This is a genomic window from Streptococcus merionis DSM 19192 (genome assembly GCF_000380085.1).
GTDB lineage: Bacteria > Bacillota > Bacilli > Lactobacillales > Streptococcaceae > Streptococcus > Streptococcus merionis.
This window is the reverse complement of the sequence record NZ_KB904558.1, coordinates 1-57,671: the sequence shown is the minus strand read 5'-3', so window position 1 is coordinate 57,671 and position 57,671 is coordinate 1. Positions and strand designations below refer to the sequence as shown.

General features: G+C 41.3%; 52 protein-coding genes (1 of these 52 running past the window's edge). 43 read left to right on the top strand and 9 right to left on the bottom strand.

Translation table 11 applies throughout. The features are described from left to right. Positions 1–1,381: the 5' portion of a glycosyl hydrolase family 28-related protein gene (locus tag A3I5_RS0109570; protein ID WP_018374385.1), read on the bottom strand. 761 nt of this gene lie to the left of the window's left edge; only the first 1,381 of its 2,142 coding nucleotides appear in the window; the start codon lies at positions 1,379–1,381; the stop codon falls past the left edge of the window. A 315-nt stretch (positions 1,382–1,696) separates the two neighbouring features. Between A3I5_RS0109570 and A3I5_RS0109565 the strand changes: the two genes are divergently transcribed. From A3I5_RS0109565 to citX, 24 genes are all read left to right on the top strand, one after another. Continuing rightward, positions 1,697–2,362, top strand: a complete 666-nt coding sequence (locus A3I5_RS0109565; protein WP_026217028.1) for a DUF1868 domain-containing protein — start codon at positions 1,697–1,699, stop codon at positions 2,360–2,362. A 12-nt stretch (positions 2,363–2,374) separates the two neighbouring features. After that, a complete protein-coding gene (locus A3I5_RS0109560; protein WP_018374383.1) occupies positions 2,375–3,445 on the top strand; it encodes an extracellular solute-binding protein in 1,071 nt (356 codons plus the stop codon). Positions 3,446–3,550: 105 nt separating this feature from the next. Beyond that, positions 3,551–4,561, top strand: a complete 1,011-nt coding sequence (locus A3I5_RS0109555) for an ABC transporter ATP-binding protein (protein ID WP_018374382.1) — start codon at positions 3,551–3,553, stop codon at positions 4,559–4,561. A gap of 11 nt (positions 4,562–4,572) precedes the next feature. Continuing rightward, complete coding sequence (locus A3I5_RS0109550) at positions 4,573–6,264, top strand: ABC transporter permease (RefSeq protein ID WP_018374381.1); 1,692 nt, start codon at positions 4,573–4,575, stop codon at positions 6,262–6,264. Continuing rightward, entirely contained in the window at positions 6,265–6,963 is a 699-nt protein-coding gene (locus A3I5_RS0109545; protein ID WP_018374380.1) for an MgtC/SapB family protein, read from the top strand. An 88-nt stretch (positions 6,964–7,051) separates the two neighbouring features. Then, positions 7,052–7,426, top strand: coding sequence for a hypothetical protein (locus tag A3I5_RS0109540; RefSeq protein WP_018374379.1), 375 nt, complete (start codon positions 7,052–7,054; stop codon positions 7,424–7,426). Then, a complete protein-coding gene (locus A3I5_RS0109535; protein ID WP_018374378.1) occupies positions 7,427–8,071 on the top strand; it encodes a PhoU domain-containing protein in 645 nt (214 codons plus the stop codon). 9 nt (positions 8,072–8,080) lie between these two features. Beyond that, entirely contained in the window at positions 8,081–9,556 is a 1,476-nt protein-coding gene (gene galT, locus A3I5_RS0109530; RefSeq protein WP_018374377.1) for a UDP-glucose--hexose-1-phosphate uridylyltransferase, read from the top strand. Between the two features lie 13 nt (positions 9,557–9,569). Further along, entirely contained in the window at positions 9,570–10,583 is a 1,014-nt protein-coding gene (galE, locus tag A3I5_RS0109525; RefSeq protein WP_018374376.1) for a UDP-glucose 4-epimerase GalE, read from the top strand. 167 nt (positions 10,584–10,750) lie between these two features. Beyond that, positions 10,751–11,755: a LacI family DNA-binding transcriptional regulator gene (locus A3I5_RS0109520; RefSeq protein WP_018374375.1), complete on the top strand. Its 1,005-nt coding sequence runs from the start codon at positions 10,751–10,753 to the stop codon at positions 11,753–11,755. Positions 11,756–11,762: 7 nt separating this feature from the next. Beyond that, entirely contained in the window at positions 11,763–13,211 is a 1,449-nt protein-coding gene (locus tag A3I5_RS0109515) for an amidase (protein WP_026217027.1), read from the top strand. Between the two features lie 228 nt (positions 13,212–13,439). After that, complete coding sequence (locus A3I5_RS0109510) at positions 13,440–14,324, top strand: transporter substrate-binding domain-containing protein (RefSeq protein WP_018374373.1); 885 nt, start codon at positions 13,440–13,442, stop codon at positions 14,322–14,324. A 961-nt stretch (positions 14,325–15,285) separates the two neighbouring features. Continuing rightward, positions 15,286–15,957 carry an amino acid ABC transporter permease gene (locus A3I5_RS0109505; RefSeq protein ID WP_018374372.1) on the top strand — a complete coding sequence of 224 codons (672 nt, stop codon included), beginning with the start codon at positions 15,286–15,288 and terminating at the stop codon, positions 15,955–15,957. Positions 15,958–16,184: 227 nt separating this feature from the next. After that, a complete protein-coding gene (locus A3I5_RS0109500; RefSeq protein WP_231869657.1) occupies positions 16,185–17,546 on the top strand; it encodes a DUF1576 domain-containing protein in 1,362 nt (453 codons plus the stop codon). Beyond that, positions 17,543–17,884, top strand: a complete 342-nt coding sequence (locus tag A3I5_RS0109495; RefSeq protein WP_018374370.1) for a hypothetical protein — start codon at positions 17,543–17,545, stop codon at positions 17,882–17,884. Before A3I5_RS0109500 ends, A3I5_RS0109495 begins: the two co-directional genes overlap by 4 nt. A 347-nt stretch (positions 17,885–18,231) precedes the next feature. Continuing rightward, complete coding sequence (locus tag A3I5_RS0109490) at positions 18,232–19,632, top strand: oxaloacetate decarboxylase subunit alpha (RefSeq protein ID WP_018374369.1); 1,401 nt, start codon at positions 18,232–18,234, stop codon at positions 19,630–19,632. 12 nt (positions 19,633–19,644) lie between these two features. After that, on the top strand, positions 19,645–19,938 hold the full coding sequence (locus A3I5_RS12135; protein ID WP_018374368.1) for an OadG family protein: 294 nt from the start codon (positions 19,645–19,647) through the stop codon (positions 19,936–19,938). 13 nt (positions 19,939–19,951) lie between these two features. Next, positions 19,952–20,296, top strand: coding sequence for a biotin/lipoyl-containing protein (locus A3I5_RS0109480; RefSeq protein ID WP_018374367.1), 345 nt, complete (start codon positions 19,952–19,954; stop codon positions 20,294–20,296). A gap of 18 nt (positions 20,297–20,314) precedes the next feature. Then, positions 20,315–21,445: a sodium ion-translocating decarboxylase subunit beta gene (locus A3I5_RS0109475; protein WP_018374366.1), complete on the top strand. Its 1,131-nt coding sequence runs from the start codon at positions 20,315–20,317 to the stop codon at positions 21,443–21,445. A gap of 44 nt (positions 21,446–21,489) precedes the next feature. Further along, the gene (citD, locus tag A3I5_RS0109470; protein WP_018374365.1) at positions 21,490–21,807 is read left to right on the top strand and encodes a citrate lyase acyl carrier protein; all 318 of its coding nucleotides are present in this window, start codon (positions 21,490–21,492) and stop codon (positions 21,805–21,807) included. Continuing rightward, positions 21,795–22,688, top strand: coding sequence for a citrate (pro-3S)-lyase subunit beta (gene citE, locus A3I5_RS0109465; RefSeq protein WP_018374364.1), 894 nt, complete (start codon positions 21,795–21,797; stop codon positions 22,686–22,688). Before citD ends, citE begins: the two co-directional genes overlap by 13 nt. Before the next feature lies 1 nt (position 22,689). Further along, the gene (gene citF / locus A3I5_RS0109460; protein ID WP_018374363.1) at positions 22,690–24,228 is read left to right on the top strand and encodes a citrate lyase subunit alpha; all 1,539 of its coding nucleotides are present in this window, start codon (positions 22,690–22,692) and stop codon (positions 24,226–24,228) included. Between the two features lie 27 nt (positions 24,229–24,255). Then, positions 24,256–25,542, top strand: coding sequence for a 2-hydroxycarboxylate transporter family protein (locus A3I5_RS0109455; protein WP_018374362.1), 1,287 nt, complete (start codon positions 24,256–24,258; stop codon positions 25,540–25,542). 83 nt (positions 25,543–25,625) lie between these two features. Further along, positions 25,626–26,189, top strand: a complete 564-nt coding sequence (gene citX, locus A3I5_RS0109450) for a citrate lyase holo-[acyl-carrier protein] synthase (RefSeq protein WP_018374361.1) — start codon at positions 25,626–25,628, stop codon at positions 26,187–26,189. 85 nt (positions 26,190–26,274) lie between these two features. Here the strand turns inward: citX and citC are convergent, their stop codons facing one another. The 3 genes from citC to A3I5_RS0109435 are packed head-to-tail and all read right to left on the bottom strand — an operon-like array spanning position 26,275 to position 28,904. Beyond that, entirely contained in the window at positions 26,275–27,321 is a 1,047-nt protein-coding gene (gene citC / locus A3I5_RS0109445) for a [citrate (pro-3S)-lyase] ligase (RefSeq protein ID WP_408640778.1), read from the bottom strand. 25 nt (positions 27,322–27,346) lie between these two features. Further along, the gene (gene citG / locus A3I5_RS0109440) at positions 27,347–28,216 is read right to left on the bottom strand and encodes a triphosphoribosyl-dephospho-CoA synthase CitG (RefSeq protein WP_018374359.1); all 870 of its coding nucleotides are present in this window, start codon (positions 28,214–28,216) and stop codon (positions 27,347–27,349) included. Then, positions 28,209–28,904 carry a GntR family transcriptional regulator gene (locus A3I5_RS0109435; protein WP_018374358.1) on the bottom strand — a complete coding sequence of 232 codons (696 nt, stop codon included), beginning with the start codon at positions 28,902–28,904 and terminating at the stop codon, positions 28,209–28,211. Before A3I5_RS0109435 ends, citG begins: the two co-directional genes overlap by 8 nt. Positions 28,905–29,168: 264 nt before the next feature. Here A3I5_RS0109435 and A3I5_RS0109430 point away from each other — a divergent pair, with 264 nt between their 5' ends. From A3I5_RS0109430 to A3I5_RS0109385, 10 genes are all read left to right on the top strand, one after another. Continuing rightward, positions 29,169–29,432, top strand: coding sequence for a phosphocarrier protein HPr (locus A3I5_RS0109430; protein ID WP_018374357.1), 264 nt, complete (start codon positions 29,169–29,171; stop codon positions 29,430–29,432). Between the two features lie 3 nt (positions 29,433–29,435). Beyond that, on the top strand, positions 29,436–31,169 hold the full coding sequence (ptsP, locus tag A3I5_RS0109425; protein ID WP_018374356.1) for a phosphoenolpyruvate--protein phosphotransferase: 1,734 nt from the start codon (positions 29,436–29,438) through the stop codon (positions 31,167–31,169). A 290-nt stretch (positions 31,170–31,459) separates the two neighbouring features. Then, positions 31,460–32,608, top strand: coding sequence for a beta 1-4 rhamnosyltransferase Cps2T (cps2T, locus tag A3I5_RS0109420; RefSeq protein WP_018374355.1), 1,149 nt, complete (start codon positions 31,460–31,462; stop codon positions 32,606–32,608). Continuing rightward, on the top strand, positions 32,605–33,546 hold the full coding sequence (locus A3I5_RS0109415) for a glycosyltransferase family 2 protein (protein WP_018374354.1): 942 nt from the start codon (positions 32,605–32,607) through the stop codon (positions 33,544–33,546). Before cps2T ends, A3I5_RS0109415 begins: the two co-directional genes overlap by 4 nt. After that, entirely contained in the window at positions 33,543–34,346 is an 804-nt protein-coding gene (locus A3I5_RS0109410) for an ABC transporter permease (protein ID WP_018374353.1), read from the top strand. Before A3I5_RS0109415 ends, A3I5_RS0109410 begins: the two co-directional genes overlap by 4 nt. Positions 34,347–34,348: 2 nt before the next feature. After that, the gene (locus A3I5_RS0109405; RefSeq protein WP_018374352.1) at positions 34,349–35,560 is read left to right on the top strand and encodes an ABC transporter ATP-binding protein; all 1,212 of its coding nucleotides are present in this window, start codon (positions 34,349–34,351) and stop codon (positions 35,558–35,560) included. A gap of 39 nt (positions 35,561–35,599) precedes the next feature. Beyond that, complete coding sequence (locus A3I5_RS0109400; RefSeq protein ID WP_018374351.1) at positions 35,600–36,613, top strand: glycosyltransferase; 1,014 nt, start codon at positions 35,600–35,602, stop codon at positions 36,611–36,613. Further along, positions 36,610–38,361 carry a rhamnan synthesis F family protein gene (locus A3I5_RS0109395; RefSeq protein ID WP_018374350.1) on the top strand — a complete coding sequence of 584 codons (1,752 nt, stop codon included), beginning with the start codon at positions 36,610–36,612 and terminating at the stop codon, positions 38,359–38,361. The genes A3I5_RS0109400 and A3I5_RS0109395 overlap by 4 nt, the downstream gene beginning before the upstream one ends. Continuing rightward, on the top strand, positions 38,358–40,832 hold the full coding sequence (locus A3I5_RS0109390) for an LTA synthase family protein (protein WP_018374349.1): 2,475 nt from the start codon (positions 38,358–38,360) through the stop codon (positions 40,830–40,832). The genes A3I5_RS0109395 and A3I5_RS0109390 overlap by 4 nt, the downstream gene beginning before the upstream one ends. 16 nt (positions 40,833–40,848) lie before the next feature. Further along, positions 40,849–42,084, top strand: a complete 1,236-nt coding sequence (locus A3I5_RS0109385) for a hypothetical protein (RefSeq protein ID WP_018374348.1) — start codon at positions 40,849–40,851, stop codon at positions 42,082–42,084. 645 nt (positions 42,085–42,729) lie between these two features. On the opposite strand, the gene A3I5_RS0109380 is transcribed toward A3I5_RS0109385, so the two are convergent. The 4 genes from A3I5_RS0109380 to A3I5_RS12685 all read right to left on the bottom strand — a co-directional run bounded on the left by A3I5_RS0109380 (position 42,730) and on the right by A3I5_RS12685 (position 45,100). Beyond that, positions 42,730–43,245 (bottom strand): DNA topology modulation protein, encoded by a 516-nt coding sequence (locus A3I5_RS0109380; protein WP_018374347.1) that lies wholly within the window; start codon positions 43,243–43,245, stop codon positions 42,730–42,732. 65 nt (positions 43,246–43,310) lie between these two features. Continuing rightward, complete coding sequence (gene rpsT / locus A3I5_RS0109375) at positions 43,311–43,559, bottom strand: 30S ribosomal protein S20 (RefSeq protein ID WP_083903330.1); 249 nt, start codon at positions 43,557–43,559, stop codon at positions 43,311–43,313. Between the two features lie 53 nt (positions 43,560–43,612). Beyond that, on the bottom strand, positions 43,613–44,533 hold the full coding sequence (gene coaA / locus A3I5_RS0109370; protein ID WP_018374345.1) for a type I pantothenate kinase: 921 nt from the start codon (positions 44,531–44,533) through the stop codon (positions 43,613–43,615). A 393-nt stretch (positions 44,534–44,926) separates the two neighbouring features. Next, positions 44,927–45,100 carry a hypothetical protein gene (locus A3I5_RS12685; protein WP_018374344.1) on the bottom strand — a complete coding sequence of 58 codons (174 nt, stop codon included), beginning with the start codon at positions 45,098–45,100 and terminating at the stop codon, positions 44,927–44,929. A gap of 155 nt (positions 45,101–45,255) precedes the next feature. Between A3I5_RS12685 and A3I5_RS0109360 the strand changes: the two genes are divergently transcribed. The 8 genes from A3I5_RS0109360 (at position 45,256) to A3I5_RS0109320 (ending at position 53,007) form a co-directional block, all read left to right on the top strand. Beyond that, positions 45,256–45,858, top strand: a complete 603-nt coding sequence (locus A3I5_RS0109360; protein WP_026217022.1) for a class I SAM-dependent methyltransferase — start codon at positions 45,256–45,258, stop codon at positions 45,856–45,858. Beyond that, positions 45,845–47,122, top strand: a complete 1,278-nt coding sequence (locus A3I5_RS0109355; RefSeq protein WP_018374342.1) for a pyrimidine-nucleoside phosphorylase — start codon at positions 45,845–45,847, stop codon at positions 47,120–47,122. Before A3I5_RS0109360 ends, A3I5_RS0109355 begins: the two co-directional genes overlap by 14 nt. A gap of 14 nt (positions 47,123–47,136) precedes the next feature. After that, positions 47,137–47,799 carry a deoxyribose-phosphate aldolase gene (gene deoC, locus A3I5_RS0109350; RefSeq protein WP_018374341.1) on the top strand — a complete coding sequence of 221 codons (663 nt, stop codon included), beginning with the start codon at positions 47,137–47,139 and terminating at the stop codon, positions 47,797–47,799. Next, complete coding sequence (locus A3I5_RS0109345; protein ID WP_018374340.1) at positions 47,786–48,175, top strand: cytidine deaminase; 390 nt, start codon at positions 47,786–47,788, stop codon at positions 48,173–48,175. Before deoC ends, A3I5_RS0109345 begins: the two co-directional genes overlap by 14 nt. 73 nt (positions 48,176–48,248) lie before the next feature. Then, positions 48,249–49,325: a BMP family lipoprotein gene (locus A3I5_RS0109340; RefSeq protein WP_018374339.1), complete on the top strand. Its 1,077-nt coding sequence runs from the start codon at positions 48,249–48,251 to the stop codon at positions 49,323–49,325. 125 nt (positions 49,326–49,450) lie between these two features. Continuing rightward, positions 49,451–50,986 carry an ABC transporter ATP-binding protein gene (locus A3I5_RS0109330; protein ID WP_018374337.1) on the top strand — a complete coding sequence of 512 codons (1,536 nt, stop codon included), beginning with the start codon at positions 49,451–49,453 and terminating at the stop codon, positions 50,984–50,986. Beyond that, complete coding sequence (locus tag A3I5_RS0109325) at positions 50,979–52,049, top strand: ABC transporter permease (protein WP_018374336.1); 1,071 nt, start codon at positions 50,979–50,981, stop codon at positions 52,047–52,049. Before A3I5_RS0109330 ends, A3I5_RS0109325 begins: the two co-directional genes overlap by 8 nt. Before the next feature lies 1 nt (position 52,050). Next, positions 52,051–53,007: an ABC transporter permease gene (locus A3I5_RS0109320; protein ID WP_018374335.1), complete on the top strand. Its 957-nt coding sequence runs from the start codon at positions 52,051–52,053 to the stop codon at positions 53,005–53,007. 258 nt (positions 53,008–53,265) lie between these two features. Here A3I5_RS0109320 and A3I5_RS0109315 read toward each other — a convergent pair whose 3' ends face one another. Further along, complete coding sequence (locus tag A3I5_RS0109315) at positions 53,266–54,465, bottom strand: cation diffusion facilitator family transporter (protein ID WP_018374334.1); 1,200 nt, start codon at positions 54,463–54,465, stop codon at positions 53,266–53,268. Positions 54,466–55,064: 599 nt separating this feature from the next. On the opposite strand from A3I5_RS0109315, the gene pcrA reads away from it, so the two are divergent. Next, positions 55,065–57,338, top strand: a complete 2,274-nt coding sequence (gene pcrA / locus A3I5_RS0109310) for a DNA helicase PcrA (protein WP_095114567.1) — start codon at positions 55,065–55,067, stop codon at positions 57,336–57,338. Positions 57,339–57,671 lie beyond the last annotated feature (333 nt).

Below are 57,671 nucleotides of genomic sequence, written 5' to 3'. Positions count from 1 at the left end.
AACGAATGGATTTGGTATTGGAATCAGCAATATCAAAGGTATTTTCCGTGACAGTGATATGCTTGTTCAAATCCAGAACATGTGATTTATCTTTGTTATTATAAGAATAACCGTTCACTAATGTAGCACCTTTTTCGCGATAGTGGATACTATCTTCCTTCGCTTTTTTGGTGAAGTGATTTCCTTGAATGAGGACATTTGTAAATCCTGTAAAACGTATACCGGCATAGACCATATTATCAAAGTGGTTATTCAGGATTTTAATGTTTTCTGGATTTTCGGTTGTCATATCTTGGTAATGAGTACCGATAGCGGTCACTAATTCACCAGCAGTATTACTTTTTCCAAAGTAGGAATTTTGGATGGTGATATTTTCTGATTTTGCTCCAGTATTATTAAGAGCATAAGGAAAACCTTTCCTTGTGAGGGGTTCGATTTGAATGCTCTCATAATTGATAAGTTGGCTATCTTTAAGGGTATTTGGAAGGGCTTGGCCGATAAAACGGGAATTATCAATAAGGACGTTTTTGCTCCCTGCAATTTGGATAGCATGCCCCTTATAACTATCTTTGAAGGTTACATCACGGATTGTAACATTAGTTGAATTTCCGATAGCAAAAGCACCAGAAGAGTTGATAAGTGGGAGATTTTTAGCCTTTGTTCCCTCAGCATTTAGCTGGCCATTCATATCAATAGTTCCACCAGTAAAAGTGATATTTTCGGTTGGAGCCCATTCCACCTGCTTTCCATCATCGGTAAATTCACCGGTCATAAAAACAATAGAAGGATGATCTTTCTGATTGATGTAGTTTAGGATGGTTGCTTTTTCGTGAAGTTGGACATGAATATTACTCTTGAGGAAGATAATTTCCTCCATGCGGTAAGTACCCTCTGGGAGATAAACGATACCACCCCCAAGTCCTGTGCTTGCTGCATCAATAGCATCTTGCAAAGCTTTGCGATCATCTGCAATACCATCGCCAATTGCACCGTATTGTGTTTTTATATTTAGAGGTTCATTTGAAAATGTTTGCTCAGTATTTCCCTCATTGCCAGCTTGTCTTATTTCAGCAGTGAGGGATTCTTCTTGTGTTAGAGCCTCATCTGAAAGTATTAACTCTGTATTGCCGCTTTCTTTCGGGATAATCTCGTCACTTGTCCTTGCCGATTTCATTTCAGCACCGAGAGTTCCTTCTGAATTGTTCTGCGTGTTTTCTATTTCTGTTAGCTGTGATGTGCTTAGTGAGGGATCTTGTTCTATTGAAGAAGCTTCATTGGCAAAGACAGGAGTAGTAGAAAATAGGGCAAGCCCAATAAATGCTGAACAACCTCCAACCGATAACTTACGAATGGAAAAGTTTTGTTTATTGAATTGTGTCATTTATAGATTCTCCTTTGAATGATATATTCGATTGAAACGAGAGAGAAAGACCATCGGTTTAGAAATACAGGTTTGATGATCTCCTAATCTTATTTCAATCTACCATAAAAGACACCGATGTCATATAAACGCTTGCCCTCACTATATCTTAATTGATATAAATAGTCAAGAAAAAATGCAATACGGGTTTTTTTATAAAATTTTTATCAAAATGGTTGACAAGAAAACGTTAACAGTTTATAATACGAATGTAAACGCTTAATGACACCGGTGTCAAAAAATAAAAAAGACATCAAAATTGAAATTGGAGGTTACATGGTCAATCTAACAAAAGTTAAATTTAAGGAGAATGGTGATTTTAATCATTTTCCTGGAAACACAATCGTTGCCAATCTTTATGGTAATGAAGAGGTCATGAAATTGGTTGAGATTATCCAGACGGAATATCGGAAGCTACCTTTTATTGACAAGTTTACATTAACGCCACAAGGATCTATTCATATGACCGTTATCGAATTGCTCTGTGATAGGAATCGTCTTTCAGAATATTGGAGTAAAGATTTATCTTTGGAGCTACCGATTGATGAGGTTTCGGATTATTTTGCAGAGAAGTTGCCAATCTTTCCCTTGACAGATGAGAAGCTTGTGATGAGAACAACAGCAATGGGCTCTCAAAATATTTTGGTAGAGCCTGCTGATACCAAAACAGCGGACCGTTTAGCTGAAATTCGTGAGTATGTATCTGAGCATGCAGGTGTCCGTTTCCCGAATCATGACAACTATCAATTCCATATTTCGGTAGGTTATCTGAGAGAAAACCTGACCGAGGAAGAAGAAGCACTCTTTTCAGAAGTGAAAGAGAAGTTAAGTCGAATTTTGTTGGAGAAATTACCGACAATCAGTATTAATCGAGTAGACTATACTGTTTTTGATGATATGACTCGATTCACACCATATGTAGAAAAAATAAATAAAATTTAAAGGAGAAAACCCATGAAACTTAAAAAGTTTGTCTCATTATTTACAACCTCAATCGTAGCACTTAGTTTAGTAGCCTGTGCAGATGGTGGAAGTAAAACAGAAGAAACAGCTGTCTCATCTGAAGGACCAGCTGATCGTAGCGAAACACTTGTTATTTATTCAAATTCTGTATCAAATGGCCGTGGTGAATGGTTAACAGCTAAGGCTAAAGAAGAAGGATTTAATATCGAAATGGTCGATATTGCAGGTGCGGAACTTGCAGATCGTGTTATCGCAGAGAAGAATAATGGCATTGCTGATATGGTATTTGGTATCGGTGCTGTAGACTCAAATAAACTTCGTGATGAAGAATTACTGATCAAATTTGAACCTGAATGGAAGGATAAGATTGAGGCTTCTCTTGCTGATAAGGATGGTTACTATAACCCAGTGATTGTTCAACCGCTTGTCTTGATTGGTCGCAAGGATGTAACGGAAATGCCGAAAGATTGGACAGAGTTGGGTGCTAAATACGCAGGGAAATACTCGATTAATGGCTTACAAGGTGGAACACCTCGTGCGATTTTAGCAAGTATTTTGGTACGTTATCTGGATGAAAAAGGTGAACTCGGAGTATCTGAGGAAGGCTGGAAAGTTGCAAAAGAGTATATCCAAAATGCTTACGTTCTGCAGAAAGGTGAATCATCGGTCGTTAAAATGCTTGATGATAACGATCCAGTGGTCTATGGCATGATGTGGGGTTCAGGTGTTTTAGTAAACCAAAAAGAATTTAACACTGAATTTCAAGTAATGAGTCCTAAAGTTGGTGTACCGTTTGTAACGGAGCAAACAGCTATTCTTGCTTCAAGTAAACGTAAAGCATTGGCTAAAGAGTTTATCAACTGGTTTGGTTCCTCAGAGATTCAAGTAGCTTATGCCAAAGAATTTGGTTCGATTCCAGCCAACAGCGACGCTGTTAAAGAGCTTCCTGAAGATACTCAAAAACTCTTAGATTCAGTGCACCAGCAAGACATTGACTGGGAAGTAGTTGGCCAATACCTTGATCAATGGGTTGAAAAAACAGAACTTGAGTTTGTAAAATAATTAAAGTTCCCTCCTAAATACAGGGAGCCAGGATTTTTTGACACAATAAATGGTTGGAGAATCTTGGCTCTTAGTATTTATAAGGGGAAAAGATTGGAGAATAGAATGATTAAATTTGATGCCATTCAGATTAAGTATGGAGACTTTGTAGCGATTGATAATCTCAACCTCGAAATTAAGGAGGGAGAATTCTTTACATTTTTAGGGCCCTCTGGATGCGGAAAGTCAACGACACTGCGTTGCTTAGTAGGATTCTTAGAGGCTGCAGCTGGGGATATTACAATCAACGATAAGGCAATTACTCACCTAGAGCCAGAAGATCGTGGCATTGGTATTGTCTTTCAAAGCTATGCTCTTTTCCCAACGATGACGGTATATGATAATATCGCTTTTGGGTTGAAAGTAAAAAAAGTTTCACCAGATCTTATTAAAGCTAAGGTACTAGAAGCAGCAGCTAAAATTAAAATCTCAGAAGAGCAATTACAACGAAATGTATCTGAGCTATCAGGTGGTCAACAGCAGCGTGTGGCCTTAGCTCGTGCCTTGGTCTTAGAACCAAAAATTCTTTGCTTAGATGAGCCGCTTTCAAACTTGGATGCTAAATTACGTGTTGATATGCGTAAGGAATTAAAACGTCTCCAAAAAGAACTTGGGATTACAACTTTGTATGTCACTCATGACCAAGAAGAAGCCTTGACATTGTCTGATCGGATTGCTGTGTTTAACAATGGTTATATTGAGCAAGTAGGTACGCCGGTTGAAATATACCACGAATCTAAGACAGAATTTGTATGTGACTTCATCGGTGATATTAACGTTCTAAATGAGGAAACTATTCAGCATATCCGTTATGCAAATCCAGAGGTTTCTCTTGAGGGAACAAAAGGATATGTTCGTTTGGAAAAGGTTCGTTTTACTTCTGTAACAGACAATGACATTGTGTTGAAAGGTCAGATTGTTGACACTGAGTTTTCAGGAGTGACTACTCGATATGCTGTTAAGGTTTCAGAAAATCAAATGATTAATGTGACCACGATTGATCAACAATCAGCAATCAAGGAAATCGGTACAGAAGTAGAACTATTTATCAATCCAACTGAAGTATTACAATTCTAAGGGAGGGCCTTATGGGGAAAAAATTAAACTGGAAAGATATTGCGATAAGGCTAGGACTAATCTGGTTTGTCTTTACTTTTATCGTTTATCCAAACCTTGGTGTTATTTCGAGTGTCTTTTTCAAAGATGGGGTATTCTCGCTTAGCGCTTTTGATCGTATCATGAAATCAGAACGTGCTATTTCGAGTATTATGAATAGTTTCAAGTTAGCCTTTTCCTTGATATTTACAGTTAATATTGTCGGTGTCTTGATTACTTTGTTCACTGAATATTTTGATATTAAAGGAGCAAGAATACTGAAATTAGGTTACATGACGTCACTCATTTACGGTGGTGTTGTACTGGCAACAGGGTACAAATTTGTATATGGACCGTATGGTTTAGTCACAAGATTTTTGAAGAATCTCGTTCCTAGCCTAGATCCAAACTGGTTTATTGGTTATGGAGCAGTGTTATTTATCATGACTTTTGCTGGTACAGCAAACCATACCCTATTTTTAACAAATGCTATTCGTAGTGTAGACTATCATACGATTGAAGCAGCAAGAAATATGGGAGCAAAGCCATTTGAAGTTTTTAGAAAAATTGTTTTACCAACCTTGAAACCAACTTTGTTTGCCTTAACAATCATGGTATTTTTGAGTGGTTTGTCAGCTGTTGCAGCGCCAATGATTGTAGGTGGAGAGAACTTCCAAACTATTAACCCAATGGTTATTACATTTGCAAAGATGGCTACCTCGCGTGATTTGGCTGCTTTGCTAGCCATGATGTTGGGTGTTGCGACTACAATTTTGCTGACAGTGATGAACAGGATCGAAAAGGGTGGTAATTATATTTCAGTGTCAAAAACAAAGGCACCATTGAAAAAACAAAAAATTCAATCTCCAGTCTGGAATGGGATTGCACATATTGTAGCCTATGCCTTATTTATAGTTTTTATGCTACCAATCATGTTGATCGTGCTTTACTCATTTACTGATCCAGTAGCTATTCAGACAGGAGACTTGTCACTCGCTAATTTGACGCTTGCTAATTACCAGCTTTTCTTTAGCAGCTCAGAGGCATTCTCGCCATTCTTAGTTAGTTTCGGCTATGCCTTGATCGCATCTGTGACAGTTACTATTTTGGCAGTCGTCTTTGCTCGTGTCGTGCGAAAGAACAAGACAAAGTTTGATTTTATGTTTGAGTACGGTGCCTTGTTACCGTGGCTGTTGCCGAGTACTTTACTAGCTGTCAGTCTCTTGTTTACGTTCAATGAGCCACAACCACTGATTTTGAACTATGTACTAGTTGGGACGATTGTGATGTTACTTATTGCTTATATCATTGTTAAGATTCCATTTTCTTATCGAATGATTCGGGCGATTCTCTTTAGTGTGGACGATGAAATGGAAGAAGCAGCTAGAAGTATGGGAGCAACACCGTTTTATACAATGGTTAAGGTAATTATTCCTTACATTCTGCCAGTTGTTCTTTCTGTTATTGCACTTAACTTCAACTCACTTTTAACAGACTATGATTTATCAGTCTTTCTCTACCATCCTCTACTAAAACCTCTGGGGATTGCCATTAAGTCTGCTGGTGATGAAACAGCGACTTCAAGTGCTCAAGCCCTCATCTTTGTTTACACGATTATCTTGATGATTATCTCAAGTGGTGTGCTCTACATTACGCAGAGAAGAAGCAAGCCAAGGAAACGTTAGATGATAGATCAATTAACATTAGTTGATATCGCTATACGCTCGTTGTTGGCAGTTTTAGTGGGTGGCTTTATAGGTCTGGAGCGTGGAGGGAAAAATCAACCAGCTGGCATTCGTACTCATAGTTTGGTCTGTCTTGGTGCCTGTGTTATTATGATGACCAATCTGTTTGTATCCATTGAATTTCAAGTTGGAGATCCGACTCGTATGGGAGCACAAGTGGTCAATGGCATCGGTTTTCTTGGTGCAGGAACCATTCTTGTTACTAATGATAACAAGGTGAGAGGTCTGACGACAGCAGCTGGTGTATGGGTGGCAGCAGCGATTGGACTAGCTATTGGTATTGGATTTTACCGTGGAGCACTTATTAGTTTTGGATTTGTGTGGGGAGTGATGACACTATTTCAACCCATGAAGGCGTATATCCAAAAACGCTCTAAAGTGATGGATCTTTACTTAGTCTTTGATTCGATGGAGTCCTATAATCGTGTCTTGATTTATTTTGCTGAGAACAGAATCAGTATTAGTGAATCTAAGGTCTCCTTTGGAGAAGTCAGCAAGAGTAAGTTAAAATATTTTGATGTAGAAGACAAACAAATAGCTTCGTATTTAACGATTGAATTAAAAGATAGTTTTGAACATTTGAAAACGATGGAAGAACTGTCATTGATACCCGGTGTATTGTATGTAGAGGAATTGTAAGAGGTTTGAGATAGAGAGTTGAGGTGGGCAGATGTGTTGATGTCATCAGGAACATTTGCCTGCTTTTTTACTAGAGAGGAGTTTGAGATTGAATGAATTGCAAGTCACCCTAGATTACCAGAAAGGGTGCATTGTTCATGATATAGAGATATCTGTTCCTTATTATTTTATAGCAACAAGGGGCAAAGAAGCTGATATTTACTCTTTAGAACATCTATTTCAAATCACACTGGGGAGGAGGGTTGCAGAGTGTGATTTAGAGTATTTATCAGGTAAGTATCGTTCAATAGTAAAGGTATATCTGAACAGTGTTTTGCGAGAATTGAGTCAGATAAGTCAGCACTGGAAGTGTTCAATGGTGACTATGAATATTCAATCAAGTATCTTGAGACAAAGAATGGCTGAAATATGTGGTTTTGATAGGCGGTACACCTATTTAAAGCTAGCAAACAAGGAGATATAAATGCGAGCGAAACTTACGTATGAATTAAGAGAACTTCAAGAGCGCTATTCCCACATGGGAGAAATGGTCAGACTTCAGTTATCGAGGCTGTTATTGTCTATGGATGACTATGATGAATTAGCTATCAAGTCAATTATTGAGGATGATAGTAGTTTGAATAGCTATGAGAGAAAACTGACAGAAAAAGCTGTTGAAGTCATTGCTCTTCAAAATCCAGTATCTGTTGATTTACGTCATACTATTATTATTCTAAAAGCGTGTTCAGATTTAGAGCGTGTTGGTGACCACATTGTTGGCATTGCTTGTTCTCTATTACGATTAAAAGGGGAGAAACTATCAGGTGAACTTCACCAGAATTTGATAGACCTTCTACTAGCGATACAAGAAAAACTTGAGTCTGTCTTTTCTTTATTTGTAAATGGTAACATGGCATTGGCGCTACATAGATTAGAAGAGTGGGAGACAGCACCAGAGGCTACTTTTCTGGAATCCTGGATTTTAGAGCAGATAACAAACGATGTCAATCAGTTGATGATTGGTCGAGAATATCTTAATATGCTACTGCATATTACTAAAATTGAGGATTTTGCTAAGAATCTACTTAAATGGGTAGTGTATAAAAAAACAGGAAGACTGGTAGGTTAAGGAGTAAGAATGAATAAATGCATTACAACTTTTGTTGATAAACTAATAGGTGATGGTTATTATGACGAGTTAGATCGCATATATCTTATCAACAGATTGTTACATTTGGTGGGAGAAGGATTATCAGAAGAAATAGAAATTGGCAATACACTCATTGAGTTAAAAGACAATTTGGTTGAAGTGGCTGTGAAAAATGGTAAGATTGGAGCTTTGGAGGAAGAAAAAGAGTGTCTTGGTGCGGAGATTATGAATTTTATAACTCCTCTACCAAGTCAGTTTAACCAAGTGTTTTGGACTTTTTATAAGGAAAGACCAGAAAAAGCCTTGACATATTTTCATGAATTGAGTAAGGACAATGACTACATTAAAGTAAAAGCCGTGGCTAAAAATATCTATTACCAAACTCAGACGGAATACGGAGATTTAGAGATTACGATTAACCTTTCAAAACCCGAAAAAGACCCAAAGAGCATCTTAGCAGCAAGGCAGCAGAAATCGTCAAATTATCCCAAATGTCTTCTGTGTATGGAAAACGAGGGATATCAAGGACGCATCAACCATCCAGCAAGAGCCAATCATCGTATCATTCGGCTAGATTTAGGGAAGGAGAAATGGGGGTTACAGTATTCTCCATATGCTTATTTTAATGAACATTGCATCTTTCTTTCTCAGGAACATGTACCAATGGCTGTTACAACAAAGACTTTTGAACAATTACTTGAAATTGTTGATATTTTCCCAGATTATTTTGTGGGAAGTAATGCAGGCTTACCCATAGTAGGTGGTTCGATTCTTAGCCATAATCATTATCAGGGAGGACGTCATCAGTTTCCAATGGAAGTTGCTGATGTTGATAGGACATTTACACTAGTTGGCTATGATGATATTTGGGCAGGAACCTTAAATTGGCCGATGTCAGTCATTCGTCTTAGAGGTGAACATAAAGATAGACTGATTCAAGCTGCAAGTCATGTTTTAAGGTGTTGGGAGAATTATTCAGATCGTTCGGCAGATATTCTAGCAGCTACAGGAGATGTTCCCCATCATACCGTAACACCAATTGCTCGACGCCGTGAGGGTCAATTTGAACTGGATTTAGTTCTTCGTGATAATCAAACCTCAGAAGAATTTCCAGATGGTATTTATCATCCGCACCCAGATGTTCAGCATATTAAAAAAGAGAATATCGGTTTGATTGAGGTGATGGGACTTGCCGTTTTGCCACCACGTTTAAAGCGTGAATTAGAAGAGGTTGAACAGTTCTTACTGGGAAATAAGGCTCAAGTAAAGGAATACCATAAACCTTGGGCGATGAGACTATTAGAGGAAAATCCCAAGTGTGACAAGATGTCTGTTAGAGAAATTGTTAGAACATCAGTAGGTCAGATTTTCAAGCGTGTCTTAGAAGATGCAGGTGTCTATAAACACACAGTGGAAGGTCAAGCAGCCTTTCAACGGTTTATTGTCTCTTTAGGAATAAAATAGTAGGAGAAATGAGATGTCAGTATTAGTAACAGGTGGTACAGGCTATATTGGTAGCCATACAGTTGTTGAATTATTGCAAAAAGAGGAAGAGGTAGTCATTGTCGACAATCTCTCGAATTCCAGTATTCTAGTATTAGATAGGATTGAACAAATAACAGGAAAACGTCCCACTTTTTATGAGTTAGATGTCACTGATAAAGACGCTCTAAGAGTGGTCCTTGAAAAAGAGGCTGTTGACTCTGTTATTCATTTTGCAGGTTATAAGGCAGTTGGAGAATCTGTCGAAAAACCAATTATGTATTATGAAAACAATATAATGTCTACGCTTTCGTTGGTTACAGTGATGGCAGAAAAGGGCATCAAAAATCTTGTGTTTAGCTCTAGTGCGACAGTCTATGGTCTAACTAATCTATCACCCTTAGTTGAGACGATGCCGACAAGTGCTACCAATCCTTACGGATACACGAAAGTAATGCTGGAGCAAATACTGCGGGATATTGTAAGTGCAGATCCTAGTTGGAGTATAGCATTGTTGCGTTATTTTAATCCAATAGGTGCGCATCGCTCTGGTCTAATAGGAGAGGATCCTTCTGGTATTCCTAATAACCTCATGCCATTTATTGCACAAGTGGCGGTTGGAAAGCGTCCTCAGCTAAGTGTATTTGGTTCAGATTATGATACTGTTGATGGCACTGGTGTACGTGATTACATTCATGTGGTCGATTTAGCTATAGGTCATATTAGAGCATTGGAATATCTTGTAGATAAAAATGGCGTTTATACCTATAATTTAGGTTCTGGTAGAGGGACGAGTGTACTAGAGCTTATCAAAACTTTTGAAAAAGAGACAGGGGTCGCCATACCTTACCAATTGGTTGAGCGTCGACCTGGTGATATAGCTATCTGTTATGCAAATGCAGATAAGGCTTTAAGAGAGTTAAATTGGCAAACAGAGCGTAGCATAGCAGATATGTGTAGAGATACATGGAATTGGCAGTTTAGCAATCCCAATGGTTATGAAGGATAATGAAATGATACGACATTGATGTTTAGATGGAAAAGGGCTTCTATCTTGTGTAGCGTTATCAGAAAGATTGAAATAATTGGATTAGTGTTCAATATCGTTCTAAAATATGGTAAAATAATCACTGAAAGCATTTGCAAAAAGTTGGAAATAAGATGCAGGAGTGATGGATGACGATAAAGAAAAAAAATTATACGATTTATGATATTGCAAAAATATCTGGCTATTCCCCTAAAACTGTTTCAAGAGTAATCAACAAGGAGGAAAGTGTTCGGGCAACTACTCGTGAGAAGATTGAGCAAGTGATTGCACAGTTAGCTTATTCTCCGAATGCGTATGCTAAAAATCTGTCTAGGAAAGCTACGACTAATATCCTAATTTCAGTCAAAAAGAAAGATGCCTTTCCGTTGATATGGTTTCAGACTCTATTGGATAAACTGTTATTGACCTGTAAAGAATTAGGAGTTAATGCGATTGTTGAATACTTTGATGAAAATGACTCAATTACAAATTCTATTATCTTTAGCTCTGGTAGCCTTGTGGATGGTGTTATTGTCTTTTATGAAAGTGAAAATGACTCACGCATTGGCTTTCTAAAGAAAAAGGCTATTCCCTTTATTGTGTTTGGAAAAGGGAGGAATGAGGATGTTGTCTACGTCTCTAATGATGATTTTTTAGCTTTATATCAGTTATTTTCTGAGTTAGACAAAGCTGGGTACCGAAACGTTTGGATGCTGATGGGAGGAGAGAGCTCTGTCAACTTAGAGCGTGCTAGGGGTGCTGAAACCTATATTCAAGAGAAAAATGAGCAAATGTCTGTTGAGATAGTGTATGGTTTGTTGACGATTGAAGCGATTTACGACTATTCATTTCAACATCTCATCAATGGAAATTATCCAGATGTTATCTTTGTGTCGGGAGATGAAAAGGTTCAGGGACTCATTCGAGCCTGCTATGAGAAAGGGATAGGCATACCACAGGATATTGCAGTTGTTGGATATGATAACATCCCTATTTCTCAATATTACACACCTGCTCTGACGACGATTTCCCCAAATTATGTAGAGCTATCTAGTCAGTTATTAAAATCTCTGTTAAAACTGATTGATGAAGAGGACGTAAGCTCTGTAGAGATTGGAACGAGTCTTATAAAAAGGCAATCAACCGAGATTTGAGGAGGTCATCATGTTTCAAGATGCAACGAGTATGGCGCAAGCGGTGCGCAAGAAAGATGTTTCAGCACTAGAATTAGTGGAGGATAGCATCGCCCGTATTGAACGCGATAATCCAAAGTTTAATGCGGTTGTCAGCAAGCAGTATGAAGAGGCTAGAAAAAAGGCGCAAAACTTGGTGGATAAGGGGCAACCCTTCCTTGGTGTGCCTTTTTTGCTCAAAGATTTGGGGCAGAATCAAGCTGGACAACTGTCTACCTCAGGCTCTAGGCTCTTTGCTCATTATCGCGCCCAGCAGACAGATTATCTGGTCAAGATTTTTGAAAGTCTAGGCTTCATTATTCTTGGTCGAACCAATACACCAGAATTTGGTTTTAAAAACATCAGCGACTCAAGCCTGCACGGGCCAGTTAATCTGCCGCTTGATCCAAGTCGCAATGCTGGCGGTTCAAGCGGTGGAGCTGCAGCCGCAGTTGCCTCTGGCATGGTTCCAGTAGCCGCAGCCAGTGATGGAGGTGGCTCCATCCGTATTCCAGCTTCTTTCAACAGCCTGATTGGCCTTAAGACCAGTCGTGGCCGCATTCCTGTTGGACCAGATTCCTACCGCGGTTGGCAGGGAGCTTCGGTCAATTTCGCCCTGACCAAGTCCGTCCGTGACACCCAGACCCTGCTCTATCACACGCAGCGTTATCAGCTAGAAAGCCCCTTTCCTCTGGCACCTTTGAGTCATTCGGAGATTTTTTCGGAAAAATGGGCAAAGCCCCTCAAGATTGGAGTCTTAACGGCGTCGCCGATCGGAACTCCCGTATCTGAGACAGCCAGCAGAGCAGTGAATCAGGCAGCTCACTTCTTGGCCGATCAAGGCCATGACATCACCCCACTCCAGGACCAGCCTGTCGATGGGGTTGCGGCTATGCAGGCCTACTATCTCATGAACAGCGTCGAGACAGCAGCTATGTTTGATGGCATCGAGGCTAGCCTAGGAAGAATCATGACCCCTGAGGATATGGAGCTGATGACTTGGGCGATTTATCAGGCTGGACAGACCATCCCTGCCAAGCTTTATAGCAAAACACTTAATGACTGGGATCAATTGTCAGCTCAGATGGCTAAATTCCATGAAACCTACGATATCCTTCTCACGCCGACAGTGGCTGACGTTGCCCCAAAGCATGGTCAGTTTGACCTGACGGCTCAAGTAAAGGAGCGGCTACTTCATATCGACCAGATCAGCATGCAGGAGCAGCAAGAGTTGATATGGGAGATGTTTGCGGATAGCTTAGCCTGGACCCCCTTTACACAGCAAGCCAATTTAACAGGACAGCCCGCCATTTCCCTGCCGACTTATCGACGCGCTGACGGGTTGCCGCTGGGAATTCAATTAACAGCAGCCAAAGGTCGTGAGGATCTCCTGCTCCATTTGGCCATGGATTTTGAAGATGCAGGAAAACTCATCTAGCAAAGGTTCTGTTTGTGAAATTTGGAACGATTTTTTGGAAATTATATCCCTTGAAACCCCTTTTATATCAATGAAATTCACGAATTGTTGCTTTTTAAATAACTTTGTGAAATTTCCAAGCAAATGAATTGAAAATAGGTTTTCAATATGCTATATTGAAAACAGTTGGAAGCTGCTCCGAGCAGTTGGGCGTGCTCCAACAATAAAAAATTTAGGGGGGTTCTTTTCATGAAAAAGAAATCGTTGACGTTACTAGCAGCTTTTGGTGCTGCAGTATTAGTTGGTTGTGTAAACACTCGTTCAATGACTGGAAGCGCAAGCAAAGATGCTACCGTGTGGGAGCAAGTCCAAGAAGCGGGTGTCTTGAAGATTGCAACACCAGGAACACTCTATCCAACAAGCTACTACAACGATGATAAAGAATTGATCGGATACGAGATCGATATGATGAACGAGATTGCTAAGCGTTTGGATGTCAAGGCTGAGTTTGTCGAAGTTGGTGTGGCGGAAGCCTTCACATCTGTAGACAGCGGCAAAGTTGACGTTGCGGTTAACAATTTTGATACAACACCTGAGCGTCTTGAAAAGTACAATTTCTCAGAGCCATACAAGTATTCTGTTGGTGGTATGATTGTGCGTGAAGATGACACTTCTGGCCTCAAGGCCAACGACCTTAGCGACTGGACTGGCAAAAAGGCTGGTGGCGGTGCAGGTACTCAGTACATGAAAATCGCTGAAAAACAAGGGGCAGAGCCAGTAATTTATGACAATGTGACCAACGATGTCTACCTGCGCGATGTGTCAACAGGTCGTACAGACTTCGTGCCTAACGACTACTTTACTCAGGCAATCGCAGTCAAATTGATCACTGAAAAATTCCCAGACATCAAAGTGAAGATGGGAGATGTCAAATATAACCCAACAGAGCAAGGGATTGTCATGAGCAAGACTGATGACAGCCTGAAGGCTCAGCTGGACGAAGCCATCAAAACGATGAAGGCTGATGGAACCTTAAAAGCAATCTCTGAAAAATATTATGCCGGTCAAGACTTGACTGCCCCACTCGAAAATGTTGATGATATTCCAGTGATTGATGTTTCTGATGTCAAATAAGGACATGCAGCAGGACGAGTCTGGGACAAAAGTAATCCCAGATTCGCTTATTTTTCTAATTTCCTTGCAAGACGCAGTGGTTGAGAGTAAGACTTGTTGGCTATGCCAACTTAGTCTTACCCCTGCACAGGTCATTAGGCGCTTTAGTGCCAATGAGCCACTGCTGAGTGGGCTCTAATACATTGATAAATCAACTTTTAGAACCCTACTCAGCGGTTCGCTGTCTCCAATCGTTTGCTGACTAACTGAACACGGCCTAAAAAGCTAGATGTCAGGGGATACTGTCTTAATTACCTTATCGTCGTAGACGTCTGGTTTTTCTTCGATTTCATCTGTGAAAAACCTAGTCGTCCTGACGGGGGTGCGTCAACGAAATCAAAGATTTCTGACTTACCGCCATTTTTCTACGCTTTTCCTAACGGCCTTTGTATCTTGTAGTTCGCAACTCTTGGACAGCTATCGCATAGGTGGAACATCTGGGAGTGGGACAAAAATTGGTAAGCCAGGGGCTTCAATTTTGTCGTCCCACCCCCGCAAGGCTGATTAGGCTTGTCAAAACCTACTAAGGAGGTGAATGAGAAGCCAATCAGCTACTGCGATTAGAGTTTAATACTGGAAAGGGCAAGACGAAGATTCTTTTCGGTTTGAGCCAGTGTTGCCACCGTAACTGTGCGGAGGTGGGGTAGTCTTATCCAGTGGATGATTTCTACCTGAGCCTTGAAATAAGAGAGCGAAGAAAATCGAATTTCTACGAAATTTCCGATTTTTTATACGTAATCTTCAAAGATTACATGTTTTGGGGGTGAGGGCGAAGCCATCATGGTGGTCTGTCCCACTCTCATGATTTCTCAGTAACAGCAGATTTTCGCAGTGGCTGGGAGCCAGACGACGTCATGTGATGGCAAGATTGGCTTCTAACCGCTGCGAAATCATCTTTTCTTGATTGGTATAGGAGAATTGAATGATAAAATGGGAAGCTATTTTTAATCTTCCTCTGGCACTGGAAGCCTTACCTGTTATTTTAGAGGGGCTACCTTATACGCTTGCTCTTTCTTTGGTAGGCTTTGGCTTGGGGACAGTGGCTGGTTTTTTCGTAGCCTTGATGAAGATGTCACACCTGTTGCCCTTGCGTTGGGTGATGACTTTCCACATTTCTCTCATGCGGGGAACGCCTCTCATGGTTCTTTTGTTCCTCATTTACTTTGGCTTGCCCTTTGTTGGTTTGCAACTGGATGCCATCACAGCATCGATTGTCGGCTTTACCATGATGTCGAGTGCCTATATCGCTGAGATTATCCGCTCGTCGCTATCAGCAGTTGACAAGGGACAGTGGGAGGCTGCGCGTGCTCTGGGGATTAAAACCTCAACTATCTATCGTAAGATTATCATCCCCCAAGCCTTTCGGGTCGCCGTTCCTCCTCTTAGCAATGTTCTGCTTGATATGGTTAAAAGTACATCCTTAACAGCTATGATTACTGTGCCTGAGATTTTTAATAAGGCTAAGATTGTCGGTGGAGCTAAGTCAGATTACATGACGGTTTATATACTGGTTGCACTAGTCTACTGGGTTATTTGTAGTCTCTATGCCATCGCTCAGGACAGACTTGAAAAGTGTCTAGCGACTTATGGCTAAGTCATGTATCCGATTTCAAAAAAAGACACTGAAAAAACACTTTAAATCTTGCCAATTCCTCCAAATTTGGATAAGGTAGAATTAGAACCTGTATTCACAAAGGGAAATTTCTCAGATTAGCTCTTATTTTAGAAAAAATTTAACGATAAGTGGCTCAAAATAAGGGCTGAGATGAGAACTATACCTGTGAACACAGGTTCTAAGACCAAAATTGTAATCGCTTTATTATGGTTAATAATATCAAGATAGCGGGCGATTTCTATCATTCAAATGGGACAAGCGAGGGCCGTATGCTAATCAGGAAGTTTAAGGATCATCTAGACATTCATTGGGAAAAGGATTGCATGCTCTTGCTGGGCATTGTCACCTTTCTTTATGCTATGCTGATGCCAGACAGTAAAGATGTCATTACTAACTATCAGAAATTATTACTGCATCAGACGTACTTGATCCACGATTTTTTTGAAGTTGCTGGTATTTCAGCAACCTTTGTCAATGTCGCTCTTCATTTCCTTGTTGCTTACTACCTTAATGTCCGTAATAATCTGACGCATTTAACGGGTTTTCAATTGGCAGCTACGGGAATTTTTATAGGCCATTCTTTTTTTGGAACGCATCTTTTAAATATTGTTCCCATCATTGCAGGAGTTGTGCTATACGCTCATTGGGCAGGCCACTCGTTTAAATTATACACTTCTCAAAGTCTCTTTGCTACCTCAACAGCGCCGTTGGTGTCCTACCTTCTTTTTTCAAATGGTGTGAGCCTTCAATCAATTCTGCTAGCGCTTGGCGTTGGTCTTCTTCTAGGTTTTATAACGCCGCCATTGGCAGAAGCTTTTCTTAAATTTCACCAAGGCTATACTTTGTACAATACTGGCTTTACAACAGGCATCATTGTCATGATCGTTTATGCTTGCTTGAGGTATTTTGGTTATGAGGTTGATGACATATCTATGATTAGTCGCCATGCCCATTGGTATATTTTGGTGTATATCGGGGTGATGAGCTTAAGCTTTATCGTTCTCTCGTTACTAGGTGCGGATCTTTCAGAAATACGTCAAAAGTTTGCCAAGTTAGATAAGCGTGTCGGACGGTTGCCAGATGATTTTGTGATGAAATATGGTCGACGAACCACGTTTTTGAACATGGGCTTGATGGGGATTACCTACCTCCTTTTCGTGATAACGTTGGGAATGCCGCTCAATGGTCCTATTGCGGGTGGACTGGTTTCGATTATAGGATTTTCAGCATTTGGGAAGCATCTTCGTAACACATTGCCAGTTGCTGTTGGTGTTATTTTGGCAGGGTATTTTTCTTTAGGTCGCTTGGATGATTTAACGGTCATTCTACCCCTCCTTTTCGGGACTGCTTTAGCGCCCATTGCTGGATATTATGGTATAATAATGGGGATGTTGGCAGGTTTTCTGCAATTTAATCTGACGCAGAGTGTGATTAAGCTTCATCTTGGCCTCAGCCTGTATAATAACGGTTTTTCAACTGGTTTTGTAGCAGCCTTTATGGTGCCTGTGCTTGAGAGTATTAAGGATCAATGGTCTGCTAAAAATAAAAGAAGTGAGATTAAGAAATGATTACAGAAAAAAGCAAAGCTACTCGGATTATGAAAGAGCTTATTGGCTATTTTTTGGAACACGGTTACTACCAATTTGATGTATCCTTTAACTTAGACGAGGATAAATTTGATTTATCTATTTCAACAGTATCGGAGGACATGCCGACACATTTTGATCATTTGATGGCGGATTTGAGTTTAGAACGCGAAGTTGAAATCGATGAATATTACAATGCCTTGCTAGGCGGTCATGGCACAGATCATGATTACACCCTGCTGGGAAAAGCGGTAGATGAGTCTTCTATTAATCTGGAAGACGGCGTTTTAACTCTCAAAGTCAGGCGCTATGTGAGATAGCTTGCGGGTAGTGCCCATGGCAGTAGTATAAAACTGGAGAGTAGGGAAATGGAGAGCGTCATGAGCTGGCGATTTCGGTTTCCCTGCTCTTTTTTTGCTATCTAGAAATAAATCTGATCAATTAAAATAAAATTGCATTATTCTTGATTCAATCGATGATAGTTTAAGGATTTTTCAGGTATTCATGAGAATTTTCAGTTTATTTCTTGACAAGGGAGTGTTTTTTTCGTGTTTACCCTGTTTTTTTTGTGTCTTTTTGAAAAAATACGCACAAATAATGGTATACTAGAGCTAAAGATGGCTTGAAAGCGCCTACCAATAATTAATTTTTAGAAAAGGTGGTCTTAATGAAGCAAATTCGTTTTACGGAGACAGTTCTTCGAGATGCGCATCAAAGTTTGATGGCGACACGGTTAAGAACGGATGAGATGTTACCAATCATGGCAGAGCTAGACAGAGCGGGCTACAATGCACTTGAGTGCTGGGGAGGTGCAACCTTTGATGCTTCTGTCAGGTATTTGAATGAAGATCCGTGGGAGCGTTTGAGACAATTTAAGAAACAAGCACCGAACACACCTCTTCAAATGTTGCTTCGTGGTCAAAACCTTTTGGGGTATCGTCATTATGCAGATGATATTGTTGAAAAGTTTATTGAAGCAGCTGTCAAAAACGGCATGGACATCTTCCGAATCTTCGATGCCTTAAACGATGTTCGAAACCTTGAAGCAAGCGTTAAAGCCGTTAAAAAATATGGCAAACATGCCCAAGTGACGATCTGCTACACGACAAGTCCTGTCCATACGATTCCTTACTATCAAAAGTTAACAAAAGAATTGGTCTCTCTTGGTGCAGATTCGCTTTGTATCAAGGATATGGCAGGGATTTTGACGCCGGCCGCAGTTAGAGAATTGATTCCAGCTCTGAAAGAAGTGACGGATCTTCCTATCGAAATCCATACTCATGCAACGAGTGGTACGGCTGAGATGACTTACTTATCAGCTGTTGAAGTTGGAGCTGATATCATTGATACAGCTATATCGCCTTTAGCAGGGGGAACTAGTCAGCCAGCGACAGAAAGCTTAGCTGTTGTTCTCAAGGAATTAGGCTATGATACTGGTCTAGACGATCAGGCGCTGATTGCTATTAGTGATTATTTCAAACCGATTAAAGCCAAGTACATCGAAGAGGGGATTTTAGCGCCTAAGATTATGGGCATTGAGCCACAGACCCTTCTCTATCAAGTGCCGGGTGGGATGCTCTCAAACCTTTATGCGCAACTCAAACAAGCTAATGCAGAGCATCTTTATGATGACGTATTGAAAGAAGTGCCAAAAGTTCGTGAAGACTTAGGATACCCACCGTTGGTAACGCCAATGAGTCAGATGGTCGGCACGCAGGCGGTCTTTAATGTCTTGACTGGTCAGCGCTATAAGATGATTCCAAATGAAATCAAGGACTATGTTCGTGGGAAATACGGTCAGTCACCAGCTCCGATCAGTGATGAGATCAAACAGACGATCATCGGAGACGAAGAAGTGATTACAGTAAGGCCAGCAGACCTGCTAGAGCCTGAATTTGATCATATGAAAGCTGAGCTAGAAGGTTTAGCACAATCTGACGAAGACGTCTTGATCTGCGCGATGTTCCCTCAACTGGGCAAGGAATTTTTAGAGAAAAAATACAACCCAGAGTCTGAAGTGGCTAGTGCGCCATCAGAAGGCCCAATTCGTATCGAAGCAATCATGTAAAGGAGGCAAGACTTGGAAAACATTACTATAGTAGAGGCTCTTGGACTTTCAGTAGTCGCAATCACTGTTGTTATGATCGTACTTGCTGGCTTGATGTTTATCGTTGAAGGTTTCAAATATATTGGCGGAGACAAGCCGAGCGACCAAGTTCAAACACTGTCTCAGCCCAAAGGAGTTCCTGCAGGGACTGCCTTGGTTGAAGATGAAGAAAGTAAAATGGTTGCCGTTCTAACGGCTTTAATCAGGGCTAACGAAGATCAACAAGATAAGAAATACCGAATCTGTTCTATAAAACGCATTAAATAAGGAGTTCAAACAAATGAAAAATTACCATATCACTGTCAATGGCAAAACCTATGATGTCACTGTCGAAGAAGTATCCGCAAGTGATTTCCAAGCACAACCAGCAGCTGAACCAGCAACCTCGGGAGCAACTGCAGCGCCAGCATCAGCTGGAACACCAGTCAATGCTCCTATGCCAGGAACCATTATCGCTGTCAATGTGACTGCAGGAGAAGCTGTTAAATCAGGTCAAGTGCTTTGCATTTTAGAAGCAATGAAGATGGAAAATGAAATTGTGGCGCCAGAAGATGGAACAGTGAGTGAAGTCCTTGTCACTAAAGGCGCACAAGTAGAAGCAGGTGCTGTCTTAGTCACATTGTAAAGGGAGGTATAAACTCTTATGTTTGATGCACTTATTGATATGCTCAGGTCATCGGGGCTTTTCGCTTTAGATCTTCCTGCGGTGATTGTTATCGGTCTGGCCTGTCTCTTTCTTTATCTTGCGATTGCTAAAGGCTATGAGCCGTATTTGTTGATTCCGATTGCATTTGGGATGCTCTTGGTGAATCTTCCCTTAGGCGGTCTTATGGATCCACCTGTTGATGGTTCTGGTGGTGGTCTCATTTATTACCTATACCAAGGGGTTGATAAGGGGATTTATCCTCCGCTGATCTTCCTTTGTTTGGGTGCGACAACAGACTTTGGTCCCTTGATTTCCAACCCTAAGACCTTGCTTCTTGGTGGTGCAGCTCAGGTTGGGATTTTTGTAGCCCTTCTTGGGTCAATCATGCTGGGTATGACGGGTCCAGAAGCTGCCTCTGTCGGGATTATCGGTGGGGCAGATGGTCCGACAGCGATTTACACGTCTAGTCAGCTGGCTCCGCATTTGCTTTCAACCATCGCACTAGCAGCCTATTCATACATGGCTTTGGTGCCAATCATTCAACCGCCTATCATCAGAGCGTTGACAACACCAGAGCAACGCAAGGTTAAGATGCAGCAATTGCGCCCAGTGTCTAAGAAGGAAAAGATTCTCTTTCCAATTATTGTTACCATCTTTACCGTTTTGTTATTGCCGTCATCTGCACCGCTTATCGGGATGTTGATGCTTGGGAATCTGATTAAGGAATCTGGTCAAGTGCCAAAGATTACTGAGACATTGTCAAACTCCCTCATGTACATCATCACCATTCTTCTCGGTGTCAGTGTCGGTGCGAAGGCAAAAGCAGAGGTTCTTCTCTCACCAGATACGCTTAAAATTATTCTCTTGGGGCTCATTGCCTTTGCGGCAGGAACAGCAGCAGGGGTCTTGATGGGACGTCTCATGTATCATTTGACTAAAGGGAAAATCAATCCGATGATCGGTGCTGCTGGGGTGTCAGCTGTGCCGATGGCAGCACGTGTGGTACAAGGGGTTGGTGTCGAAGAGGACCCGTCCAATTTCTTGCTCATGCATGCCATGGGACCTAACGTTGCTGGCGTTATTGGTTCTGCCGTTGCAGCAGGCGTGTTATTACAATACTTCGGGTAAATCGTTTAATGAATCGTTAGTTCACATCAGAAAGGACAATTATAATGAGTTTTGAAATTAAACAAGCAGGGCTCGCAGGAACTGTGGAATCCTCAGATATCCAAGTTCTAATCGAACCAAGTTCTACTCAAGGAATTGAGTTGAGTCTGGAAAGCTCTGTTGAAAAGCAATTCGGCCGTCAAATTCGCAAGGTTATTTTAGAAACGGTTCAAAATCTTGGTATTACATCAGCCAAGATTGAAGCTGTTGACAAGGGGGCTTTGGACTGTACCGTCAAAGCCCGCGTGATTGCAGCCGCACACCGCGCTAGCGATACTGTTGGCAACATTAACTGGGAGGAGATTGAAGCATGGAACGTTTAAGAAGAACAATGATGTTTGTCCCAGCGAGCAATGCTGCGATGCTTCGAGATGCTAATCTCTACGGTGCTGATTCGATCATGTTTGACTTGGAAGACTCAGTGTCATTAAAAGAAAAAGATACGTCTCGTTTCCTTGTTTATCAAGCAGTAAAAACGTTTGATTTTGGCAATACTGAAACCATCGTTCGGATCAATGACCTCTCAGCTGGTGGGCGTGATGATATTGAGGCTATGGTTCGTGCAGGTATTGACTGTATCCGCCTGCCGAAGACAGAAACGGCTCAAGACGTGCTAGATGTAGCTGAGGTTATCACAGAAGTTGAAGAAAAAATCGGTCGCCCAGTCGGATCAACCAAGATGTTCTGTGCTATTGAAGGCCCAACAGGTGTCTTCAATGCCTTAGCAATCGCAACTGCTAGCGAGCGTGTCGTTGGGATCGCTCTTGGTGCGGAGGACTATGTGACCTCTATGAAGACCAAGCGCTACCCAGACCGCAACGGAGAAGAGCTCTTCTTTGCCCGCTCGATGATTGTTCATGCTGCCCGTGCTGCTGGTATTGCAGCGGTTGATACGGTCTTTTCAGATGTCAATGATATGGACAACTTCCGCCGTGAAGTAGAGCGCATCAAGCAACTTGGATTTGATGGAAAATCGGTCATCAATCCGCGTCAAATTCCAGTGGTTAACGATGTCTTTGCACCAACTGAAAAAGAAATTGACCAAGCGCGCAATGTCATGTTTGCCATTGCAGAAGCAGAAAGCAAAGGTTCTGGCGTTATTTCCCTCAATGGTAAAATGATTGACAAACCGATTGTTGAGCGTGCAGAACGTGTCTTGGCTCTTGCTAAGGCTGCTGGCTTGATTGAAGAAGAGGAGGCTTAAGATGGTTGTAAACAAATTAGGACGCGAGATTCCTCAAGAATATGCTGATCAGTTTGGCGTTTTCCAAGGAGAGCTTGAAAACATCAAAGAGTATCAAGAGTCAAGCCGTCAGGTAAAACCAGCTAAACCAGGTGATGAAAAGTTGGTATCTTCCCTGCGTGAAGCGATTGAGAAAACGGGCTTGAAAGATGGCATGACCATTTCTTTCCATCACCATTTCCGTGAAGGTGATTATGTCATGAACATGGTGATGGATGAGATTGCTAAGATGGGCTTCAAAAACCTGTCTATTGCTCCAAGTTCCATCGCCAATGTCCATGAACCGTTAATTGAGCATATTAAAAATGGCGTTGTTACCAATATCACCTCAAGTGGCTTGCGTGATAAACTAGGCGCAGCGATTTCAGAAGGAATCATGGAAAATCCAGTAGTTATCCGTTCCCACGGTGGTCGTGCGCGTGCTATTGCGCGTGGAGATGTTCATATTGATGTGGCTTTTCTCGGTGCTCCAAGTTCAGATGCTTACGGTAATGCTAACGGTACCAAAGGTAAGGCAACCTGTGGGTCGCTTGGCTATGCTATGGTTGATGCCAAGTATGCTGATCAAGTCGTTATCATTACAGATACCTTGGTGCCTTATCCAAACACACCGATTAGTATTCCACAGACAGATGTTGACTATGTTGTTGTCGTTGATGAAATCGGAGATCCTAAAGGGATTGCTAAGGGGGCAACTCGCTTCACCAAGAATCCTAAGGAACTTTTGATTGCGGAATACGCAGCAAAAGTGATTACCAACTCACCTTACTACAAGGAAGGTTTCTCTTTCCAAACGGGTACAGGTGGTGCCTCTCTAGCTGTTACACGCTTTATTCGCGAAGCCATGCTTAAGGATGGCATTACAGCAAGCTTTGCCCTCGGCGGGATTACAAACGCTATGGTGGAACTCTTAGAAGAAGGCTTAGTTGAGAAAATTATCGATGTCCAAGACTTTGATCACCCATCAGCATTATCACTGGATCGCAATGCTGGTAAACACTATGAAATTGATGCCAACATGTATGCTTCACCACTTAGCAAGGGCTCTATGGTGAACCGTTTGGATACTTGTATCCTATCAGCGCTTGAAGTTGACACAGACTTTAATGTCAATGTTATGACGGGCTCTGACGGGGTTATCCGCGGTGCATCTGGCGGTCACTGTGACACAGCTTTTGCTTCTAAGATGAGCTTGGTTATTTCGCCACTTGTTCGTGGTCGCATTCCGACCTTTGTGGAGAAAGTTAATACCGTTATCACACCAGGTACTAGTGTCGATGTCGTCGTGACTGAAATTGGTATTGCTATCAACCCTAATCGCCCTGACTTAGTAGAACACTTCAAGAACTTGAAAGTGCCACAATTCACCATCAAAGAATTGCAAGAAAAAGCCTATGCAATTGTTGGGCAGCCAGACCCAATCGAATACGGAGACAAGGTCGTTGCCTTGATTGAATACCGTGATGGGACGCTGATTGATACTGTTAAAAACGTAAAATAATTTTTTTAAAAAAGGGAGGAGAATTTCATGAAGAACGTGAAATTTCTAGGTTTACCGCCTGCGCTCATCGCAGGATTAATTGCCATCTGTTTGGCAGCTATGTACACGGGTGCTTTGTCTGAAGATCTGGCTGGCGCCTTTGCCATCATGCTTTCGATCGGTGTTATCTTTAACGAAATTGGGAAACGCATCCCAATTTGGAACACCTACATCGGTGGTGGGTTAGTCTTAGCATTCTTGGGAAGTTCAGCTTTGGTTTATTTCAAGGCGATCCCAGAAAAATATGTGACCCTGATGAACTGGGCGACAGAAGATGTTAACTTTTTGACTTTCTTCATCGTCATCCTAATTACTGGTTCAATCCTAGGCCTTGAGCGCAAGTTGTTGCTTCGCTCCATGGCTGGTTACATCCCAGCTATCCTCGGTGGTGTTGCAGGTGCGGGCCTAATTGGTGCAATCTTTGGCTTGATGTTTGGGATTAGCCCAGCAGACGTTATGATTAAATACGTATTGCCAATCATGGGCGGTGGTAACGGTGCAGGCGCTGTGCCATTAAGCCAAATCTATGAAAAAACAACTGGTGAACCAGCTGCGACTTACTACAGTTTTGCGATTACAATCTTGACTATCGCTAATATCTTTGCCATCATTACAGCTGGTATCTTAAATGGTATCGGTAAGAAACAACCTCAATTAACCGGTGATGGTAAGACGCTCATGAGAAAGAGCGATGAAATCGAAGTTCAAAAAGAAGATGTGAAATTGTCTATGATTGACTACGGTGGGGCACTCCTTCTTGCGCTTTCCTTCTACGCTTTGGGTCGTCTCTTTAGCGAAGTCTTGTTGCCGTCAGTCTTTGGTGTTCAAATCCACACTTTTGCTTACATGATCATCTTTGTGGTAATTGCCAATGCAACTGGTATTATCCCAACTTATGTGCGCAAAGCAGCCACAGTCCTTCAAAGTTTCTTTACCAAGAACATGATTTTGATCATCATGGTAGGTGTTGGTATTGATACTGACCTTGGTGAATTAGCAGCAGCTATCACATTCTCAAATGTGGTTATGGCCTTTGTTATCGTTGTCGGTGCTATCCTTGGATCTGCCGTGGTTGGTTACCTCGTAGGTTTCTACCCAATCGATTCTGCGGTTACAGCTGGTCTTTGTATGGCTAACCGTGGTGGTTCGGGCGACTTGGCCGTACTTGGTGCTGCTGAGCGTATGGACTTGATCTCTTATGCCCAATTATCATCTCGTCTTGGTGGTGGTTTGGTACTGGTTATCGCAAGTATTATCTTCGGTATGTTCCTATAAAAAATAAGACAACGGGAAGGTGGGACAGGTTTGCTCTCACCTTCTTTTTCGTTATAGTATTTGGACAAATGACAGGAGAGGTTATGTTTCAAACAGGAGAAGAAGTCACACTTCATGAAGTTTTAGATGCACGGGAATATCGTGTACGATTACAGACAGAACTGCTAGAGAAATTTCCAGAATGTACGCTGATTAACTATAAGTGTAACATCCCTGGGCCAATCAAGAATAATGATGCGATTAAGAAGCTCTTTCAGCACGGTTTAGATGAGGTGACCAGAGCTGTGATGATGGCAGACTTGGATGTCGCTCACCAGAAAATCATTAATAGTAGAGCTGGTATTGAAGCGTTCATGCTTGTTAATGAGGAGGCAAAGCGCGTTAAGGAATTGATGATTGAGGTGGAGCAGGCCTCAGCTATTGGACGCTTGTATGATATTGATGTCATTTACAGGAATGATGATGAAAAAGTCGGACTGGAGCAATCAGCTCTACAAAGTCTTTCGCGGACAGAACTTGGTTTTCCAGAGCGTCACTGTCTCATCTGTGATCAATCCGCTAAAGCCTGCGGCCGTAATCGGACACATTCTGTAGCCGAAATGCAAGAACGGATCACCCAAATGGCTAAAGATGACCATATCATTTGAGTGTTTTGCGTGGAGCATATAGTAAAAGAAGAGGGTGGTACAAACAACCGTGGTGACTGGTTGTTGCACTCTCTTCTTTTGTCTTTTAATAATGAATGACATTTTTCTCGGCTTGGATACGGTCAATAATGGGTTGTGCTTCTGGTTTTTGAAAGAAAGCCAAGGTTGTTTCAGGAACCAAGTTAGTCAAGGTATCAAACTGGCCATCTTTGATCAGTTGACGAACGGTAGAAGCACTGATAGCTTTGTCGTTTTCTGTCTTTCTAGGAATCACGACAAAGTCAATACCGGCTTGAGGTAGAAGCTCTGACATGACCTGATTGTAGAGATTAGTTACAAAACTTTGCGGTTCTTCTCCGACATAGCGTTTGGTAATGCCAAGTGCTTTAGCAATTTGAGTGAAAATACTCAAGTCGATTGCTGCTTGGCTTCGAATGACCGCTTCGCTGTCTTTCTGGAAATAGCTAGGGAAGGTAGCTTGGCTGATCATGTAGGACTCTGTGTCATGGTAAATGATGTTATCCAGATGAGCGGTGCCAGCCATGACCAATTGCTTACGAACGGTAAAAGGAACCAGACTGCTATCTTCGCTGACGATAAAAAGATGGAGCAGATCGTTTTCTTTAGCAGCTTTTTCTACTAAGTAGAGATGGCCAAGCGTGAAAGGATTGGCATTCATGACGAGGGCAGCAATTGTTTTTGCAGAGGTTTTAGGCTTTTTCAGACGATTGAGATAGGTTTGGAAACCATTTTTTTTATTTTCGAGAAAAACAATGTTGTTGCCTCTGGCGATTTCATAAAAGCCGAGATCAGCAAAGAAAGGGGAGGATTCGGGCTTGGTATAGAGAAAGAGGTGAGTGTTGCCCTGCTCAAATTGGTAGGAGGTTAGATGCGTGATGACCGTGTTCATCAGACCTTCGCCCTGATAGTTGCTGTCCACTGCTAAACAGCGCAGCGTATTGCCATAGCAAGAGCCTGTAGCGACCAACTCGTAAGCATCGTTAAAAATACCACAAGTATAATCAAGATTGCCATCCTTTTGGATACCTTCTTGTTCAAGTAATTGGCTGACCTTAGCCTGACCTCTCTTGTCAGACGGGTAAATAGTTGAAACGGTCCAAGACATCAAAATTCCTCCGTAAAAAATCGAAAAGTTCTCACAAAAACCCTTCTAACTGCATGAAGAAGTAACCGAGTGCTAGCAGATCAGCAGTCCCGCCTGGGCTGAGGTGACGCTCAATGAGCAGTTGGTCATAGTCTCTCAGCCATTGGTAGAAGTCCTGAGAAGATAAATTTCTCGTAAGAACAATCTGGCACTCAGTCTGGATCTGCTGCCAGACTTCGATGCCACCGCGATGGATGAGATTGCCGTCTTCAATCTGGCTCATCAAGAGAATCATTGCCCTTAGGAAAGCTTCTTCAGTTGAGTAGAGTTTGAGATTTTTTCTCAAGGCAGGTAGTAAGAGCTTTCTCACGCTTTTATAACCAGAAACTGCTTCACCGCGAATTCCCATCAGTCCATGGTCGACATAAAGCTTTTCCCCATAAGAAAGCTGACGTTTGCCAGCGATAGCGTCAAAATCAGCCATGACGCTGACGTAGCACATATCTGCAGTTGAGGTTAAAACGGCCTCGCTATTCTCAGCTGTCAATACATCAAGCTGAGGGTGATGCTTGAGAAAATAGCCTAGGGCAGCAAGGATAAGAGCAAAAGAAAAATTCGCACCCTTATGTGTATTGGTGCCTTTCGTTGCTGTAAACATGGCTTTTTCAGCTTCAATGCCAATGGTGCGTGCCTTATCAAAGAGGAGAGGAAGGGAGCCGTCATGCTTTAGACCAGCTTCGAAGTAAGCCTTAAAAAATGGCAGCAAACTCATGCTGCTATCAAGGAAGAGGTTAAAGTCCATATCATGGTGAGAACCGTTGTTATAACGGTCCACCAGGCCAGGTTTAGGACTGAGGCTCACTTCATAAAGTAACCCTTTAGCAGCCATGGGCACGATAGTCTCTAAGGTCAACTTAGCCAATATTTCTGCGCTCCATCTCTTCAATAATAAAGCGGAGAGAGAAATCCAAATGCTGATTGGTAATCCTCTGGATAGTTCCCTCGTCTTTTTCTTTCATCGCTTCGTAAAGTCCCCAGTGTTCCTGAAGAGCAATGTGGCGGCGCTTATGAGAGCGAATAGAGACATCTCGGAAGTAAACCAAGTATTCTCGTAGGGTCTCAACAATATTTTGCATACGAGGCATTTGGCTCTTCTCATAAATAAAATTGTTAAAATCGGTAAAATTTTGCAAAAGCGCATCAATTTCATTAGCAGCATCTAGTCGGTTACCCTCTTCAAGCAAAAGGCGTAGTGCTTCAAAATCGTCGGCAGACATCAACTGAGCAGCCCTGATAGTAGCAAGACCATCAAGAGCTTTACGAATGTCAAAGATTTCATAAGCATCTGCCAGACTGATGCCACGCACCACGACACCAACCTTAGGCGTATGCTCCACCAAGCCCTCCTTAGCCAATTCTTGCAAAGCATAGCGGATCGGCGTCCTGCTAATGTTTAAAAGCTCAGCATACTCTTTTTCGTTGATGCGCTCACCTGCAGGAATCTCACGAAGGATAATGGTCTTGCGAAAGGCATCGTAGATGCTTTCTTTGAGTGTTTTTTGCGGACTTTGTTGAAAATTTTTCCTGACAATATCGATATAAGGATTCATAAAATTCCCTTTCTCATATCTATTTATTACTCCGTTTTGATAATACTATTATACAATAAACTACCTTAGAATAGTAGCCTCATTTTGTTTTTGCAGCTGCTATCTTTTCAAAATATTAAGTCAGTTCAGGTCAGTTTCTAGGAGAATTTTCTGAAAAGACTCCGTTTAATGATTGAAAAATCCTAGCATTCGTGGTATAATCTAGAGTTGTAAGGGTTATCAGAGATAATTCTAAATTTGTAAAACATAAAAGGAGAAACCAAAATGGCTTCAAAAGATTTCCACGTAGTGGCAGAAACAGGTATCCACGCTCGTCCAGCAACCTTGTTGGTTCAAACTGCTAGCAAATTCTCATCAGACATCACTCTTGATTACAAAGGTAAGTCTGTAAACTTGAAATCAATCATGGGCGTAATGAGCCTTGGTGTTGGTCAAGGAGCTGACGTGACTATCTCTGCTGAAGGTGCTGATGCTGACGAAGCGCTTGCTGCTATCACTGAAACTATGGAAAAAGAAGGATTGGCGTAAGATATGACAGAATTGCTTAAAGGAATTGCAGCATCTGATGGTGTTGCTGTTGCTAAAGCATATCTACTTGTTCAACCGGATTTGTCCTTTGAAACTGTTACAGTTGAAGATACAAACGTAGAAGAAGCTCGTTTGGATGCGGCCCTCGTTGCCTCACAAAACGAGCTTTCTCTTATCCGTGAAAAAGCAGTAGCTAGCTTAGGTGAGGAAGCAGCAGCAGTATTTGATGCCCATGCGATGGTTCTCTCTGACCCAGAGATGATCGGTCAAATTAAAGAAACAATCCGTGCGAAAAAGACAAACGCAGAAGCTGGTCTCAAAGAAGTGACAGACATGTTTATCACTCTCTTTGAAGGCATGGATGATAACCCCTACATGCAAGAGCGCGCAGCAGATATTCGTGACGTGGCAAAGCGTGTTTTGGCAAACCTCCTCGGTGTGCCTCTACCAAACCCAGCAGCTATCTCCGAAGAGTCTATCGTCATTGCGCATGACTTGACACCTTCTGACACCGCTCAGCTGGACAAACAATTTGTAAAAGCCTTTGTGACAAACATCGGTGGACGGACAAGTCACTCAGCTATCATGGCTCGTACGCTTGAAATCGCAGCTGTTTTAGGAACAAATAATATCACTGAGCGCGTGAAGACAGGTGATATCCTAGCTGTTAACGGGATTACTGGTGAAGTGATCATCAACCCAACTTCTGAGCAAATCACTGAGTTCAAAGAGGCTGGCGAAACTTATGCTAAGCAAAAGGCTGAGTGGGCACTGTTAAAAGATGCTGAAACTGTAACGGCTGATGGTAAACATTTTGAGCTTGCAGCTAACATCGGCACACCCAAAGATGTTGAAGGTGTGAATGACAATGGTGCAGAAGCAGTTGGTCTCTACCGCACCGAGTTCCTCTATATGGATTCGCAAGATTTCCCAACAGAAGACGAACAATACGAAGCCTATAAGGCAGTTCTAGAAGGTATGAATGGCAAACCAGTGGTCGTTCGTACCATGGATATCGGTGGCGACAAAGAATTGCCATACTTTGATATGCCACATGAGATGAATCCATTCCTTGGTTTCCGTGCTCTTCGTATTTCTATCTCAGAAACTGGTGATGCCATGTTCCGTACGCAGATTCGTGCCCTTTTGCGTGCGTCTGTCCACGGTCAACTCCGCATCATGTTCCCGATGGTTGCTCTTCTTAAAGAATTTCGTGCAGCAAAAGCGGTCTTTGACGAAGAAAAGGCTAACCTTTTGGCAGAAGGTGTGGCTGTAGCAGACGATATCCAAGTGGGAATTATGATTGAAATCCCAGCGGCAGCAATGCTGGCAGACCAATTTGCCAAAGAAGTTGATTTCTTCTCAATTGGTACCAATGATCTTATCCAGTACACGATGGCTGCTGACCGTATGAACGAGCAAGTATCGTACCTCTACCAACCTTACAACCCATCGATCCTTCGCTTGATTGACAATGTCATCAAGGCAGCGCATGCTGAAGGCAAATGGGCAGGTATGTGTGGTGAGATGGCTGGTGACCAGCAAGCAGTGCCACTTCTTGTCGGTATGGGCTTGGATGAGTTTTCAATGTCGGCTACGTCAGTGCTTCGTACGCGTAGTCTCATGAAACGTCTTGACTCTGCTAAGATGAAAGAGTATGCTCATCGTGCTTTGACAGAGTGCTCAACAGCAGAAGAAGTTATCGCCCTTCAAGCAGAATACGTGGACGCTAACTAATCTGAAAAAACTAATAAAGGAATGAAGACAATCCATTGGATGAGAAGATGGTTGAGTTCCATTCCTTTTTTGCTGTCTTCTGATGGAAGTATAGGGTAGCGCATGAAAAAAATAGAGAAAAATGGTATAATCAACTGATTATACCGTTTTTGGGTGGATTCATGACTGTGGTTTAGAAATACGATTCGGTTTAATAGAATCAAATTTGGAACAGAATACTTAATTAAATTGTAGCTGTCTGGATTTCTTTGATCATTTTTAATATTCTCATATCTTATGAAAGGATCAGTATGCAACACGTTTTTATCATTGGTAGCCGTGGCTTGCCAGCTCAGTATGGCGGTTTTGAAACCTTTGTGGCAGAGTTGGTAAAGAACCAGCAGAGTAATCAGATTAAATACCATGTCGCCTGCCTTTCTGATGAGGAGAGCTACCACCATTTTGACTATGAGGGTGCGGATTGCTTTACCATCAAGGCGCCTAAGTTAGGCCCAGCAAGAGTTATCGCTTACGATATGATGGCTATTCATTACGGGTTGAAAATGGTTCAAGATCAGCAGATGATACGCCCGATTTTCTATATTTTGGGCAACACCATCGGGGGAATTATCAAACCTTTTGCAAAAAAAATCAAGCAGGTTGGGGGTCATTTCTTTATCAATCCAGACGGACTAGAGTGGAGGCGTGCCAAATGGTCAAGACCTGTCCAAGCTTATCTTAAACATGCGGAAAAAGCCATGACCCAGTCTGCGGATCTGGTCATCGCAGACAATGCAGGCATTGAAACTTATCTGCAAAAAAACTATCCTTGGGCTAAAACGACTATGATTGCCTATGGAACGGATTTGACAGCATCATCTTTGACAGGTCAAGAACAGCAGGTCAGAGCGTTTTTTGATAAATGGCAGACCAGCGAAGGTCAGTATTACTTGATTTTGGGACGCTTTGTTCCAGAAAATAATTACGAAATTAGTATTCGTGAGTTTATGACGTCACAGACCAAGCGCAAACTTCTAATTATTGCCAATCATGACGGCAATTCCTATTTCCAGAAATTAAGAGAAGCGACAGGTTTTGATCAGGATGAGCGAATTTGCTTTGTAGGAACAGTTTATGATCAGGATTTGCTCAAGTATATCCGCCAGCAGGCCTTTGCCTATATTCACGGTCATGAGGTTGGCGGCACCAATCCTGGTCTTCTGGAAGCTCTAGCCCACACGAACCTCAACTTAGTTTTGGGTGTTGATTTCAACCGCCAAGTAGCGTTAGATACCGCCCTTTACTGGGAAAAAGAGGAAACGTCACTTAGTCGGTTGATTGATCTTGTGGATGGCGAGGTGGATCATTCCATCCTTGGGCAAAAAGCTAAGGACAACATTCAGGCAAATTATACTTGGGCGAAAATTGTTTCTAGTTACGAGGAGTTATTCTTATCATGAAAGTCACGATCCTTATGGCTACCTACAACGGTGAACGCTATCTAGCAGAGCAGATTGAGAGTATTCGCAAGCAAAGCTTTAGAGATTGGACACTGCTGATTCGGGATGATGGCTCAACAGATCAGACGCGGCAGATTATTGCGGATTATGAGCAGCTGGATGCGCGCATTCGTTTGATCACTCCTAATTCCTTTGATAATTATGGTGTGATTAAGAGTTTTTTCACCTTGCTCAAGCATGAAAAAGCTGATTATTATTTCTTCAGTGATCAGGACGATGTTTGGTTGCCAGACAAGTTGCAAATCCAGCTTGAAGCAGCTCAGACCTACTCTAAGCAGACACCGCTTTTAATCTACACAGACCTCAAGGTGGTCGATCAGGAGCTCCATGTCATGCATGAAAGCATGATTCGGACGCAGTCTGATCACGCCAATACCAGTCTTCGTCAGGAGTTGACGGAAAACACTGTAACTGGTGGGACTATGATGATTAATCATGCTTTGGCTCAGCTCTGGACAGATACAGATGATCTGCTCATGCACGACTGGTACTTAGCTCTCTTGGCAGCTGCCTTTGGGCATCTCATTTATCTACCTCAGCCGACTGAACTGTATCGTCAGCACGCGGATAATGTTCTTGGCGCTAGAACCCTGCGCAAGCGATTCAATAACTGGATTCGGCCCCATGTCCTTTTTGACAAGTATTGGAGCTTGATTAAGGCATCGCAAAAGCAAGCCAAAAAGCTCTTGGATTTCCCTTTAAAGCAGGAAGACAAGGCTATGGTGGAAGGATTTGTCTATATTATGGAGCAGCCTGCCTTTGGGAGATTAAAAACATTGCGAGACTTTGGACTTGGCAAAAACAGATTTTTCCATACTCTTGTTTTTCGGACCCTGATCCTTACAAAATTTGCTTATAGGAGACATAAATCTCAATGAATTTTTTCAATAGAAGCAATCGTATTCTCTTACGAGAAATGATTAAAACGGACTTTAAACTGCGTTACCAAGGAAGTTTGATTGGTTATCTGTGGTCGATTTTAAAACCCTTGTTACTTTTTACTGTACAATATTTTGTCTTTGTACGTTTTCTGCGTTTAGGTGGAGATGTCCCTCATTTTCCAGTAGCCCTCTTGCTAGGGATGGTGATGTGGAGCTTTTTTCAAGAATCTACAGCCATGGGATTGACTTCCATCGTGGCGCGTGGTGACCTTCTGCGGAAGCTTAATTTTTCCAAGCAAATCATTGTTCTGTCGTCAGTAGCTAATGCGGCTATTAACTTCGGAATTAATTTATTGGTAGTTATGCTTTTCACTGTAGTTAATGGTGTTCCCATTACAGTGCAATGGCTTTGGATTGTTCCACTTTTCTTGGAGTTGGCCCTTCTGTCTACAGGGGTTGCATTTCTCTTGTCGACCCTCTTTGTCAAATACCGCGACATTGGCCCAGTCTGGGAAGTTATTATGCAGGCTGGAATGTATGCGACACCGATTATTTACTCACTTTCGTACGTTTTGAATTATAGCCAGAAAGCAGGGAAGCTCATCATGTTAAACCCCATGGCGCAAATGATTCAGGATGCCCGCCACCTCTTGATTCATCCGGCTAACATTACAACATGGAACTTGATAAAAAATCCCTTTATTGTAGCAATTCCCTACTTGATTCCAGTGGTTATTTTCATCATCGGACTTATCGTATTTAATAAAAATGCCAAACGCTTTGCGGAGATTTTATAAGAATGGATAAACAGATAGCAGTTCGCGTGGATCATGTCAGCAAGTATTTCAAACTGCCGACAGAAACTACGCAAAGTTTACGCACTGCCCTTGTCAATCGCTTTAAAGGCATCAAGGGCTACAAGGAGCAGCATGTCCTCAGAGACATCACTTTTGATGTGGAAGAAGGAGATTTCTTTGGGATTTTAGGGCGAAATGGCTCTGGCAAATCAACCCTGCTCAAAATTATTTCTCAAATTTATGAGCCAGAAAAAGGCTCTATCACTGTTAACGGGAAGATGGTTTCCTTCATCGAGCTTGGAGTCGGTTTTAATCCTGAACTGACAGGTCGGGAGAACGTCTACCTCAACGGCGCCATGCTCGGTTTCACCACTCAAGAAATCGATGCCATGTACGAGGACATCGTTGATTTTGCAGAACTCCACGAGTTCATGAACCAAAAACTCAAAAACTATTCCAGCGGTATGCAGGTTCGTCTGGCCTTTTCCGTAGCCATCAAGGCTCAGGGAGACATCTTGATACTCGATGAGGTTCTAGCTGTAGGTGACGAGGCTTTTCAGCGCAAGTGTAACGACTACTTTCTAGAGAGAAAAGATAGCGGCAAGACTACCATCCTCGTTACCCATGACATGGGTGCGGTCAAAAAATACTGTAACAAAGCTATCTTAATTGAGGATGGGTTGATCAAGGCACAAGGCGATCCATACGATGTGGCGAATCAGTATAGTGTTGATAATGTAGTCAATACTGCTACATCTGAAACTCCAGAAGAAGGAGTCGCGCGCAAGACTGGTGTGGAAAATCTCGAAGTTAAGCTTATATCAAATTCTCAAATCACCCCGAACGATGACATTATTTTTGAGGTATCTTATGATGTCTTGGAAGATAAGGAGGCTTTCTTAGTTTTTTCACTGACAGATATTGATAGGAAAGTATGGATTTATAATGATAACTCTTGGGATTTAAAGACAATGACAAAGGGGCATAAGAGATATCGATACGCCTGCCGTTTGGATAATGTTAATGATCTTAACTTGCAATTAGTTGTCACGGTTTTAGGACGTAATCGTGAAATGCTGGCTTTTGCTAATATTGAAAATAGTCCATACTTTTTAATTAAGAGAGAAGATATTTCTCCAGAAGATAGTTCGGCACAGGATTCTGCTACTGGTTTAATCCAAAGAAATGGTCAGTGGCAAATCATACAGGATTAGGTCTGTCAGTACAGAGGTAGAAATGTTAGGTGATTAAAAATGGAACAGTTAATGGTTTCAATCATTTGCACGAGCTACAATTATGAAAAATATATCGCACAGGCATTGCAAAGTTTTGTGAATCAGAAGACAAATTTTGATTATGAGATTATTGTGGTAGATGATTGCTCGACGGATAATTCTCGTAGCATAATTGAAGCTTTTCGCACTAACTTCCCAGATAAGGTGAGAGTTTTTCTTAATAATGAGAATAAAGGGATTACAAAAACTTGGATATCTATCTGCCAAGAAGCTAGAGGAAAATATATTGCTCGTTGTGATGCAGATGATTATTGGATTGACAAGTTCAAATTACAAAAGCAAGTTGATCTTCTAGAATCTCATCCGAATTCAAAATGGTGTAATACTAATTTTAACATTGTTGACGAAGAAAACCATGTTATAGCTGAGCAAGTATTTACGAATGGTCCAATAAAGTTTGCGGATACTTATGAAAAGCTACTAGCAACTAAAGGAATGACCCTACCTTCTTCTTGGTTAGTAGAATCTGATTTGATGAGAGTGGTCAATTCAGAAATCCCCGACCGGTCAATTGATGATACTTTTGCGATTCAAGCAGAGCTGTTTCAGAGGACTGATTTATCCTATTTAGATGAAGTAACGGTTGCTTATCGGATGACTGGTAATTCAGATTCACGTCCTAAAAGTTCTAAAGCTATGGAAAGAAGAATTAATGGTTTACTAGAGACTCAGCAATACTATATTAATAAATATACAAATCGAGATATGAAGAAGATGGTTGAAATCCAAGCAGAGCATGATGCTTGGCAGGAATTGAGAATTTTTCATTTTAACGAACACATTAAACACTTGACTAATAGAATTAGTGAACTAGAAAAACAACTTCAAGAGGTTGTAATTATTTCTGGTGATCAAATCAATCAGCTGAAAGAGCAAAATAGGGTAATAAACGAGAAATATAATTCTGTAATAAACTCTCGTCGCTGGATTATCCCAACCAAGATTATCGATTTCTTTAGGAGAAACTCATGAAGCGTTTATTGCTTTATATTCACTTTAACAAATTTAACAAGGTCAGTCCTCATGTGCTGTACCAACTTGAGAAGATGAGACCGCTGTTTGAGGAAGTCATTGTGATTTCAAACAGCCTTGTCTCAGATGAAGAACGTTCATCAGATCAGCTGAAAAGGTTATCGGATCGCTTTCTTCAGCGAGAAAATAAGGGATACGACTTTGCTGCCTGGAGAGATGGTATGGCAGAAGTTGGCTTTGAGCAACTGGCAGTTTATGATAGTGTCACGATTATGAATGATACTTGCTTTGGTCCGCTTTATGATATGGCGCCTATCTTTCATCGATTTGAACAAGACGCTACTGTAGATTTCTGGGGGATGACTAATTTTCGTGCTAATAAGCAGTTTGACGAGCATATCCAAAGCTATTTCATGAGTTTTAAACAGCATGTGATAGCTTCTGCCACCTTTCAAAAATTCTGGAAATCTGTTCAAGATTTTACTGATGTTCAAGATGTGATTGACAACTATGAGACTCGTGTGACCACTAATCTCATTGGCGCGGGTTTTCAGTATGGGGTTGTTTTTGATACGCTTAATGAAGATGCAAGTGACATGTTGCATCCAGATTTCTCCTATTACAATCCAACAGCGATTATCTCTAAACAGGTTCCGTTTATCAAGGTAAAGGCTATTGATGCTAATCAAAGTATTATCCCTTATATCTTGAATGAGATCGGGACTAAGACAGATTATCCAGTAGAGCTAATTGTTTCATATATGTCGCAAATCTCACGGCCTGATTTTAACTATCTCTTAGCGCACAAATATTTGTCTAAGGAGAACTTACCCTTACCTGAGGATACAAAAGTTGCCGTGCATTTACATGTGTTTTACACAGATCTACTGACGGAATTTCTTGAAGAGTTTAAGGCCTTTAAATTTTCCTACGACCTCTTCATTACGACCGATAATGAAGACAAGAAGATTGAGATAGAAGCAATAATAGCAGATTACAAAATGTCTGCACAAATTTTTGTGACAGGTACTGTTGGACGAGATGTCCTGCCGATGCTAAAATTGAAAAAACAGCTGTCTCAGTATGATATTATTGGTCATTTTCACACTAAAAAATCAAAAGAAGCAGATTTTTGGGCTGGAGAATCTTGGCGTAAGGAATTGATTCAGATGTTAGTCCAACCAGCCAATCAAATTCTTAGTCACATAACACAAAAGGAAGACTTAGGGATTGTTATTGCAGATATTCCAACTTTCTTTAGATTTAATAGAATCGTCAATGCTTGGAATGAGCATCAGATTGCACCTGAAATGAATAATCTATGGGAGAAGATGCGCCTGAACAAAGAAATCGATTTTCAAACGATAGATACCTTTGTCATGAGTTATGGGACATTTTGCTGGTTTAAATACAAGGCTTTGAAACCACTTTTTAATCTGAATTTAACAGATCAAGATGTTCCGAGTGAACCTCTGCCACAAAATTCAATCCTGCATGCCATTGAGCGTTTGCTTATCTATATCGCCTGGGATCAGGGGTATGATTTCAGAATTTCAAAAAATCCAGTAGATTTAACACCATTTATTGACAATAAATTATTAAATGAAAGGCAGTTTGCTGTCCCAGCAACTGCAGTTGACTTTACTTACATGGGAGGAATCAAAGGAGCAGCTAAATATATATTTACTGGTCCTATACTAGCAATAAAGTACATCATTAGACGTTTATTGCATAAGATAAAATTATGAAAAAATATTTAAACGCTTTAAAGCAGGTGCTACCATCTTTAAGATTGGATTATATTCTGTTATTCTGGTCTGCCTTTTTTATCAATTATTGTACTCTGGGATATCGTTTTTTGACCAGCTCTAACATGCTGGAGCTAGTTAATCTTCCGATTTATATCATATTATTTACCTTGGCAATTGTATTTATTGGTATATCGATATCTTATTATTTCTCCAAGAAATTTTTTCTCAAGCTAGTGGTAGGTTATTTTATCTATGCGGCATCGTCTTATTTTATTTTCATTAGCAGAAATGTTAATAATCCAGATTTATCTCCCCTTAAATTTTTGAAAAATGGCTTTTGGGAGTTGAAGTTCATCGTTCCTTCTTTAATAATTCTTGCTATAGGTATTATTTCGCGGTATCTATTTAGAGAGCTAGGGCTAAGGAGTAAATTCAATCGATTAGGGTATAGCTATACCAAGGAACTTTATCTTTTGTCCATTTTGACATCATCTTTTGCAATTAATGATAATAAACTATTTAGAAGTATTTCGTCTAATTTAGATATATTTTTAAATGAGGATTTGAGTGACTATTTTCCCCGTATCCTTGCTTTAACCACTAGTGTGATGTTAATTGGCTTTCTCTTGGTTTCGTTTTTCATCTTTAAGGCTTTATCAGATTTTAAAAGCAATCAACCGAGCATTGAAATGGCAATTACCTCAAGTCTTTTTTGGGCGGTGGTATTTAACTATACCTTGCAGCTTGGAATAAGAACAGACGAAGCGTTGTTTGGTCAGTTTATTTTTCCGGGTGGGACTCTTTATCAAATCATCATTCTTTTCTTAGTATATTTAACTGTCTACGTTCTTATTAATAAATATGTATATGCTAGTGTTTTAATATCGTTTTCTGGCGTTGCAGTGTCAGTAGCCAATTATATCAAGAGCAACATGAGAAATGAACCCCTTTTGGTCACTGATTTTTCATGGTTGAAACAATTTAAATTAATTCTGGGTTTTGTAGATTCAAAGATTGCTATACTGATTGTTCTAGCAGTTTTGGCTTCAATCGTTGCGATTGTTTTTCTAAGGAAACGATGGGTTGCTGGACAAATAATAAAACAAACTAAGATTCGTCTTATTATGGCTGCTTCTATCTTGTCTGCATTCGTTGCGGTATATTCCATTTTTGTTAATGAAGAAAATAAACGTATTGTTGACGGTGTACCGGTTGTATCAAAAGTTAATAATTGGCTTGATATCGCTTATATGGGTCATATGACAAATGCTAGGTATAAATCTCTCATGTATGTCTGGACCAAGCAATTAACCAAACCAATTATGGAAAGACCTGAAGACTACTCTGAAGAAAGAATTGAAGAATTAGTAGACAAGTATACTAAAAGAGCTCAAGCTATTAATGAGGAGCGCTCTGCAGATATTACTGAAAGGACTGTTATATACATTCTTAGTGAAAGTTTGGCAGATCCAAGTAGGATTCCAGCAGTGACCTTATCGAAAGATATTATTCCAAATATCAGGACAATCATTTCGAAAAATACAGGTGGTCTGATGAGATCAGATGGTTATGGCGGTGGGACGGCTAATATGGAAAATCAGTCGTTGTTAAGCCTGCCCTACTATAATCTCTCTTCGGCTGTATCTGTAATGAATACGGAAGTAGTTCCTAAGATGACCTACTTGCCATCAATTAGTAATCTTTATGATAGCAAAAATCGAATTGCGATACACCTGGGAGGGGCAGCAACCTACTCTCGTAATGACTTTTATAGACGTTTAGGGTTTGAGAAATTTATTGCAACTGATGGAACGGCTTTTGAGCCAGAAGTAATAGAAGAAGTGGGGCTCTATCCCAGTGATGAAGCTACCTATGAGAATGTCTTATTAAATATTGATGAGTCCAAGAGTCAATTTTTTTCTGTCATAACTTATCAAAATCATATTCCATGGTTGTATGGTGAACCTAGTGACGTATTTGGAAGTAGTCCTGAGTTTACAGACGCCCAAAACTCAGAACTGTCTAACTATGCCCGTCTAGTCTATCAAACAGATATAGTAACCAAAGAATTTTTAGATAAATTGTCTCAATTAGACAAGGATGTTACAGTTGTTTTTTATGGAGATCATTTGCCAGGTCTCTATCCTGATTCTATATTCTCTGATAACCCTGAGTTACAGTATCAAGCAGAATATTTTATTTGGAGCAATCATGAAAGTAAGAAACTTGATTACGATTATGTCAATTCAAGTGATTTTACTGCGGCACTTTTAGCACATACTGACTCTAAAGTTACACCTTATTATGCTTTGATGACCGATGTTTTGGATTATGCTTCAATAAATCAAACACAATTGAGTGATGACGCTCGAACTATTGCAAATGATTTAAAGTTAATTCAATATGATTTAATGGCTGGCGCAAAGTATCTTTCAAGAAATGAAAACTTTTTTAGTAAGCAACCTTAAATTCAGGAGAAAACTGGTGAATAAAAAAACGATACTTCATTTTTATTACGTTTTGATAGCAGTATTTTTCACGCTGCAACTATTAACCTATATCAATTGGCCTGGGGATCAAACATGGTTTGCGGAAAGGGCTAGAGAACTGAACTATGATTATTTGGGATTTGCTTTTCAAAGATATGAGACATGGAGCAGTCGCTTACTCATTGAATCGGCAACGATGTTTTTCTCAGTTCATTATCTTTTATTTGATATCGCTTTGTTTATCAGTAGCTACTTGTTTATCTTTTGTTTTAATGAACTCGTATTGAAAAAAGAAGATATTCATTTAAAATTTTTTACTCCAATTTTATTTGTGTTACTCTTTTCAGGTGAGATGTTTATTGGTGCAGGATTAATTGCTACTGTAACTAATTATTATTTTCCGATAGTTTGTTTAACAGTCGGGATGTGGCTTCTTAATAAACAGAAGACGTGGGGATGGATTTTAGGAATTCCAATTTTTATCTTCGCAGTTATGCAAGAGCAGATAGCTTTCTATAGCTTCTTACTTTTTGGCTCCATTGTTGTAGTTGATTATTTTTGGAAAAAATCAATTGTACTACCTCATGTTTTTTCCTTAGTTGTGTCGCTATTTGGCGTTGCATCAGCTAAGTTATCTCCTGGTAGCGCAGTTAGATTAGCGGAAGAAATCGTAGCTTGGTATCCAGAATTTAATGACTTGTCATTGTGGCAAAAAATATACTATGGTTTTGTAGAGACGAATCGGGTCTTATTTGTTGATCTAGATTTATTGGTTATTCCATTGTTATTTCTAGCAGTTCTCATTCTCAGCATCCTTAAAAAGCGGTATCTATCTTCAGGTTTATCATTATTAATGCTCATTTTGACCTTAGGTCAGCAACTTGACATTATGACACCATTTAGAACTTTGAAAGCAATGATGGCAAATGTTCGAGAACAGCCACCTTTTGTAGAGGATTTATATATCTGGTTCTTCTTAATTCTTTTATTGGCCGTTATTGTAGTTGTTATATTTGATGTCTTTGCAGATCAGAAGATTGCGATAAGTGCTACCATAATTCTCATAATTGGTTATGGTGCTAGAATGCTTGTTTCTTTATCACCTACGATTTATGCCTCAGGTGTGAGAACGTTTATGCCGCTTGTTTTTTCTACCTTGATAGTCCTATCTTTCTTGTTAAAAGAGATTTACCAAATCATTGCTCCCAAAATGGATAGAGTTATTGACTAGTTTCTTAATAAGTTGATGAGCATTAACAACTTACCAGCTTTTGTCGAGTAGAGGCTGGGCAAGACAACCATGATGGCTTCGCCCTCACCCCCAAAGCGTGTATCTGTTGAAGATTACGTATAAAAAGTCCAGCCTCACCACTCATAGTTTACGTCAACATCTCAGCGCAGTGGTTGGGAGTAAGACTTGTTGGCTGTGCCAACTTAGTCTTACCCCTGCAAAGATCATTAGGTACTTTAGCGCCAATGAACCACTGCTGATTGGTAGATTTGTTCGTGTTTTACACTCCAAATCTGGCCTAATCAACTGTGCGGGGGGTGGGAAAACGAACTCTTTTTTGATTGTTCGAGTTCTTTCCCACTCCCTAAATGGGTTGTCTGTCTTGTCTGGGAGCGGTATAGTTCCCTTAAAACAACTGAAAATAATTCTATATGCATCATTACATTTTTAGCTCGTTTTGTGCATAACTCTACTAACGCATGCGCTAAATTCGAATGAAAAGCCTTAGCATTTTGAACTAGGGCTTTTTGGGTGTTTATAAATCAATTGAACCAAGGACGGTACACTAGGGTTCAGACAAGGCCTGCTAGACATTGCTCTGATTTTGAGACAGGTTTGTTCTAATCTTGCCTCAATTGACTATAGTTAAATCATTTCTATTTTCTTTAGGAAGTGATTCATTTCCCGTTGATTTCTTAAAACAATTACTTTTTCTGGAAAATTTTCGGATAGTTTATGGTATCTTGTTTTGGTTTGTTTTGATCGGCCGTCCCAGAGAATCCAGCGGATAAATTCCCAGTCGAATTTTTCGGGACAACCTGCTGCCATGCTGTCCCGTGTTTTGTTGCGGTGTTTGATTGCACGTTTAAAGGCACGCCAGAGAGCGTTAAAGCGGTTAAAATTAAGAAAAATAATCTGGTCAGCTTCCTCCATACGTCGCTCGTAATGGGCAAAACTATAATTCCCATCAATCACCCAGTTGTCGTTAGCTTCGAGAAAGCGAGCAAGGTCTTGACACAGCAACTCTTTTGGCCGCTCTTGCCAACCTGGCAAGAATTGGAGAGTATCCAGGTGCAGTTTAGGAATCTGATAGTGTTGAGCCAGTTTTTGAGCTAGGGTTGATTTTCCCGCACCAGAGTAGCCGATAATAGCAATTTTCATAAGCTGTTCCTTTTTGATGAATAAGAAAACCACTTCGAAAGATGAAGTGGGTATACCTTTTAGTCTTAAGCTAATTTTGCAGCAAGACGAGCCTTGTCACGGCTTGCTTTGTTTTTGTGGATCAAGCCTTTTGTTTCTGCTTTATCGATCGCTGAGCTAGCTGCACGGAAAAGTTCTTCAGAAGGGTTAGCTTCGAAAGCTTTAATCGCTGTACGCATTGCTGATTTTTGTGCTGAGTTTTTAGCGTTTTGAGAAACGTTCAATTCAGCGCGCTTGATAGCTGATTTAATATTTGCCAATTTGTTCACCTCCATCTTAATCTAACCATACCATTATATCTGAATTTTAATGGTTTGACAAGCATTATTTATTTTTTCAGGAAAATTTTATCAATTTTGTGGTTAGCTGATTTATGAAGAATTAAATCAGCACGGCTTCGAGTTGGTTGAATAAATTGTTTGAGATTTGGCAAATTGATGGACTTCCATGTGTCTCGCGCGATCTGAATGGCTTCACTGTATGGCAATTGTGTGAACTGGTGATAGTAGTTATTGGGATCTGTTTCGGCTAATTGTAGGAGTTTACTGAAGCGTTCAATGTACCAGTTCTCAATGTCGTCGTGTTCCGCATCAACATAAATCGAAAAATCGAAATAATCACTGATGTAAAGCCCATGGTTTTGCGGGTTTTGAAAGACATTGATCCCTTCAACGATTAGAAAATCTGGCGCTTGGATAAGTTGTTCCTGATCTGTTAAAATATCATAGGTCTCGTGAGAATAGATGGGAATACGAGAGTCTTGTCCGCTTTTAATGGTGTCTAAAAAGTTAAGGAGTAAATCCATATTATAGGATTCTGGAAAGCCCTTGCGGTGCATGAGGTTTCTTTCTTCCAAGACAGCATTGGGGTAAAGAAAGCCATCAGTTGTGACCATTTCAACTTTGGCGTTTTTGAAAGCACCAGCGATCAATTTCTGCAAAAGGCGGCTGGTTGTTGATTTTCCGACTGCAACAGAGCCTGACACACCAATGATAAAAGGGAGTTGACGAATCTTTTCTTGTAAAAAGAGACTTTTTGAAAAGGACAAATCGTCATTGGATTTTTTATAGATGCGAATGAGACTTGTTAGTGGCAGATAGATATCGATGACATCTTGCAGGCTGATGCGGTCATTAAGTGCTTTAATTGATTCTAGTTCTGCAGAAGTCAGGGGTGGCGTTGTTTTTCGGTGTAAATTTTGCCAGTTATCGCGTGAAATAATTTCAAAGTTGATAAATTCGTTAAGCATAAAAATCCTTCTTAAGTCGTGATTGCTAACATTATACCAAAAATTTGTAACTAAGAACATTTTATGACGGACTACTGAAGATCAAGATGGGTAAGACTTGTTGGCTATGTCAGCTCAGTTTTACTCCTGAACAGGTCATTAGAGGCTGGGACAGACAACCATGATGGCTTTGTCCTCACCCTCAAAGCATGTAACCGTTGAAGATTACGTATAAAAATCGAATTTCTGAGAAATTATCGACTTTCCCCCACTCTCAATGAACCACTGCGAACCACTGCTGACTAGATTTAGTAAAGCGGTGATTTTCAGCATTTTACACCAAACAACTACCGCGTCAAACTGACTAAATTAAAAAACAAAAGAGACTAAGTGCTTTTTTTACCTCATCTGCGACTACGATTGTTTGTTGGACAAGGAAAAGAGTAGGCTTGAAATTGTGACCAGTATCTCGCCAATGACACGGTAGAGGTCTTGGGTACCTCCTTGTTCCAGCTGAAAACTGGACAGGAGAAGGTAGTAAGCAACAATACCAAGAGGAATAGAAATTAGTCTTGGCTTTTTTTTCATTTGTTCCCCTCCGTTTTCAGTATACTTTATATTATTAGTATAATATAAATTTGAATCTCTTGCAAGGAAACGCTTGCAAAAAAGGTTCGGAAATGCTATACTGATATTCCGTCAGGTAATTGAGACGCTTTCAAAATTGTGGTAAAATGAAAAGCATGAGTAAAATGTATTATGCAGAGAATCCTGATGTTTCACATGACGTTCATCAGTTAAAAGTGATCTTGCTGGGTCAAAATTTGACCTTTTGGACGGATGCGGGTGTTTTTTCTAAGAAAATGATTGATTTTGGTAGTCAAGTTTTACTAAACAACCTTGAATTTCAAAGGGGTGAAACCGTACTTGATGTTGGTTGTGGTTATGGGCCATTAGGGATCAGTCTGGCTAAGGCTCAGGGGGTGATTCCCACCATGGTGGATGTCAATCTGCGTGCCCTTGATTTAGCTAGGAAGAATGCTGAAGCGAATCAGGTTTCGGCGGCGATTTTCCAGTCTGATGTTTATGATCAGGTGGTGGGTGAGTTTGACCATATTATTTCTAATCCACCGATTCGAGCTGGGAAGCGGGTGGTTCATGCCATTATCAAAGATAGTATCAATTATCTTAAAAGCGGTGGGACATTTACCATTGTTATCCAGAAAAAGCAAGGGGCGCCTAGTGCTAAGTCAAAGATGGAGGAAGTCTTTGGTCAGGTAGAGATTATCAGAAAGGAGAAGGGGTACTACATCCTTCAGAGTATTAAAAAAGATGAGAATGGTTGATTTAATTCAAAAAAAACGTGATGGGCAGGAATTGACTGCCGAAGAGATTAAGTGGCTGATTGAAGGTTACGTTGACGGTTCAGTGCCAGATTACCAAATGGCTGCCTTTGCTATGGCAGTCTATTTTCAAGGGATGACCACTGAGGAGATTTCAGAACTGACTATGAATATGGTGGCTTCGGGCGACCAGATTGATCTTTCTGCTATTCCTGGGATTAAGGTGGATAAACACTCGACAGGTGGTGTTGGTGATAAGGTCACTTTGATTCTAGCGCCTTTAGTTGCTTCCTTTGATGTACCTGTCGCAAAGATGAGCGGTCGTGGCCTCGGCCATACAGGAGGCACGCTGGACAAGTTAGAAGCTATTAAGGGTTACCAAATTGAGCAAACGCAAGAGGCGTTCATTGAGCAGGTTCAGGATATTGGCTTAGCGGTCATCGGCCAGTCCGATAATCTAGTCAAGGCTGACAAACTTCTCTATGCTCTTCGTGACGTTACAGCGACTGTGGATATCATTCCGCTCATCGCTAGCTCAGTCATGAGCAAGAAGATTGCTGCAGGAGCAGATGCGATTTTACTTGATGTGACCGTTGGTGACGGCGCCTTTATGAAAAATATCGAAGATGCACGAGAACTCGCTCAGACCATGGTTAACCTTGGAAATGCTGTCGGTCGCAAGACCGTTGCTGTTTTGACTAATATGAGTCAGCCAGTTGGACGAGCGATTGGCAATCGTCTGGAAATTTTGGAGGCGCTTGAAATCCTTCAGGGACAAGGGCGTGAGGATGTCGCTCATTTTATTTGTGAGTTGGCTCAAATCATGCTTAAGCTCGCAGGTGTTGAGAAAAATCTTCCTGAAATCAGAGAGAATCTGACGAACGGGAAAGCCTTGGCTAAATTTGAAGCTATGGTTGAAGCTCAGGGTGGTGATTTGACAGATCTTTATCGCGAACCTGATGTGGCTGAGATTGTCGAGATTGTGGCTGAGGAAGACGGTTATATTTCAGCCTTGCCAGCTTTGGAGTTTGGTCTATTTGCCATGAAATTAGGCGCAGGCCGTGCGGTAAAAACGGACGATTTAGACTATGAAACCGGTATCGTATTCGAGAAAAAGGTCGGAGATGCTGTGAAAGTAGGCGAAGTTGTCGCAAAAATTTACACAAACCAGAATTTAGGCCAAAAAGAGCTGTCAGATTTCAAAAAAAATGTTAAAATAGAACAGGAGGAAGTTAAGATTCGTGAAATACTTGAAATCGTTTCTTAACAAAGGTAATCAAAATGGAAATAAATAAGTATATCGACCATACCATTCTAAAGCCAGAAACAACTAAAGAGCAAGTTTTAGAGATTATTGATCAGGCTAAGGAGTATGATTTTGCCAGCGTTTGTATCAATCCAACTTGGGTATCCCTTGCTGCAGAAGCTCTGGCTGAGACAGATGTTAAAGTTTGTACCGTTATTGGTTTTCCTTTGGGTGCTAACACGCCAGCTGTTAAGGCTTTTGAAACCGAGGACGCTATCAAAAACGGTGCCGACGAGATTGATATGGTTATCAACATTGGTGCCCTTAAATCAGGTGATTTGGATTTAGTTGAAGCGGACATCAAAGCAGTTGTAGATGCTAGTGGCGATAAATTAGTCAAGGTGATTATTGAAACCTGCCTGTTGACGGATAAAGAAAAAATTACTGCTTGTGAATTAGCCAAAGCAGCAGGAGCAGACTTTGTTAAGACCTCTACTGGTTTTTCAACTGGTGGTGCTAATGTTCACGATATTGGTCTCATGCGTCAGATTGTTGGCCCAGATATGGGAGTTAAGGCTTCAGGGGGAGCGCGTTCACTGGAAGATGTCCAAGCCTTTATTGAGGCTGGTGCCAATCGGATTGGGTCTTCCTCAGGTGTGGCGATTATGAAAGGTCTTAAAGCTGATGGCGACTACTGAGTTGATTGAATTAGCGATTAAGGCCAGTGAGCATGCCTATGTTCCCTATTCACATTTTCCAATCGGAGCGGCACTGGTCACAAAATCTGGTGAGGTCATTACAGGCTGTAACGTTGAAAATGCTTCCTTTGGTCTGACCAATTGTGGTGAGCGGACAGCTATTTTCAAGGCAGTGTCTGAGGGGCATAAGGAGTTCTCAGAGCTAGTGGTTTACGGAACATCTAAAGAACCGATCTCGCCTTGTGGTGCTTGTCGGCAAGTCATGGCAGAGTTTTTTGATCAGGATATGCCCGTAACGTTGGTTTCTAAAAATAAAACGACAGTCGTGATGACAGTCGGGGAGTTACTTCCATATTCATTTACAGATTTAACTTAAAATCTGGCTAGTCAGTTTGACTGGTACTCTGCAACCTTATCCGTTGCGCAATTATTTTTTAGGAGGTTCAGAAATGAACAAGAAATTTGTTGGTCTAGGTCTTGCAGCAGTTGCAACCCTTACTCTTGCGGCATGTGGTAGTCGTACTGCCAAAAACTCATCTTCTTCATCGTCTGATGAGACTGCTCTAAACGTAGCTGTTGTCACTGACGTTGGTGGTGTTGATGACCGCTCATTCAACCAATCTGCTTGGGAAGGCCTTCAAGAATGGGGTAAAGAAAATGGTCTGTCTAAGGACAATGGATTCACTTATTTCCAATCTAACAGTGAGTCTGAATACGTTACTAACTTAGATTCAGCTGTTTCAGGTGGTTATAACCTTGTATTTGGGATTGGTTTTGCTTTAGAAACAGCTATTGCTGAAGCCGCTGATAACAACCCAGATACGCACTTTGCCATTGTTGACTCAGTAGTGGCGGATAAGGACAATGTTGTTAGTATCGGATTTGCCGATCACGAAGCTTCTTACCTCGCTGGTGTAGCAGCTGCAAAAACAACTAAGACGAACCATGTTGGTTTTATCGGTGGTATGGAAGGCGTCGTTATTGACCGTTTCCACGCTGGATTTGTTGAAGGCGTAAAATCTGTTAACCCAGATATTAAGATCACTGTTGACTACGCAGGTTCATTCGTAGATGCTGCTAAAGGACAAACCATCGCTGCTGCGCAATACGCTGCTGGTGCTGATGTTATCTTCCATGCATCAGGTGGTACAGGTAACGGTGTCTTTGCCGCTGCTAAAGCTATCAACGAAACAACTAATGAGGCTGATAAAGTTTGGGTCATCGGTGTTGACCGTGATCAGTCAGCTGAAGGGAAATACACTTCTAAAGACGGAAAAGAGTCTAACTTTGTATTAGCTTCTACTATTAAAGAAGTTGGCACATCAGTTAAGGAAATTTCTAACCAAGCGCTTAAAGGAAAATTCCCTGGTGGCGAAGTGGTAACTTTCTCACTTGCTGATAAGGGTGTCGAGTTGGCTGAAACAAATCTTTCATCTGAAGCTTCTGAAGCAGTAGCGGCTGCTAAAAAAGATATCTTAGATGGTAAAATTAAAATTCCAGAAACACCTAAAAAGGAAGATAAATAATGACTCCCCTAAAGGCGACCTCAGTCGGTCGCCTTTTCTGGGAACTGAGATTTTTCTCAGTAAAGCCTATTTCTTTGGAAGTAGGTTTTACTGTCAAAAAATGATAGTCAGAAAGGATTATAGCTATGACAAAAGACTATGTCATTGAGATGCGTGGAATTACTAAAAAATTTGGTGATTTTACCGCAAATGATAATGTAAACTTGAATGTCAGAAAAGGAGAAATCCATGCCCTTCTCGGCGAGAATGGGGCTGGGAAGTCTACCCTCATGAATATGTTGGCTGGGCTTTTAGAGCCAACGAGCGGCGAAATTCTGATCAATGGTAAAAGTGTGACGATTGATTCACCATCAAAGGCCTCTCATTTGGGAATTGGGATGGTCCATCAGCACTTTATGCTTGTAGATGCTTTTACCGTTGCTGAGAATATCATTTTAGGGACAGAAACCACTAAGGGCGGAGTCATTGACCTTAAGCAAGCCATTCAGGAAATCAGAGAACTGTCTGAACGTTACGGGTTGAGTGTTGACCCAACAGCTAAAGTAGCTGATATTTCAGTTGGGGCGCAACAACGTGTGGAAATCCTAAAAACCTTGTACCGTGGGGCTGATCTCCTCATCTTTGATGAACCAACAGCAGTATTAACGCCAGCTGAAATTACGGAATTGCTGGATATTATGAGAACTCTGGTCAAAGAAGGCAAGTCTATCATTTTAATTACCCATAAACTAGATGAAATTCGTGCAGTTGCTGATATGGTTACGGTTATTCGACGTGGGAAATGGATTCAAAGTGTGCCAGTTGTAGGAGCAACCAATAGTGATTTAGCAGAGTGGATGGTCGGACGTTCAGTGTCTTTCAAGACGGAAAAAATTGCTGCGGATCCTAAGGAAGTTGTCTTATCCATCAAGGATCTGGTTGTTGATGAGAACCGTGGCGTTCCAGCTGTCAAAAACCTTTCTCTTGATGTCCGTGCGGGTGAGATAGTTGGAATTGCTGGGATTGACGGAAATGGTCAAAGTGAGCTTATTCAGGCTATAACCGGATTGCGTAAAGTCAAATCGGGAGAGATTTGGATTAAGGGTGAAAATATCGTTGGTAAGAGTCCGCGTAAAATCACTGAAATGCAAGTGAGTCACGTTCCAGAAGATCGTCATCGGGATGGACTGGTTCTTGATATGACCCTTGCCGAAAACTTTTCACTTCAGACCTACTATAAAGAACCTATTTCAAAAAATGGTATCCTCAACTATAGCAAGATTAACGAAAAAGCTCGCCAGCTGATGGAAGAGTTTGATGTCCGCGCTGCTAGTGAAGTTGTTCCTGCTAAGGCCCTTTCAGGTGGTAACCAGCAAAAGGCGATCATCGCTCGTGAGGTGGATCGTAATCCAGACTTATTGATCGTTAGTCAGCCGACACGCGGTCTTGATGTTGGCGCCATTGAGTATATTCGCAAACGTCTGATTGCTGAGCGTGACAAAGGCAAAGCTGTTCTAGTTGTCAGTTTTGAACTGGATGAGATTCTTGATGTGTCAGATCGTATCGCGGTTATTCATGATGGCTTTATCCATGGTATTGTGACCCCTGAGTCAACGAATAAACAAGAACTTGGCGTTTTGATGGCTGGTGGTTATTTAAAGGAAGGAGAAGTACATGCCTAATAAGAAACTTCAAAACTTGGCCATACCTCTGATGGCAGTTATCTCTGGCCTGCTCTTAGGTGCCCTTATTATGTTAGTCTTTGGTTATGATCCTATATGGGGATATGAAGAACTCTTTTACACTGCCTTTGGTAATGTGAAGTCCATTGGGGAAATTTTCCGTGCGATGGCTCCTCTCGTTTTTACAGCTCTCGGCTTTGCGGTGGCTAGTCGTGCTGGTTTCTTTAATGTCGGCCTACCAGGTCAAGCCTTAGTCGGCTGGGTCTTTGCAGGCTGGTTTGCGTTAGAAAATCCAGATTTGCCGCGCCCTATCTTAATCTTAGCGACTGTCGTCATCGCTATGCTGGCTGGTGGGATTGCGGGTGCTATTCCAGGGATTTTACGTGCTTATCTAGGAACAAGTGAAGTTATCGTGACGATCATGATGAACTACATCTTGCTTTATACGAGTAATCACTTGATTCGAAATGTCTTCTCAGATGAGATCATGAAAAATACAGACTCAAGTATTAACGTTTCTGCCAATGCTTCTTATCAAACGGCTTGGTTGCGAGCCTTGACTGAAAACTCTCGGATGAATATCGGTATTTTCTTTGCTATCATCGCTGTTATTGTCATTTGGTTCCTTTTAACGAAAACAACCCTTGGCTTTGAAATTCGCTCCGTTGGTTTAAATCCGACAGCTTCTGATTATGCAGGGATGTCGGCAAAACGCACTATCATCCTCTCTATGATCATATCTGGTGCTTTGGCAGGTCTTGGTGGCGCTGTTGAAGGACTAGGAACTTTCCAAAATGTTTATATTCAAGGATCAAACTTGTCTATCGGCTTTAACGGGATGTCAGTTGCCTTGCTGGCAACCAATTCTCCTTTGGGAATTCCTTTTGCCGCTTTCCTTTTTGGTATGCTTTCTATCGGCTCAACCGGTATGACGAGAGCAGGGATTCCGCCAGAATTAATCAATGTTGTCACTGCTTCTATTATATTCTTTATCGGGGTCAAGTTTATCTTTGAACAATTCCTCAAGATTAGAAGCACAAAACAAGTGAAAGGAGCGAAGTAAAATGAATATCACATCAATTTTAGTCTTGCTTGTTTCGCAGATGCTCATCTATTCAGCACCTTTGATTTTTACAAGTTTGGGAGGTGTCTTCTCAGAAAGAGCGGGTATCGTTAATGTCGGTCTTGAAGGAATCATGGTTATCGGTGCCTTTGCAGGTGTTGTCTTCAATATTGAGTTTGTTGAGGTCTTTGGCAAGTCTACTCCTCTTGTAGCTGTGCTTGTTGGTGGTATTGCAGGATTGCTGTTTGCCATCATTCATGCGGTGGCAACCATTACACTCCGTGCGGATCATGTGGTATCAGGTACTGTTCTTAATCTTCTAGCACCTGCCCTCTCTGTCTTTTTGGTTAAAGTTATTTATCAAAAAGGTCAGACAGATTCTATCACCCAGTCTTTCGGACGTTTCTCATTCCCTCTTTTAGAAGATATTCCTGTGATTGGAGCTATTTTCTTTAAAAATACCAGTTTGATGGGCTATGTTGCCATTTTGACAGCCTTTATCGCTTGGTTTATCCTTTATAAAACGAAATTTGGACTGCGCCTTCGTTCAGTCGGAGAACATCCGCAAGCGGCTGATACACTTGGGATTAACGTTTATGCTATGCGGTATGCCGGTGTCTTGATTGCAGGTTTTCTTGGTGGTGTTGGCGGTGCAGTGAGTGCTCAGTCTGTTAACATTAATTTTTCGGCATCGACCATTGTCGGCTCAGGCTTTATTGCTCTGGCTGCGGTCATCTTTGGAAAATGGAATCCACTCGGAGCGATGTTGGCCTCACTTTTCTTTGGCTTATCACAGAGTTTGGCCGTTATTGGGACACAGATTCCTTTCTTATCTAAAGTACCAGCAGTCTACTTGCAGATTGCCCCTTACGTGATTACAGTAGTAGCTCTTGCAGCCTTCTTTGGAAAAGCTGTCGCACCTAAAGCCGACGGGGTTAACTACATCAAGTCTAAATAAACCTAAAAAATCAACTTTCTTGATGAAAGTTGATTTTTTGTGATCTTCTGCCAATTGTTATAAAGATGATGAAACTTTAATACTTTGCGAAAATCAAAATTTGGGGGTGATTATCCTACTGTAATTCGTTCCATCTCATTTAGCTTTTGAATAATTCTTCAAAAACAGAGTGTCTTTAGTGGTCTTTCTAAAGTGAGGATGTACCGTTCTTAATTAACGTGTTCAGATATTGGTTTTTTGCAATAAAAAGTGGGGCTGTCATTCTTTGCACGGGGTTTCTTGATGATAGAGGAGTTGCCAAGTTTCATGGCGACGCCAGAGAGAGGTGTGGTGTGTTTGATTGAGACGGTATTGGACGAGCATGCTTTTTTGACTGATGGGGGTAACTGTGAAGTGGGTCAAATGATGGTGGGGAAGATCGTTTTGCTCTAAATAGCTATTTTTGCTGAGATAGTTTCCATCTTGAGTAATACTTTGGAAATTCTCCACTACGAGGTCTTCAAAATGATCTTGCTTGGTTAAAACCACATGTTCCAAACGGTAGAGTTTGTTAAAAATATTTTCAAAGACTTCATCTTCGTCAATGATAGCTGGTTCGACATGGATATCCACGTCAAAGACCTGATATTTTATCGTGAGCATGCTTTCGACCTGCTCTGTAATTTCATGACTCTCGTAGACAGACAGGTCGGGATGCATCTCTAAAACCACATCTAGATAGACATGGCTACCATAGGTTCGGCCACGAATCGCTTTGACTGCAGAGATTTTGGGAAGTTTCAAAATATCGTTGCTATAAAGTTCTAGCAGAGAGTCATCAAATCCGTCAGATAAAGTGAAGTAGGACTCCATGAAAATGTCGTAGGCCGTTTTGAGGATGAGAAATGTGATGATAATGGCCACGATTTTATCAAGAATGGGAAAGTTAAGGCTAGATGCAAAGATGGCGATAGCAGTACCGATTGAGATTAGGGCATCATTTCGATTATCCTTGGCTGCAGCTGCTAAGGCTTTCGACTTTACCCGATTGGCTAAGCGTGAATTGTAGCGGTAAACGAAAAACATGATTAGGGCAGAAGCGATACCGACAATAGCAGCGATGGGGTCTACGGGAGTTGTCTCTTGAGCGACAATCTTTTGAACAGTATCCCAGAGGACATCAAAACCGACTGCAAACATGAGAAAGGAGGTTATGAGGCTGGCTAAGTCTTCAATCTTCCAATGCCCAAACTTATGGTCAGTGTCAGCTGGCCTACGAGCAAGACGAAGACCGACGAGGACGGCTAGATTGGATAAGATATCGCTGATGTTATTAAAACCATCTGCTGTGAGCGCAGAAGAGTTAAACAGATTTCCAGCTGTGAGTTTCGCAATGGAAAGGAGAATATAAGCACCAATCCCGATCAGGGCACCGCGTTCTGCGATTTTGAGGTTATTGGCTTGCTGTTTTTGAGTCATTGGTAGCCTTTCAAGGTGTGATATGCAAGAGATCATTTTCTTTTTATTATAAGGCTTTACTGAGTTTTTTTCAAACAAGGGCTGTTAGACTTAGGATAAACATAGGAAAAAAGCCTTTAGCGCAAATAATCAAAAGACAGTTTTAAAATGGTTGTATGCACTTTCTTTTTGAGCTATTTTAGTGTCCAAACTTGCAGGTCAAATTTAAACCGTGAACAGGACAGGGGATGAGAAAGCCGTATTCTTAAAGAAAACTGAACTAAAATAGGGGAGTGGGAAAGAAGTCGAGCAACCCAAAAAGAGTTCGTTTTCTCACCCCCCCGCACAGTTACGGTGGCAACACTGGTTCAAACCGAAAAGAACTTTTATACGTAATCTTCAAAGATTACATGTTTTAGGGGTGGGGGCGGAGCCATCATGGATATCTTGCCCAGTCTCAGGCGTTGACATTGGGAAAAGTAAGTCTAATTCAGAACAGTTCCTGTCTTAGCATTTTCCTGTGGCTGACTTAGGCAGGCTTCCTAAAATTTTGGTATAATGGATAGGTTGATATTTCGATGAATGGATGACAAATGGATGAGAAAGTGAGATGTAGGAAAATGCAAAACTCATTATTACAAGGGATGAATGACCGACAAGCAGAGGCTGTACAGGCGACTGAGGGGCCGCTTTTGATCATGGCAGGAGCAGGATCTGGTAAGACGCGCGTTCTAACTCACCGAATAGCCTACTTGATTGATGAGAAGATGGTCAATCCATGGAATATTTTGGCAATCACCTTTACCAATAAGGCGGCGCGTGAGATGCGTGAGCGAGCGTTTCAACTCAATCCGGCTACTCAGGAGAGTCTGATTGCAACATTTCACTCGATGTGTGTTCGTATTTTAAGAAGGGATGCTGACCATATCGGGTATAATCGCAACTTTACCATTGTTGATCCAGGTGAGCAACGCACCTTGATGAAGCGAATTTTGAAGGAACTAAATCTGGATTCTAAAAAATGGAATGAGCGGGCTATTCTTGGAACGATTTCCAATGCCAAGAATGACTTGATTGACGAAGTGGCTTATGAAAATATGGCTGGGGACATGTACACTCAGATCGTTGCTAAGTGTTACAAGGCTTATCAGAGAGAACTGCGCCAGTCAGAAGCAGTTGACTTTGATGATTTGATCATGCTGACGTTGCGACTCTTTGACCAGAATCCTGATGTGTTGACTTATTATCAGCAACGCTATCAGTATATCCATGTTGACGAGTATCAGGACACGAACCATGCTCAGTACCAATTGGTAAAACTCCTAGCTTCTCGTTTTAAAAACATTTGTGTGGTTGGAGATGCTGATCAGTCTATCTATGGCTGGCGTGGAGCAGATATGCAAAATATCCTCGATTTTGAAAAGGATTACCCAGAAGCTAAGGTTGTGCTGTTAGAGGAAAACTATCGCTCTACCAAGAAAATCCTTCAAGCTGCTAACGAGGTTATCCAAAATAACCGTCATCGCCGTGAGAAAAAGCTCTGGACTCAAAATCCTGATGGGGAGCAGATTGTTTATTATCGAGCGACGGATGAGCAGGATGAGTCTGTCTTTGTTGCAAGAACCATTGATGACCTCAAGCGGGAGGAAGATTACCATTACCGTGATTTTGCCGTTCTCTATCGAACCAATGCGCAGTCGCGGACTATTGAGGAAGCGTTGCTTAAGTCCAATATTCCTTATACGATGGTCGGTGGGACGAAGTTCTACTCTCGTAAAGAAATCCGTGACATCATTGCCTACTTGAACATCATTGCTAATCCGGCTGATAATATCAGTTTCGAGAGGATTATCAATGAACCTAAGCGTGGTGTAGGGCCTGGTACATTGGACAAACTACGTGCGTTTGCGAGTCAAGAAGGAAGCTCGCTTTTAGATGCCAGTCAAAACATTCTCCTGTCTCCGATTAAGGGAAAGGCAGCAGGTGCCATCTTTGAACTAGCTAATTTAATTGATTATCTTAGGGTGAGCTTGGATAGTTTGAGTGTGTCTGAGGTTGTTGAAAAAGTCTTGGACAATACGGGTTATACAGCTGCCTTAGCTGCTCAACAGACTCCTGAGAGTGAAAACCGTCTGGAAAATATTCAAGAGTTTCTCTCTGTCACTAAAAACTTTGATGAAAAAGCTCAGGAGTCATCTGAAGAGGAGACTGGACTTGAACGCCTTAGCCGTTTTCTCAATGACCTTGCTCTGGTTGCTGATACAGATGATGGCGATGCTACTAGCAATGAAATTACCCTCATGACCCTTCATGCGGCCAAGGGCTTGGAATTCCCAGTCGTCTTTGTCATTGGGATGGAGGAAGATGTCTTTCCGATCAGTCGTGCCAAGGAAGACGAGGATGAGCTGGAAGAGGAGCGCCGCCTGGCCTATGTCGGTATCACACGAGCTGAGCAACGCCTTTATCTGACCAATGCGAGCTCTCGTCTCCTCTACGGACGCACCAACTACAACCGTCCAACCCGTTTTCTCAGTGAAATTTCCAGCGACTTGCTAGACTATCAAGGTTACGCCCGTCCTGCTGATACTAGCTTTAAGGTTTCCTATGTCAATGGGGCTGCGCCAACATTTGGACAAGGCATGAGCTTAGCTCAAGCTCTCCAAACCCGTAAGGCTCAAGCTGTGCCGCAAGCGTCTGCAAAAGCTGCCAATACAGCTTCATCCAAACCAAGCATCAATTGGCAAGTCGGCGATACTGCGCACCACAAAAAATGGGGAGATGGCATTGTACTTGAAGTTTCAGGTAGTAGCAGTGCCCAAGAACTTAAAATCAATTTTCCAGAAGTTGGTCTCAAAAAACTGCTAGCCAGTGTTGCACCGATTGAAAAGAAATAATCCACAACATTAATTGAATTCGAGCTAAAATACTCAGGAAAAAGGGGGCTCTCCTAGTGTTCAGTGAACACTAGGTCAGTCTCCTCTTTTTCAGTCGCTTTTCTTAATGGACTTTGTATCTTAAAACTGAACACGCCCTAAAAAGCTCGATAAAATTCAAAAATTTCCTGGAGTCTACAGACTCGTCGTCAATTTTTTCATTTTTCTACGCTTTTCATAACGGGCTTTGTATCTTACAACTGAATTCGAGCTAAAATACTCGGGGAAAAGGTGGCTCTCCTAGTGTTCAGTGAACACTAGGTCAGTCTCCTCTTTTTCAGTCGCTTTTCTTAA

Bases quoted from the DNA above. Each gene is read 5' to 3' on its own strand.
- A3I5_RS0109345 (WP_018374340.1), top strand. From the start codon at position 47,786: ATGGCGACTACTGAGTTGATTGAATTAGCGATTAAGGCCAGTGAGCAT.
- A3I5_RS12685 (WP_018374344.1), bottom strand. From the start codon at position 45,100: ATGAAAAAAAAGCCAAGACTAATTTCTATTCCTCTTGGTATTGTTGCT.
- A3I5_RS0109510 (WP_018374373.1), top strand. From the start codon at position 13,440: ATGAAAAAGAAATCGTTGACGTTACTAGCAGCTTTTGGTGCTGCAGTA.
- galT (WP_018374377.1), top strand. From the start codon at position 8,081: ATGAATAAATGCATTACAACTTTTGTTGATAAACTAATAGGTGATGGT.
- rpsT (WP_083903330.1), bottom strand. From the start codon at position 43,559: ATGGAGGTGAACAAATTGGCAAATATTAAATCAGCTATCAAGCGCGCT.
- A3I5_RS0109325 (WP_018374336.1), top strand. From the start codon at position 50,979: ATGCCTAATAAGAAACTTCAAAACTTGGCCATACCTCTGATGGCAGTT.
- A3I5_RS0109490 (WP_018374369.1), top strand. From the start codon at position 18,232: ATGAAGCAAATTCGTTTTACGGAGACAGTTCTTCGAGATGCGCATCAA.
- A3I5_RS0109355 (WP_018374342.1), top strand. From the start codon at position 45,845: ATGAGAATGGTTGATTTAATTCAAAAAAAACGTGATGGGCAGGAATTG.
- A3I5_RS0109455 (WP_018374362.1), top strand. From the start codon at position 24,256: ATGAAGAACGTGAAATTTCTAGGTTTACCGCCTGCGCTCATCGCAGGA.
- galE (WP_018374376.1), top strand. From the start codon at position 9,570: ATGTCAGTATTAGTAACAGGTGGTACAGGCTATATTGGTAGCCATACA.
- A3I5_RS0109315 (WP_018374334.1), bottom strand. From the start codon at position 54,465: ATGACTCAAAAACAGCAAGCCAATAACCTCAAAATCGCAGAACGCGGT.
- A3I5_RS0109480 (WP_018374367.1), top strand. From the start codon at position 19,952: ATGAAAAATTACCATATCACTGTCAATGGCAAAACCTATGATGTCACT.
- A3I5_RS0109475 (WP_018374366.1), top strand. From the start codon at position 20,315: ATGTTTGATGCACTTATTGATATGCTCAGGTCATCGGGGCTTTTCGCT.
- A3I5_RS0109410 (WP_018374353.1), top strand. From the start codon at position 33,543: ATGAATTTTTTCAATAGAAGCAATCGTATTCTCTTACGAGAAATGATT.
- citF (WP_018374363.1), top strand. From the start codon at position 22,690: ATGGTTGTAAACAAATTAGGACGCGAGATTCCTCAAGAATATGCTGAT.
- A3I5_RS0109430 (WP_018374357.1), top strand. From the start codon at position 29,169: ATGGCTTCAAAAGATTTCCACGTAGTGGCAGAAACAGGTATCCACGCT.
- ptsP (WP_018374356.1), top strand. From the start codon at position 29,436: ATGACAGAATTGCTTAAAGGAATTGCAGCATCTGATGGTGTTGCTGTT.
- A3I5_RS0109555 (WP_018374382.1), top strand. From the start codon at position 3,551: ATGATTAAATTTGATGCCATTCAGATTAAGTATGGAGACTTTGTAGCG.
- deoC (WP_018374341.1), top strand. From the start codon at position 47,137: ATGGAAATAAATAAGTATATCGACCATACCATTCTAAAGCCAGAAACA.
- A3I5_RS0109360 (WP_026217022.1), top strand. From the start codon at position 45,256: ATGAGTAAAATGTATTATGCAGAGAATCCTGATGTTTCACATGACGTT.
- A3I5_RS0109535 (WP_018374378.1), top strand. From the start codon at position 7,427: ATGCGAGCGAAACTTACGTATGAATTAAGAGAACTTCAAGAGCGCTAT.
- A3I5_RS0109395 (WP_018374350.1), top strand. From the start codon at position 36,610: ATGAAGCGTTTATTGCTTTATATTCACTTTAACAAATTTAACAAGGTC.
- A3I5_RS0109560 (WP_018374383.1), top strand. From the start codon at position 2,375: ATGAAACTTAAAAAGTTTGTCTCATTATTTACAACCTCAATCGTAGCA.
- A3I5_RS0109340 (WP_018374339.1), top strand. From the start codon at position 48,249: ATGAACAAGAAATTTGTTGGTCTAGGTCTTGCAGCAGTTGCAACCCTT.
- A3I5_RS0109565 (WP_026217028.1), top strand. From the start codon at position 1,697: ATGGTCAATCTAACAAAAGTTAAATTTAAGGAGAATGGTGATTTTAAT.
- A3I5_RS0109495 (WP_018374370.1), top strand. From the start codon at position 17,543: ATGATTACAGAAAAAAGCAAAGCTACTCGGATTATGAAAGAGCTTATT.
- cps2T (WP_018374355.1), top strand. From the start codon at position 31,460: ATGCAACACGTTTTTATCATTGGTAGCCGTGGCTTGCCAGCTCAGTAT.
- A3I5_RS0109380 (WP_018374347.1), bottom strand. From the start codon at position 43,245: ATGAAAATTGCTATTATCGGCTACTCTGGTGCGGGAAAATCAACCCTA.
- A3I5_RS0109520 (WP_018374375.1), top strand. From the start codon at position 10,751: ATGACGATAAAGAAAAAAAATTATACGATTTATGATATTGCAAAAATA.
- A3I5_RS0109500 (WP_231869657.1), top strand. From the start codon at position 16,185: ATGGTTAATAATATCAAGATAGCGGGCGATTTCTATCATTCAAATGGG.
- A3I5_RS0109330 (WP_018374337.1), top strand. From the start codon at position 49,451: ATGACAAAAGACTATGTCATTGAGATGCGTGGAATTACTAAAAAATTT.
- pcrA (WP_095114567.1), top strand. From the start codon at position 55,065: ATGCAAAACTCATTATTACAAGGGATGAATGACCGACAAGCAGAGGCT.
- A3I5_RS0109505 (WP_018374372.1), top strand. From the start codon at position 15,286: ATGATAAAATGGGAAGCTATTTTTAATCTTCCTCTGGCACTGGAAGCC.
- A3I5_RS0109390 (WP_018374349.1), top strand. From the start codon at position 38,358: ATGAAAAAATATTTAAACGCTTTAAAGCAGGTGCTACCATCTTTAAGA.
- A3I5_RS0109545 (WP_018374380.1), top strand. From the start codon at position 6,265: ATGATAGATCAATTAACATTAGTTGATATCGCTATACGCTCGTTGTTG.
- citE (WP_018374364.1), top strand. From the start codon at position 21,795: ATGGAACGTTTAAGAAGAACAATGATGTTTGTCCCAGCGAGCAATGCT.
- A3I5_RS0109400 (WP_018374351.1), top strand. From the start codon at position 35,600: ATGGAACAGTTAATGGTTTCAATCATTTGCACGAGCTACAATTATGAA.
- A3I5_RS0109550 (WP_018374381.1), top strand. From the start codon at position 4,573: ATGGGGAAAAAATTAAACTGGAAAGATATTGCGATAAGGCTAGGACTA.
- A3I5_RS0109415 (WP_018374354.1), top strand. From the start codon at position 32,605: ATGAAAGTCACGATCCTTATGGCTACCTACAACGGTGAACGCTATCTA.
- citX (WP_018374361.1), top strand. From the start codon at position 25,626: ATGTTTCAAACAGGAGAAGAAGTCACACTTCATGAAGTTTTAGATGCA.
- A3I5_RS0109435 (WP_018374358.1), bottom strand. From the start codon at position 28,904: ATGAATCCTTATATCGATATTGTCAGGAAAAATTTTCAACAAAGTCCG.
- coaA (WP_018374345.1), bottom strand. From the start codon at position 44,533: ATGCTTAACGAATTTATCAACTTTGAAATTATTTCACGCGATAACTGG.
- citD (WP_018374365.1), top strand. From the start codon at position 21,490: ATGAGTTTTGAAATTAAACAAGCAGGGCTCGCAGGAACTGTGGAATCC.
- A3I5_RS0109405 (WP_018374352.1), top strand. From the start codon at position 34,349: ATGGATAAACAGATAGCAGTTCGCGTGGATCATGTCAGCAAGTATTTC.
- A3I5_RS0109320 (WP_018374335.1), top strand. From the start codon at position 52,051: ATGAATATCACATCAATTTTAGTCTTGCTTGTTTCGCAGATGCTCATC.